General features: G+C 62.0%; 52 protein-coding genes (2 of these 52 only partly in view). 23 read left to right on the top strand and 29 right to left on the bottom strand.

Annotated features, from left to right (window positions below; genetic code table 11):
• On the top strand, positions 1–1,153 hold the 3' portion of the coding sequence (gene trmFO, locus ACFOGH_RS02235) for a methylenetetrahydrofolate--tRNA-(uracil(54)-C(5))-methyltransferase (FADH(2)-oxidizing) TrmFO (RefSeq protein WP_380071422.1). It extends 176 nt beyond the left edge of the window; 1,153 of the gene's 1,329 nt are visible here — the last part of the coding sequence; its start codon lies off the left edge, out of view; it ends in the stop codon at positions 1,151–1,153.
• Positions 1,141–2,028, top strand: coding sequence for a tRNA glutamyl-Q(34) synthetase GluQRS (gene gluQRS, locus ACFOGH_RS02230; protein ID WP_380071421.1), 888 nt, complete (start codon positions 1,141–1,143; stop codon positions 2,026–2,028). The genes trmFO and gluQRS overlap by 13 nt, the downstream gene beginning before the upstream one ends.
• On the opposite strand, the gene hisI is transcribed toward gluQRS, so the two are convergent.
• The gene (hisI, locus tag ACFOGH_RS02225; protein WP_380071420.1) at positions 2,023–2,379 is read right to left on the bottom strand and encodes a phosphoribosyl-AMP cyclohydrolase; all 357 of its coding nucleotides are present in this window, start codon (positions 2,377–2,379) and stop codon (positions 2,023–2,025) included. The genes gluQRS and hisI overlap by 6 nt on opposite strands.
• 61 nt (positions 2,380–2,440) lie before the next feature.
• Here hisI and ACFOGH_RS02220 point away from each other — a divergent pair, with 61 nt between their 5' ends.
• Positions 2,441–2,875: an iron-sulfur cluster assembly scaffold protein gene (locus ACFOGH_RS02220; protein ID WP_380071419.1), complete on the top strand. Its 435-nt coding sequence runs from the start codon at positions 2,441–2,443 to the stop codon at positions 2,873–2,875.
• Between the two features lie 136 nt (positions 2,876–3,011).
• Here the strand turns inward: ACFOGH_RS02220 and ACFOGH_RS02215 are convergent, their stop codons facing one another.
• From ACFOGH_RS02215 to sciP, 5 genes are all read right to left on the bottom strand, one after another.
• Positions 3,012–3,146: a hypothetical protein gene (locus tag ACFOGH_RS02215; protein ID WP_380071418.1), complete on the bottom strand. Its 135-nt coding sequence runs from the start codon at positions 3,144–3,146 to the stop codon at positions 3,012–3,014.
• A 145-nt stretch (positions 3,147–3,291) separates the two neighbouring features.
• Positions 3,292–5,376 carry an ATP-dependent DNA helicase RecG gene (gene recG, locus ACFOGH_RS02210; RefSeq protein WP_380071417.1) on the bottom strand — a complete coding sequence of 695 codons (2,085 nt, stop codon included), beginning with the start codon at positions 5,374–5,376 and terminating at the stop codon, positions 3,292–3,294.
• A complete protein-coding gene (gene ligA / locus ACFOGH_RS02205) occupies positions 5,373–7,487 on the bottom strand; it encodes an NAD-dependent DNA ligase LigA (RefSeq protein ID WP_380071416.1) in 2,115 nt (704 codons plus the stop codon). The genes recG and ligA overlap by 4 nt, the downstream gene beginning before the upstream one ends.
• A 76-nt stretch (positions 7,488–7,563) precedes the next feature.
• Positions 7,564–8,274, bottom strand: coding sequence for a response regulator transcription factor CtrA (gene ctrA / locus ACFOGH_RS02200; protein WP_380071415.1), 711 nt, complete (start codon positions 8,272–8,274; stop codon positions 7,564–7,566).
• 94 nt (positions 8,275–8,368) lie between these two features.
• Positions 8,369–8,647: a CtrA inhibitor SciP gene (sciP, locus tag ACFOGH_RS02195; RefSeq protein WP_380071414.1), complete on the bottom strand. Its 279-nt coding sequence runs from the start codon at positions 8,645–8,647 to the stop codon at positions 8,369–8,371.
• Positions 8,648–8,785: 138 nt separating this feature from the next.
• On the opposite strand from sciP, the gene mnmA reads away from it, so the two are divergent.
• The gene (gene mnmA / locus ACFOGH_RS02190; protein WP_380073950.1) at positions 8,786–9,919 is read left to right on the top strand and encodes a tRNA 2-thiouridine(34) synthase MnmA; all 1,134 of its coding nucleotides are present in this window, start codon (positions 8,786–8,788) and stop codon (positions 9,917–9,919) included.
• A 208-nt stretch (positions 9,920–10,127) separates the two neighbouring features.
• Here the strand turns inward: mnmA and lpxB are convergent, their stop codons facing one another.
• The 13 genes from lpxB to pyrH form a co-directional block, all read right to left on the bottom strand.
• Positions 10,128–11,261 carry a lipid-A-disaccharide synthase gene (gene lpxB / locus ACFOGH_RS02185; RefSeq protein WP_380071413.1) on the bottom strand — a complete coding sequence of 378 codons (1,134 nt, stop codon included), beginning with the start codon at positions 11,259–11,261 and terminating at the stop codon, positions 10,128–10,130.
• Between the two features lie 256 nt (positions 11,262–11,517).
• Positions 11,518–12,312 carry an LpxI family protein gene (locus tag ACFOGH_RS02180; RefSeq protein WP_380071412.1) on the bottom strand — a complete coding sequence of 265 codons (795 nt, stop codon included), beginning with the start codon at positions 12,310–12,312 and terminating at the stop codon, positions 11,518–11,520.
• On the bottom strand, positions 12,309–13,106 hold the full coding sequence (gene lpxA, locus ACFOGH_RS02175) for an acyl-ACP--UDP-N-acetylglucosamine O-acyltransferase (RefSeq protein ID WP_380071411.1): 798 nt from the start codon (positions 13,104–13,106) through the stop codon (positions 12,309–12,311). The genes ACFOGH_RS02180 and lpxA overlap by 4 nt, the downstream gene beginning before the upstream one ends.
• A gap of 2 nt (positions 13,107–13,108) precedes the next feature.
• A complete protein-coding gene (fabZ, locus tag ACFOGH_RS02170; RefSeq protein WP_380071410.1) occupies positions 13,109–13,585 on the bottom strand; it encodes a 3-hydroxyacyl-ACP dehydratase FabZ in 477 nt (158 codons plus the stop codon).
• A gap of 88 nt (positions 13,586–13,673) precedes the next feature.
• On the bottom strand, positions 13,674–14,297 hold the full coding sequence (locus ACFOGH_RS02165) for an OmpH family outer membrane protein (protein ID WP_380071409.1): 624 nt from the start codon (positions 14,295–14,297) through the stop codon (positions 13,674–13,676).
• On the bottom strand, positions 14,297–16,618 hold the full coding sequence (bamA, locus tag ACFOGH_RS02160; protein WP_380071408.1) for an outer membrane protein assembly factor BamA: 2,322 nt from the start codon (positions 16,616–16,618) through the stop codon (positions 14,297–14,299). Before bamA ends, ACFOGH_RS02165 begins: the two co-directional genes overlap by 1 nt.
• A gap of 113 nt (positions 16,619–16,731) precedes the next feature.
• Positions 16,732–16,875 carry a hypothetical protein gene (locus ACFOGH_RS02155; RefSeq protein WP_380071407.1) on the bottom strand — a complete coding sequence of 48 codons (144 nt, stop codon included), beginning with the start codon at positions 16,873–16,875 and terminating at the stop codon, positions 16,732–16,734.
• 67 nt (positions 16,876–16,942) lie between these two features.
• The gene (rseP, locus tag ACFOGH_RS02150) at positions 16,943–18,280 is read right to left on the bottom strand and encodes an RIP metalloprotease RseP (RefSeq protein ID WP_380071406.1); all 1,338 of its coding nucleotides are present in this window, start codon (positions 18,278–18,280) and stop codon (positions 16,943–16,945) included.
• Position 18,281: 1 nt separating this feature from the next.
• Positions 18,282–19,463 carry a 1-deoxy-D-xylulose-5-phosphate reductoisomerase gene (gene dxr / locus ACFOGH_RS02145; protein WP_380071405.1) on the bottom strand — a complete coding sequence of 394 codons (1,182 nt, stop codon included), beginning with the start codon at positions 19,461–19,463 and terminating at the stop codon, positions 18,282–18,284.
• Positions 19,464–20,252, bottom strand: coding sequence for a phosphatidate cytidylyltransferase (locus ACFOGH_RS02140; protein WP_380071404.1), 789 nt, complete (start codon positions 20,250–20,252; stop codon positions 19,464–19,466).
• The gene (gene uppS, locus ACFOGH_RS02135) at positions 20,249–20,926 is read right to left on the bottom strand and encodes a polyprenyl diphosphate synthase (protein WP_380073949.1); all 678 of its coding nucleotides are present in this window, start codon (positions 20,924–20,926) and stop codon (positions 20,249–20,251) included. The genes ACFOGH_RS02140 and uppS overlap by 4 nt, the downstream gene beginning before the upstream one ends.
• Before the next feature lie 150 nt (positions 20,927–21,076).
• Complete coding sequence (gene frr / locus ACFOGH_RS02130) at positions 21,077–21,640, bottom strand: ribosome recycling factor (RefSeq protein WP_380071403.1); 564 nt, start codon at positions 21,638–21,640, stop codon at positions 21,077–21,079.
• A gap of 135 nt (positions 21,641–21,775) precedes the next feature.
• Entirely contained in the window at positions 21,776–22,507 is a 732-nt protein-coding gene (gene pyrH / locus ACFOGH_RS02125; RefSeq protein WP_380071402.1) for a UMP kinase, read from the bottom strand.
• Positions 22,508–22,676: 169 nt separating this feature from the next.
• Between pyrH and miaA the strand changes: the two genes are divergently transcribed.
• From miaA to ACFOGH_RS02095, 6 genes are all read left to right on the top strand, one after another.
• Positions 22,677–23,549, top strand: coding sequence for a tRNA (adenosine(37)-N6)-dimethylallyltransferase MiaA (gene miaA, locus ACFOGH_RS02120; protein ID WP_380071401.1), 873 nt, complete (start codon positions 22,677–22,679; stop codon positions 23,547–23,549).
• A 130-nt stretch (positions 23,550–23,679) separates the two neighbouring features.
• Entirely contained in the window at positions 23,680–24,492 is an 813-nt protein-coding gene (locus ACFOGH_RS02115; RefSeq protein WP_380071400.1) for an AraC family transcriptional regulator, read from the top strand.
• Positions 24,493–24,862: 370 nt separating this feature from the next.
• Positions 24,863–26,557, top strand: a complete 1,695-nt coding sequence (locus ACFOGH_RS02110) for an ABC transporter substrate-binding protein (RefSeq protein ID WP_380071399.1) — start codon at positions 24,863–24,865, stop codon at positions 26,555–26,557.
• 111 nt (positions 26,558–26,668) lie between these two features.
• A complete protein-coding gene (locus ACFOGH_RS02105) occupies positions 26,669–27,754 on the top strand; it encodes an ABC transporter permease (RefSeq protein WP_380071398.1) in 1,086 nt (361 codons plus the stop codon).
• 7 nt (positions 27,755–27,761) lie between these two features.
• Complete coding sequence (locus tag ACFOGH_RS02100) at positions 27,762–28,934, top strand: ABC transporter permease (RefSeq protein ID WP_380071397.1); 1,173 nt, start codon at positions 27,762–27,764, stop codon at positions 28,932–28,934.
• Between the two features lie 88 nt (positions 28,935–29,022).
• A complete protein-coding gene (locus tag ACFOGH_RS02095) occupies positions 29,023–31,110 on the top strand; it encodes a dipeptide ABC transporter ATP-binding protein (protein ID WP_380071396.1) in 2,088 nt (695 codons plus the stop codon).
• Positions 31,111–31,281: 171 nt separating this feature from the next.
• On the opposite strand, the gene ACFOGH_RS02090 is transcribed toward ACFOGH_RS02095, so the two are convergent.
• A complete protein-coding gene (locus ACFOGH_RS02090; protein ID WP_380071395.1) occupies positions 31,282–32,625 on the bottom strand; it encodes an NAD(P)/FAD-dependent oxidoreductase in 1,344 nt (447 codons plus the stop codon).
• Positions 32,625–33,782 carry an acetylornithine deacetylase gene (gene argE, locus ACFOGH_RS02085; protein WP_380073948.1) on the bottom strand — a complete coding sequence of 386 codons (1,158 nt, stop codon included), beginning with the start codon at positions 33,780–33,782 and terminating at the stop codon, positions 32,625–32,627. Before argE ends, ACFOGH_RS02090 begins: the two co-directional genes overlap by 1 nt.
• A gap of 228 nt (positions 33,783–34,010) precedes the next feature.
• Between argE and ACFOGH_RS02080 the strand changes: the two genes are divergently transcribed.
• From ACFOGH_RS02080 to ACFOGH_RS02055, 6 genes are all read left to right on the top strand, one after another.
• Positions 34,011–35,042, top strand: a complete 1,032-nt coding sequence (locus tag ACFOGH_RS02080) for an ABC transporter ATP-binding protein (RefSeq protein WP_380071394.1) — start codon at positions 34,011–34,013, stop codon at positions 35,040–35,042.
• Positions 35,035–36,081, top strand: a complete 1,047-nt coding sequence (locus ACFOGH_RS02075) for an ABC transporter ATP-binding protein (protein ID WP_380071393.1) — start codon at positions 35,035–35,037, stop codon at positions 36,079–36,081. Before ACFOGH_RS02080 ends, ACFOGH_RS02075 begins: the two co-directional genes overlap by 8 nt.
• Positions 36,078–37,778 carry a peptide ABC transporter substrate-binding protein gene (locus ACFOGH_RS02070; protein WP_380071392.1) on the top strand — a complete coding sequence of 567 codons (1,701 nt, stop codon included), beginning with the start codon at positions 36,078–36,080 and terminating at the stop codon, positions 37,776–37,778. Before ACFOGH_RS02075 ends, ACFOGH_RS02070 begins: the two co-directional genes overlap by 4 nt.
• Positions 37,779–37,878: 100 nt before the next feature.
• Complete coding sequence (locus tag ACFOGH_RS02065; protein WP_380071391.1) at positions 37,879–38,886, top strand: ABC transporter permease; 1,008 nt, start codon at positions 37,879–37,881, stop codon at positions 38,884–38,886.
• Positions 38,879–39,790 carry an ABC transporter permease gene (locus ACFOGH_RS02060; protein WP_380071390.1) on the top strand — a complete coding sequence of 304 codons (912 nt, stop codon included), beginning with the start codon at positions 38,879–38,881 and terminating at the stop codon, positions 39,788–39,790. The genes ACFOGH_RS02065 and ACFOGH_RS02060 overlap by 8 nt, the downstream gene beginning before the upstream one ends.
• A 6-nt stretch (positions 39,791–39,796) precedes the next feature.
• On the top strand, positions 39,797–40,723 hold the full coding sequence (locus tag ACFOGH_RS02055; protein ID WP_380071389.1) for an asparaginase: 927 nt from the start codon (positions 39,797–39,799) through the stop codon (positions 40,721–40,723).
• Between the two features lie 135 nt (positions 40,724–40,858).
• Here ACFOGH_RS02055 and ACFOGH_RS02050 read toward each other — a convergent pair whose 3' ends face one another.
• The 3 genes from ACFOGH_RS02050 to ACFOGH_RS02040 all read right to left on the bottom strand — a co-directional run bounded on the left by ACFOGH_RS02050 (position 40,859) and on the right by ACFOGH_RS02040 (position 45,326).
• Positions 40,859–42,133, bottom strand: coding sequence for a DUF3422 family protein (locus ACFOGH_RS02050; RefSeq protein ID WP_380071388.1), 1,275 nt, complete (start codon positions 42,131–42,133; stop codon positions 40,859–40,861).
• A gap of 168 nt (positions 42,134–42,301) precedes the next feature.
• Positions 42,302–43,735: an NAD(P)(+) transhydrogenase (Re/Si-specific) subunit beta gene (locus ACFOGH_RS02045; RefSeq protein WP_380071387.1), complete on the bottom strand. Its 1,434-nt coding sequence runs from the start codon at positions 43,733–43,735 to the stop codon at positions 42,302–42,304.
• A gap of 13 nt (positions 43,736–43,748) precedes the next feature.
• Entirely contained in the window at positions 43,749–45,326 is a 1,578-nt protein-coding gene (locus ACFOGH_RS02040; protein ID WP_380071386.1) for a Re/Si-specific NAD(P)(+) transhydrogenase subunit alpha, read from the bottom strand.
• Positions 45,327–45,416: 90 nt separating this feature from the next.
• On the opposite strand from ACFOGH_RS02040, the gene ACFOGH_RS02035 reads away from it, so the two are divergent.
• The 4 genes from ACFOGH_RS02035 to ACFOGH_RS02020 all read left to right on the top strand — a co-directional run bounded on the left by ACFOGH_RS02035 (position 45,417) and on the right by ACFOGH_RS02020 (position 49,221).
• Positions 45,417–45,629: a hypothetical protein gene (locus ACFOGH_RS02035; protein ID WP_380071385.1), complete on the top strand. Its 213-nt coding sequence runs from the start codon at positions 45,417–45,419 to the stop codon at positions 45,627–45,629.
• A gap of 69 nt (positions 45,630–45,698) precedes the next feature.
• A complete protein-coding gene (gene kynU, locus ACFOGH_RS02030) occupies positions 45,699–46,892 on the top strand; it encodes a kynureninase (RefSeq protein ID WP_380071384.1) in 1,194 nt (397 codons plus the stop codon).
• A 234-nt stretch (positions 46,893–47,126) separates the two neighbouring features.
• Positions 47,127–47,999, top strand: coding sequence for a tryptophan 2,3-dioxygenase (gene kynA, locus ACFOGH_RS02025; protein WP_380071383.1), 873 nt, complete (start codon positions 47,127–47,129; stop codon positions 47,997–47,999).
• A gap of 166 nt (positions 48,000–48,165) precedes the next feature.
• Positions 48,166–49,221 carry a L,D-transpeptidase gene (locus tag ACFOGH_RS02020; RefSeq protein ID WP_380071382.1) on the top strand — a complete coding sequence of 352 codons (1,056 nt, stop codon included), beginning with the start codon at positions 48,166–48,168 and terminating at the stop codon, positions 49,219–49,221.
• An 89-nt stretch (positions 49,222–49,310) separates the two neighbouring features.
• Here ACFOGH_RS02020 and ACFOGH_RS02015 read toward each other — a convergent pair whose 3' ends face one another.
• Entirely contained in the window at positions 49,311–49,994 is a 684-nt protein-coding gene (locus ACFOGH_RS02015) for a D-lyxose/D-mannose family sugar isomerase (protein WP_380071381.1), read from the bottom strand.
• 70 nt (positions 49,995–50,064) lie between these two features.
• Positions 50,065–50,850 carry a gamma-glutamyl-gamma-aminobutyrate hydrolase family protein gene (locus tag ACFOGH_RS02010; RefSeq protein WP_380071380.1) on the bottom strand — a complete coding sequence of 262 codons (786 nt, stop codon included), beginning with the start codon at positions 50,848–50,850 and terminating at the stop codon, positions 50,065–50,067.
• A gap of 245 nt (positions 50,851–51,095) precedes the next feature.
• On the opposite strand from ACFOGH_RS02010, the gene ACFOGH_RS02005 reads away from it, so the two are divergent.
• On the top strand, positions 51,096–51,989 hold the full coding sequence (locus ACFOGH_RS02005; RefSeq protein WP_380071379.1) for a DMT family transporter: 894 nt from the start codon (positions 51,096–51,098) through the stop codon (positions 51,987–51,989).
• Positions 51,990–52,112: 123 nt separating this feature from the next.
• Here the strand turns inward: ACFOGH_RS02005 and ACFOGH_RS02000 are convergent, their stop codons facing one another.
• Both ACFOGH_RS02000 and ACFOGH_RS01995 read right to left on the bottom strand, forming a co-directional pair.
• Entirely contained in the window at positions 52,113–52,859 is a 747-nt protein-coding gene (locus tag ACFOGH_RS02000; protein ID WP_380071378.1) for a Stf0 family sulfotransferase, read from the bottom strand.
• Between the two features lie 78 nt (positions 52,860–52,937).
• Positions 52,938–54,140, bottom strand: a complete 1,203-nt coding sequence (locus ACFOGH_RS01995) for a pyridoxal-phosphate-dependent aminotransferase family protein (protein WP_380071377.1) — start codon at positions 54,138–54,140, stop codon at positions 52,938–52,940.
• A 171-nt stretch (positions 54,141–54,311) separates the two neighbouring features.
• On the opposite strand from ACFOGH_RS01995, the gene ACFOGH_RS01990 reads away from it, so the two are divergent.
• Together ACFOGH_RS01990 and ygfZ are read left to right on the top strand one after the other, a co-directional pair.
• The gene (locus tag ACFOGH_RS01990; protein ID WP_380071376.1) at positions 54,312–56,048 is read left to right on the top strand and encodes an ABC transporter ATP-binding protein; all 1,737 of its coding nucleotides are present in this window, start codon (positions 54,312–54,314) and stop codon (positions 56,046–56,048) included.
• Positions 56,049–56,051: 3 nt separating this feature from the next.
• The gene (gene ygfZ / locus ACFOGH_RS01985; RefSeq protein ID WP_380071375.1) at positions 56,052–56,801 is read left to right on the top strand and encodes a CAF17-like 4Fe-4S cluster assembly/insertion protein YgfZ; all 750 of its coding nucleotides are present in this window, start codon (positions 56,052–56,054) and stop codon (positions 56,799–56,801) included.
• Positions 56,802–56,876: 75 nt separating this feature from the next.
• On the opposite strand, the gene ACFOGH_RS01980 is transcribed toward ygfZ, so the two are convergent.
• Positions 56,877–56,960, bottom strand: partial view of an inositol monophosphatase family protein gene (locus ACFOGH_RS01980; protein ID WP_380071374.1) — the final stretch only. Its footprint extends 732 nt past the window's final position; the window shows 84 of its 816 coding nt (coding positions 733–816); its start codon lies off the right edge, out of view — the gene reads right to left on this strand; its stop codon occupies positions 56,877–56,879.

The raw sequence follows: 56,960 nt of genomic DNA, 5'->3' as shown, positions 1-56,960 counted from the left end.
CGATGATGAACGCAATGCGGTGGGGCTGCTGCATTGGGAAATGCGCGCGGCCAAGGGCTTGATCATGGCGATGGCCGAAGCGCACCGCCTGCCCGCAGGCGGCGCCTTGGCGGTGGATCGTGACCCGTTTGCCGAGGCTGTTACTGCAAAGCTGAACGCGCATCCGCTGATCTCGTCGTCGTTCGAGGAAATCACCGAATTGCCGGATCAGGGCAATTGGATCATCGCCACCGGGCCGCTGACATCTGGTGCGCTGGCCGAAAGCATTCGGGCCGCGACGGGTGCCGACGCCTTGGCTTTCTTCGACGCCATCGCGCCGATTGTCTATGCCGAGTCGGTGGATATGTCGGTGGCCTGGATGCAAAGCCGCTACGACAAGGGCGAGACGGCGGAGGAACAAACCGCCTATATGAACTGCCCGATGACCAAAGAGGAATATTACGCCTTCATCGACGCGCTGCTGGCCGCCGAGAAAACCGAGTTTCACGAGGGCGAGACGGCGGGTTACTTCGACGGTTGCCTGCCGATCGAGGTGATGGCGGAACGCGGGCGCGAGACGCTGCGCTTTGGGCCGATGAAGCCGGTGGGGCTGACGAATCCGCATGAAGCCGTGAAACCCTATGCCGTGGTGCAACTGCGCCGCGACAACAAACTGGGCACACTTTACAACATCGTAGGCTTTCAAACCAAGATGAAGTATGGCGCGCAAACCGCTGTTTTCAAAATGATTCCCGGCCTGCGCGATGCCAGTTTCGCGCGGCTTGGCGGCATTCATCGCAACACCTTCATCAACTCCCCCACGTTGCTGGATGATCAGATGCGGCTGAAATCGCGGCCCAATATCCGCTTTGCCGGCCAGATCACCGGGGTTGAGGGCTATGTGGAATCCTCGGCCATGGGGTTGCTTGCCGGACGGATGGCTGCGGCGGAATTGCAGGGCCGCATCTTGCCGCCGCCGCCGCCCGATACCGCGATGGGCGCTTTGATCACCCATATCACCGGCGGGGCCGAGGCGAAAACCTTCCAGCCGATGAACGTGAACTTCGGGCTATTTCCTCCGATTGACGCACGCGGCGGCCGCAAGGGGCGGAAAGATCGCTACAAGGCCTACACCGACCGGGCGAAGGAAGCGTTCACGGAATGGCTTTCGTAACCCGTTTTGCGCCCTCGCCCACCGGCCCGTTGCATCTGGGCCATGCCTATTCCGCCATGCTTGCGCATGACATGGCGCAGGCTGCAGGCGGCACGTTCCTGTTGCGGATCGAAGACATCGACCAATCGCGCTGCCGCCCAGAGTGGGAGGCGCAAATCTACGATGATTTGCAATGGCTTGGCCTGTCTTGCCAGCAACCCGTACTGCGACAGTCGCAACGCCAGCACATCTATGCTGCGGCGTTGAATCGGCTTTGGGCGCAAGACCGCCTGTTTCTTTGCACCTGCAATCGCCGCGACATTCTTCAGGCGCTGAGCGCGCCGCAAGAGGGCGTGCCCGCCAACTTTGGCCCGGATGGGCCGATCTATCCCGGTACTTGCCGTGACAAGCAAATCCACTCTGCCGCTAGTCCTAGACCTGACGGCGTGCTGCGTCTGCGCATGGATCAGATCACCGCTGACCACGCCGCGATGCAGAGCGGAAGCGACGGGTTCAGCTTTCAGGAAGACGGTAGCGGTCCCGCGGGGGAAACGGGACTGATCCGCTTTGATGCGCGCTATCTGTGTGATCACATCGGCGATATTGCCGTCTGCCGCCGAGACATGGCGACATCCTATCACCTCTCGGTTGTACTGGATGACGCCGCCCAAGGCGTGACGCATGTGGTGCGCGGGCAAGACCTGTTTGAGGCCACAAAAATTCACGTGACTTTGCAATGGCTTCTGGGCCTGCCGACGCCGATCTACCACCACCACAGCCTGATCCGCGATGATCAGGGCAAGCGGTTGGCCAAGCGTGACGACGCGCGCGCTTTGTCGAGATATCGGGCCGAGGGCGCGACCCCCGCCGATATTCGCCGCATGGTCGGGCTATAGCGGATCGGAAATCACCACCTCGGCACCGTCGCGCACGGCGGTGTAAAAGCAACTGCGGCGGTTGGTGTGACAGGCCGGCCCCTCTTGCGTGACCAGGGCCAGCAAGCAATCGCGATCACAATCGACGCGCAGCTCGACCAAGCGCTGCACATGGCCCGAGGTTTCGCCCTTGGCCCAAAAGCTGGCGCGCGAGCGTGACCAATAGGTCATCGCCCCGGTTTGCAGCGTGCGTTCCAGCGATTCCGCGTTCATCCAAGCCATCATCAGCACCTCGCCCGAGACATGGTCCTGCGCGATGCAGGGAATCAGGCCATTGGCGTCAAAGTTGAGGCGCGTGGGATCAAATTGCATCGGGTTCTCCTTGGCGGCGGGGTGCATCGGGCTTATCTTGCGGAGAAGAAAAGGGGAAGTCATGAGCGACAGCGATCTTGTCAAACTGTATTCGGGGCGGATTCTGGCGCTGGCGGCGGATATTCCGCATCTGGGCCGCCTGCCCGCCCCCACCGGCACGTCGCGCAAACGCTCGCCGCTGTGCGGCTCGACGCTGACGGCGGATGTGGTGATGCAGGACGGGCGGGTGGTGGATTTCGCGCAAGATGTGAAAGCCTGCGCGCTGGGGCAAGCCTCGGCGGCGATTCTGGGGCGGGTTATCCTTGGCCGTAGTGTTTCCGAATTGGAAACAGCGCGTGATGCGTTGCGGGCGATGCTGAAAGACAATGGCCCGGTGCCCGCCGCGCCGTTCGATGGCTATGAGGTTTTGACGCCTGCGCGGGATTACAAAAATCGCCATGCGTCGATTTTGCTGGCCCTGGATGCGGCTTGCGAGGCGGCCGCGCAGGCTGCATAAAAAAAACCGCCGCACATCCCATGGATGGCGGCGGAAAGTGGCGTTCTTTAACCGGGGCGGTGGCAGGGCAGCCACGAGGCGCATCACTTGGGGACAGAAGCGCAGGCCCGGTTCAACAAGACCGCAGGCAGTATCGTCAAAGGGTGCCGGACATTCCCAATCCGGCGAAAAGCAGGGCAAACAGCGACACCACGCCAACTGCGTCAGCCACGATGCTGGAGTTTGCGTTGGCATTAGAGCGTTTCAGGATTTCGATAATCTCGGTGAGCATTGCGACCTCCGTTGCTTGTTGCCGTATTGTTCTCATGTTCTCAACGATTCGTAAAGAACTTTATGGGAACATATGTGAACTTCTGAGAACAAAACGCCAAAGGCTGCGTTTGGTTCCCACCCCCGACACACAACATCGTGAGGTTTCAGCCAACAGAGATCAGTTTTATCGCACGATCTTGATCCAGCAGCCACAAAAGCACTCGTGCCGCATTGCCGCGTGGGCTGGTCAGATCAGGGTCCACCGCCAGCAAAGCCCGTGCATCCGATTGTGCGACGGCCATCAGGCCTGATTGCCGCTCGAGATCCGCGACGCGGAACCGCGGCAGCCCCGACTGCGCGGTGCCGATCAGATCGCCCGCGCCACGGATGGCAAGGTCTTCTTCCGAGATGCGAAAGCCATCTTCGGTGTCGCGGATCACCTTCAGCCGACGCTCGCCCGCTTCGGACAGCGGAGGTTGATAGACCAGCAGGCAGGTGGATTGCACAGCCCCGCGCCCGACCCTGCCGCGCAACTGGTGCAACTGCGCCAGACCAAAGATTTCAGCCCGCTCGATCACCATGATCGAAGCATTGGGCACGTTCACGCCCACTTCGATCACCGTGGTTGCGACCAGAATCTTGGTTTCCCCCGCCACAAACCGCGCCATCGCGGCGTCTTTTTCAGCCACCGGCATCTGGCCATGCACGAGGCCCACCACATCGCCCATCGCGGCGCGCAGGGTTTCAAACCGTTCGACCGCGCTGGCGTAATCAACCAGCTCGGATTCCTCGACCAAGGGGCAGACCCAATAGGCCTGCCGCCCCTCGGCCACCGCGCGCGCAAGGTGGCCGACCACCTCATCCATCCGCGCGGCAGAGATCATCACCGTCTTGATCGGCTGGCGACCGGCAGGTTTTTCATCCAGCACCGAGACATCCATATCGCCGTAGCTGGCCAGCGCCAGACTGCGTGGAATCGGCGTCGCCGTCATCACCAGCACGTCAGCGGCCTGCCCCTTGGCGCCCAACTCCATACGTTGCGCCACGCCAAAGCGGTGTTGTTCATCAACGACGGCAAGGCGAAGATCCTGAAAATGCACATCTTTCTGAAACACCGCATGGGTGCCGACCAGGATATGAATACGCCCGTCGGCAAGAGCGGCAAGCTTTGCCGCCCGTTCGGCGCCCTTGTCGCGCCCGGTCAGAATCTCCAGCCGTATCCCGGCGGATTCGGCCAAAGGCAGCAAGCCTTCCCGGTGTTGGCGCGCAAGGATCTCGGTCGGGGCCATCAACACGCCCTGCCCGCCGGCCTCGACCGCCGTCAGCAGCGCCAGAAACGCGACAAGGGTCTTGCCTGAGCCGACATCGCCCTGCAGCAAACGGTTCATCCGCAGCGGCTGTGCCATGTCTTGCGTGATCTCGGCCACCGCGCGGGTCTGCGCCGTCGTGGGCGCATAGGGCAGATGAGCCAGAACCTTGCGCCGCAGCGCATCGGTGCCCCGACTTGCGACGCCTTGGCCGCGGCGCAGATGCGCGCGGGCCAGTGCGAGGGTCAGTTGATGCGCAAAAAGTTCATCATAAGCAAGACGTTGCCGGGCAGGATGGGTAAAGGCCAACGCCGCCTGATCCTGCGGGGCATGGGCTTCGCCCAAGGCCTTTCGCCAATCCGGCCAGCCTTCGCGCGCGATCAGATTGGGGTCGATCCATTCCGGCACAAGCGGCGCGCGCGCCAGAGCAGACCCCACAGCCTTGGCCAACTGGCGCTGGGTGACGCCTGCGGTGAGCGGATAGACCGGCTCAAAAAGCGGAAGCTCTGCGGCGTCTTCAGGTGCAAGAACATGCTCTGGATGCACCATTTGCGCAATGTTATCAAAGAGTTCAACCTTACCCGACACCAGACGGCGCGCGCCTGTCGGCAACAGCTTTTGCAGGTAGTCACCGCGCGCGTGGAAGAACACCAGTTGAAATTCCAGCGCCGCATCGCGCACCCAGATGCGATAGGGACGGCCCTTTTGCCGGGGTGGCAGATGGCCGCCCACCTCAACCTCAACCGTCACCGTGCAGGGCGGCACCACATCGCGGACCGAGGCCTTGCGGCTGCGATCCACCGCCGCATGTGGCAGCAGAAACAGCAGATCCTTGGGGCGCGCGACCCCCAGCGCGGCCAAGACCTGCGCGGTTTTCGGGCCGACGCCATCGAGGGTTTCCAATTCGGCAAACAGCGGAAACAGAATTTCCGGGCGGCTCATGCCTGACCTATCAGGGCAAGCCAGCCATCTTCGTCAATCACCCTAACTCCATGTTTTTCGGCATCTTTCGCCTTTGATCCTGCCCCCGGCCCTGCGATCAGCAGATCGGTTTTCGCCGAAACCGAGCCTGCGACCTTGGCGCCCAGAGCCTCAGCCCGGGCCTTGGCCTCGGCGCGGGTCATTTTCTCCAGCGTGCCGGTGAATACCACGGTTTTTCCGGCAACCGGGCTGTCGACCGGCGCACGGGCCTGCACCGGCTGCACGGAAAGTTGCGCCACCAAATCGTCAATCGCGGCACGCTCGGCCCCATTCTGAAACGCTGCCACCAACGAGCCCGCCAGCACGCCGCCAACCCCATCAATCGCCGTCAGTTCGGCCCATTCCGGGCTGCCCGGTTGCGCATGGGTGATCGCGGCCTCAAAGTTTTCCCAAGTGTTGTAATGCCGCGCGAGCAAGCCAGCCGCGACCTCGCCCACGTGGCGGATGCCAAGGCCAAAGATCAGCCGATCCAGCGGGATGCTGCGCTTGGCCTCAATCGCAGCGAAAAGCTTTCGGGCTGAAACCTCGCCAAAGCCATCGCGATTCTTCAGCTTTTTCAGGCCGTTCGCGGCATCACGCGCGGCAAGTGTGAAGATATCTGCCGGGGTTTTCACCGGCAGATCGGCATCGTGGAAGAACATTTCGATCTGCTTGGCACCAAGGCCCTCGATGTCAAAAGCCGCGCGTGAGACGAAATGCTTCAACCGCTCGACCGCTTGTGCGGGGCAGATCAGCCCGCCGGTGCAGCGGCGCACGGCATCGCCGGGTTCGCGATGCGCGACCGAGCCACATTCGGGGCAAATCTGCGGAAAAACATAGGGTTGCGCATCTTCTGGGCGGCGGGAGATATCGACATCAGCGATTTTGGGGATCACATCCCCGGCACGATACACCTGCACCCAATCGCCGACGCGAATATCGCGCCCCTCGCGGATCGGGGCGCCTTTGGCATCGCGACCTGCGATGTAATCTTCATTGTGCAGCGTGGCATTGGCGACCACGACGCCGCCCACCGTCACCGGCTTCAACCGCGCCACCGGTGACAGCGCCCCGGTGCGGCCGACTTGAATGTCGATCGCCTCAAGCCGGGTCCAGGCGAGTTCTGCGGCGAATTTATGCGCGATCGCCCAGCGTGGCGTGGCCGAGCGGAAGCCAAGCCGCGCCTGAAGGCCCAGATCGTTCACCTTGTACACCACGCCGTCGATGTCATAGCGCAGATTGGCGCGATCCGCCTCAATCCGGCGATATTGCGCCAGCATCTCGGCGGGGCCAGCGCACAGCACGGTCAACGGATTGGTCTGAAACCCCAACTGCTGCAAGCGCGCGATGGCATCAAACTGGGTCTGCGCCAAGGGGGCCGACAATGCGCCCCAGGCATAGGCAAAAAACCGCAACGGCCGCGCGGCGGTGACGCGGGCATCGAGTTGCCGCAGACTGCCCGCCGCCGCATTACGCGGATTGGCGAAAAGCTTGTCGCCCTTGGCCGCCTGCCGTTGGTTCAGGGCGGCGAAATCGGCGTGGCTCATATAAACCTCACCGCGCACTTCGAGCAGATCGGGCGCGCCCGCCAGCTTTTGCGGGATATCGGCGATGGTGCGGGCGTTTTCGGTGACGTTTTCGCCGACCTCGCCATCGCCCCGCGTCGCCGCCTGCACCAGCACGCCCTGTTCATAGCGCAGAGATAGCGACAGCCCGTCGATTTTCGGCTCGGCTGTGTAGGTCAAGGCGGCCTGCGTGCCGAGATACTTGCGCACGCGGTCGTCGAAATCGGTGATGTCACTGTCTGCAAAGGCATTTTCCAGCGACAGCATCCGCACATCATGCAGCACCTTACCAAAGCCTTCAGCCACGGCGGCACCGACCTGCTCGGTCGGGCTATCGGCACGTTTCAGCGCCGGATACTGCGCCTCTATCGCCAAATTACGGCGTTTCAGCGCGTCAAACTCGGCATCGGAGATTTCTGGCGCGTCCAGCGTGTGATAGGCGCGGTTGGCCGCCGCAATCGCCTCGGCCAATCGAGCAAGTTCCGCCCGTGCTTCCGCCTCGGTCAAATGCTCCACTTCCCCCGCCATCGCCGCCCCCTGTCCGTTTTGGCTAAAGTATGCGGCGGGCGGGAAATGGGCAAGGCGGGGTCAGGGGTGGCGTGGATCAAGCACTGGCGACCAGACGCGTTGCCAAAGCCGGGCCGGGATCGCGCAGCACATAGCCACGGCCCCAGACGGTTTCGATGTAGTTGGTGCCGCCGGTCGCCTCGGCCAGCTTTTTGCGCAGCTTGCAGATGAACACGTCGATGATCTTCAACTCCGGCTCATCCATGCCGCCGTAGAGGTGGTTGAGGAACATCTCTTTGGTCAGCGTGGTGCCCTTGCGCAGCGACAAGAGCTCCAACATCTGATATTCTTTGCCTGTCAAATGCACCGTCGCGCCTTCGACATCGACAGTCTTGGCATCGAGGTTGACGTTGACGCGGCCGGTCTTGATCATCGACTGGCTGTGGCCTTTTGAACGGCGGATGATCGCGTGGATGCGCGCCACCAGTTCTTCGCGATGGAATGGCTTGGTCAGATAGTCGTCGGCGCCAAAGCCAAAGCCTTTGATCTTGTTTTCGGTGTCATCAGAACCAGAAAGAATCAGGATTGGCGTTTCGATCCGTGCCAGCCGCAACTGTCGTAGCACCTCATGCCCGGACATATCCGGCAGGTTGAGGTCCAAAAGAATCAAATCGTAATCATAAAGTTTTGCCAGATCGATGCCGTCTTCGCCCAGATCGGTGCAATAGACGTTCAAGTTGGCGTGGGTCAGCATCAATTCGATACTACGGGAAGTGGTAGGATCGTCCTCAACCAGTAAGATTCGCATTCTGGGGCTCCGTCACAGGCTCTTGTTCGTTAATGACTTTGGCGGGCAATGGTTAACTACACGTTACTGTGACAGCAAGATTCCCAAAAACAATCTAAAGTTGTCGGTACTTTTGAATTGTGGTGACGCGCAGGGCTTTTTCGCCATGGGTTTCAACCGCCTGCCGCCACAGCACAAATTCCTCTTCCGACAGCGCATAACGTTCCAACGCTTCGGCTTCGGAAATCAGGCCGTAAATCACGGCTTTGACCACCACCGCCTTGCGGCTGGCAACCCAGCGCTGGGTGTCAGGTGGCGGCAGATCGGCGCGGGTCAGGATACTGCCATCCGGCAGCGTGACCTGCCGCGGCCCGTCAACTTTCTTGAGATACATCGCGGATTCCTCGTTCTTGTCGGGGCAGTTTCGCGGAACGGCCTTAAACAAGGGTAAAGCGAGGGGTTGAGACTGTATCGCATTTTCCTATATTGCGAGCTATTGGCCTTGATGCCGCCCTATTCCCCGGAATTTCCGATGCTTGATCAGCCGTTGAACTCGCTTGGTTTCGCCAAGCCGCCTTCTGAAACCCGTGTCGTTGTGGCAATGTCTGGCGGGGTCGACAGCTCGGTTGTGGCGGCGCAACTGGCCGAGGAAGGCTATGACGTGGTGGGCGTCACCTTGCAGCTTTACGATCACGGGGCGGCGCTGGCCAAGAAGGGCGCGTGCTGCGCGGGGCGCGACATTCATGACGCGGCGCGGGTGGCGGAGTTGATGGGCTTTCCGCATTACGTGCTGGATTATGAGAACACCTTCCGCGAGGCGGTGATCGAGGAATTCGCTGACGCCTATCTGGCGGGGGCGACGCCGGTGCCGTGTATCCGCTGCAATGAGCGGGTGAAGTTCAAGGATCTGCTGGCGACGGCAAAGGATCTGAACGCCGATTGCATGGCGACGGGGCATTATATCCAGCGCAAGGTTGGCGCAGGCTCGGAATTGCATATGGCGACCGATCCGAACCGCGATCAAAGCTATTTCCTGTTCTCGACCACGCAGGAACAGCTGGATTACCTGCGCTTCCCGCTGGGGCATTTGGCCAGCAAGGCCGAGACCCGGGCGCTGGCGGCGAAATATGGGCTGTCGGTAGCGGATAAGCCGGACAGTCAGGATATTTGCTTCGTTCCGAACGGGAATTATGCGGCGGTGATTGAAAAGCTGCGGCCGGGGGCGGCTGATCCGGGCGATATCGTCGATCAGACCGGGCGCGTGTTGGGGCAGCATCGCGGGGTCATTCATTATACGATCGGGCAGCGCAAGGGGCTGGGGATCGGGGGGTTGGGCGATCCGCTCTATGTGGTCAAGCTGGACCCTGCCCTGCGGCAGGTGATCGTCGGGCCGAAAGAGGCGCTGTCAACGCGGGTGGTGCCGCTGCGCGAGATCAACTGGCTGGGGGATGCGGCGTTTGACAGCCGGGATGAGTGGCATCTGAACGTCAAGGTCCGCTCGACCCGACCGCCGCGGCCTGCAGTGGTGCGCCCGATATCGGCGACCGAGGCGACGGTGGAACTGCTCGACCCGGAAGATGGCATCTCGCCCGGACAGGCTTGCGTGTTCTACGCGCCCGAGGGCAGTCGGGTGTTCGGCGGCGGCTGGATTTGGCGGGGCAAGTGACGGTCCCAACTCGGGACCTTTTTGAGCCGTTTGTTTTCAATGGCTTGACCCTGCCAGTTTAACAGACTTTTAACACTTTGGCGCGATCCGGCTTCAGCGGGGCCGGGCTTCATCTTGGCTAAAATACTCCCGCCGGAGGCTTCTGCCATTCACCTTGGGAGCCTCCGGCGGGAGTATTTTAGCCAAGATGAAGCATTTTAGATAAAGTTTAGCGATCTGGCAGCACGGCGAGCACTGATCTTGCCGCCCGCAGGCCGGGTGGCTCGCCGCCCTGCCCCAAGCGCTGCATGGTAAGGTGCATGGCTGCGGTTTGCGAATGCGGGTTTTCGAGCAGGCTTAGCACAGCGGGCGCGATGTTTTCTGCGCGGCAGTTCTCGCCGATGAACTCTGGCACCACGCGGCTGTCCGACACGAGGTTGACCAGCGTGACCGTGTCGATCAGTGCTGCGCGGCGCATCAGCCAGAGGGTGAGCGGATGCATGTCATAGGCGATCACCATCGGGCAGCTGTTGGCAGCGAGTTCAAGGCTGACGGTGCCGGATGCGGCGATGGCGACATCGGCGCTGGCGAAGGCTGCGCGTTTCAGGGCGGGGTCGGTGATGATCTGCGGTTGGATCGGCCAGGTCGCGGTCAGATCGCGGACCAGTGGTTCCACGCCGCGCACGGTGGGAAGGGCGACGCGGGCCTGGGGGTGCTTGGCTTTGATCAGGGCGAGGGTTTCGCCGATCACCGGGGCAAGGCGGCTGACTTCGCCACGGCGCGAGCCGGGGAGTGTGAGGATCAGCGGACTGCTGCCTGCGAGGCGCGCGATTTCGGCGGGGGTGGCGAGGGGTTCGGCGACAACAGGGTGGCCGACGAAATCGCAGCTCATCCCGGCGGCGGTCATATAGGGCGGCTCGAACGGCAAGAGGGCGAGAACGTGGTCGATCACCTTGGCCATTTTCGCGGCGCGGCCGGGGCGCCAAGCCCAGACCGAGGGTGCGACGTAGTGGATGGTGCGCAGGGTTGGCTGGGCGGTTTTGACAATTTTGGCCACGCGCAGGCAGAAATCGGGGGAGTCGATGGTGATCAGCGCATTGGGCTGGGTGGCCAGTGCGGCAGCGGCAGTCTCGCGGATGCGGCGTTTGAGGTGGAGGTATTTCGGCAGCACTTCAGCCAGCCCCATGATCGAGAGTTCCTCCATCGGGAACAGGCTTTGCAGCCCTTCGGCTTGCATCAAGGGGCCGCCGATGCCTTGGAAGGTCACGTTGGGGTGCAGGGTTTTCAGCCCCGCCATCAGGGCGGCGCCGAGGCGGTCGCCAGAGGGCTCGCCTGCGATAAGGTAGAGGGTGAGCGCTGTCATGTGCTGACCATGATTTGGCCGGGAGCAGTTGATCCTCCGGTGGAGGATCGACCCCGGTTATGTGGGAACGTCTGGGTAAACCGCATCCGCACGCGATGGCAGAGGGCAGCGCCTGACCTGGCGGGCGAGAAGCGCCTGCCATGGGCAGGGCAGGCGCTGCCCGGAGGCTTTGGGCCTCCGGGGGCAATGCGGCAGCGGCGCGAGATGTCAGGTGCAAAAGCACCTTCCAATGCAGTCGGGCAGTGCAGATGCGTGGTTAGCGCGCCCATAGCAGCAGGTTCTGCGCTTGGGCAAAGGCGATCATTTGCGGCAGATCGAGGCAGATCACCGAGCCAGCTTCGAAAACCACACCGGCAAGGCCCGCCTCGGCGGCGAGGCGCAGGGTGTCGGGGCCGATGGTGGGCAGATCAATGCGGCGGTCTTGCCCCGGTTTGGCCGATTTGTAGAACAAGCCGCCTTTCGGGCGCAAGCTGGCGGGAATGGCAGCGAGGCTTTTCAGCATCGCATCAGTGCCGGGCAGCGCCTCAACCGCGAGGCAGAGGCCATTTGCTACGACGCAGCCTTGACCGACATCGACAGCCCCAAGGGCGGCGGTGATGGCTGCGGCGCGGGTGGCGTCGGTTTCGTGCTGTGCGTTGATTTCGCCTGCCAGAACAGCGGCTTGTGGGAGGAGCGCGGGGGCGATGGATTCAACGCCCACCACCTCAAAACCCGCTTCCTCGAAAATCGCAATCACCTCGCGCAGTGTGGCATCGTCGCCCTGCGCCATCGCGGCGAGCAGGCGCGGCACCATTTGCGCGGTCTGCGGATCGAACAGCGAGGGGTCAAGGCGCGGGCGCTGCACCGCCCCGGCAAAGGCGATGCGGGTGGTGCCCTGATCTTCCAGCAGGCGCAGGAACAGTGCGAGGCGTTCGACGCGGAACACCTGATCGACATCCAGGCCGGTGGGGGTGAAGCCATCCAAAGCGCAGACGAAGGGCGGCTCTGGCAGGCTTGCCGCCAAGGCGGCAGGCAAAGCGCCCTGCCCTGCGATGATGGCAAGCCGGCTCATTTCGGGGTCAGGAACGAGCGGTCGGTTGCCGAGAGGATGAAGTCAGTCATCTCGCGCACATATGGACTGTCGGTTTCCTCGGCCAGACGGCGGGCGCGGTCCAGAAAGCTGCCCTCGCCCTGTGCCAGCATCTGAAAGGCCGCACGCATGGCAGTGATGTCGGCGCGATCCACGCCGCGGCGTTTCAGGCCAACGAGGTTCAAACCATCGAGCACGCCGCGCGGGCCTTGGACAAGGCCGTAGGGCAGCACATCATTCGTCACCATCGTGACGGCACCAATGATCGCGCCCTGCCCCACGCGCACCCATTGGTGGATGCCCGACAGTCCGCCGACGATGACATCATCGCCGATGTGGCAATGGCCCGCGATGGCGACCTGATTGGCCAGCACGATGCGGTTGCCAAGTTGCGCGTCGTGGCCGATATGCGCGCCGGTCATCAGCAGGCAATCATCGCCGACGCGGGTGATGCCGCCGCCGCCCTCGGTGCCGGTGTTCAGGGTGGCACCCTCGCGGATCTTGCAGCGTTTGCCGACGATCAGCCTTGTGCGCTCACCCTTGAATTTCAGATCTTGCGGCACTTCGCCGACGCAGGCGAAGGGGAAGATGGTGGTGTCGTCGCCGATCTCGGTCCAGCCTGTCACCACGGCGTGCGATTTCACCGTGACACCCTTGTGCAACGTCACCTCGGGGCCGATCAGCGCGAAGGGGCCGATGAAGCAATCGGGGCCAATGGTGGCGCCCTCCTCGACGAAGGCAGAGGGGTGGACAAGGGCTGTACCGTGGATCGCCATGATCAGGCTTTCTTCGGGACGTCGAACATCGCCATGAATTCGGCTTCGCAGGCCAGTTCGCCATCGACCATGGCGCGACCGGCGAATTTCCACACCCGACCGCCGCCGCGCAGGGCGGTGACGTGCAGTTCCAGCGCATCGCCGGGGACAACCTTGCGGCGGAATTTCACCGCATCGACGCCCATGAAGAACACGGTGGCGTTCTTGTCGACCAGATCCATCGACAGGCCAACGAGGATGCCAGAGGTCTGCGCCATCGCCTCGATGATCATCACGCCGGGGAAGATCGGCATGCCGGGGAAATGGCCTTGGAACTGCGGCTCGTTGAAGGTGATGTTCTTGATGCCGACGCAGGATTTGTTGATGTAGATGTCGCGCACCTTATCGACCAGCAGGAAGGGATAACGGTGCGGGATGATGCGCTGGATCAGCGACAGATCTGCGGATTGCGGGGCGTCTGCGTTGGGCTGGTCGGTCATGAGAACTCCGAGTGTGCGGCCCTCTTGCCGGGGCGTGGGATGTCACTAGCGAAAACCGCTGGCTGAGACAAGCCATTGGCGGGCGGGCTTAGGGTGCGGGGGCAGGCGCTGGTTCAGGTGCTGGAGTGGGCGCGGGTGCCGGTGTGGGTTCGGGCGCTAGCACTGGCGCTGGCGGCGTGGTGCCATCGCCCAGACGTGCGTCGATGCGCGCGATCACTTCTTTGGTTATGTCAATGGAGCCAAGGCTGACGACGATGGCGGATTTATCCAAGATCGCAACCGCGCCGCGTTCAACCATGTAATCGCCCAATATGGGTGCGACGGCCTGAAAGAACGCTTGCCGGTCGGCATCGCGTGACTTGGCAAGATCGGTGGATTTTGCATCCTGTGCCTTGCGCAAGTCATTGGCTTTCTTATCGAAAGCATCGCCCAATGGCCGGAACTCTTCCGCGGTCATCGTCGCACGGCGATCTGTCAACTCACGCTCTTCCGCCTCGAGTGCGGCGTCGATCTTGCGGTTTTCGGCGAGAAGCGCCTTGGACTCGGCCTCAAACTTGGTTTGCAGGGCGCGTCCGTATTGGGTGCCAAGATACAACTGATCCTGATCCAGCGTCACGATCGCGGTCTTTTCAACCACGCTTTGCGCCAGCAAAGCCTGCGGGCAAACCGCAAGCAGCAGTGCCGTGATCAGCCCCGCCGCCTGCCGCTGCATCAGAATTTCGTCGCGATGGTCAGATCGAAGCTTTGCTCTTCGTCATAGCTTTCTTTCTTGACCGCGTTCGAGAAGTTGAACCGCAACGGGCCGATCGGCGTGGTCCACAGCACCGAGACGCCGACAGCCGCACGCAGATGCGCGCTGTCGTCAACAGCACCCGGGTTGTCCAAGCCCCAAACCGACCCCATGTCGGCAAACACACCACCGGTGATGCCGTATTCTTCCGGCAGGCCCAGCGGGAATTCAGCCTCTAGCTTGACGGTAGCATAGAAGTTGCCGCCCAGAGCATCGCCAGATGCGTCGCGCGGGCCGATGCCGTTGGTGTCAAAGCCCCGGATCTTGCCATTGCCGAAATAGCGGTCTGTCACGCGGGTATCATAGCCGCCAAAGCTGTTGACAGCGCCGCCTTCAAAGATCGCCCGCAGCGTCACGTCTTCGTTGAACACCTTGGTTTCCGCCACTGCCAGAGCGGTGGTTTCCACAAATTTCGCATCCCCGCCCAGACCGACAAAATCCTGCCCGAAGCGGAACAACAGGCTGCTTTTCGGGTTAAGGCCCGTCACGCGGTTGTCGAAGGTATAGATATACCCCAAGCCCGAGCCGGTTTCGCTGCCGCGGGCATCCTCTGCGATCAGCAGCGGCGCTGTGGAGGTTACGTTGCTGATCGTGTCTTGGAACGCTTTGAAACGCAGTTCCAGCCGCGACTGCTCGGCAATTGGAAACTCCAACCCCGTGGTGAACGCGATAGAGCGGGTGTCGTAGAGTGCGCTGGCGTTGTTGGTTTCGTTATAGGTCAAGCCAAATTTCAGCTTGAGATCGCGGCCAAGAAGCGCCGGTTCAACAAAGGAAATCCCGCTGTCTTTGGTATCGGAAGCGGTGGCAATGTTCACCGAGAACGCCTGCCCCCGCCCGAGGAAGTTGGTTTCCGAGAAGCCGACATTCAAACCAAGGCCAGATTGGGTGCCGAAACTCGCGCCCAAGCTGAGCGAGCCGGTGGGCTTTTCTTCCACATCGACGTTGACGACGACTTCATCAGGGTTGCTGCCGGGTTTGGCGTCAACCTTAGCATCGGTGAAAAAGCCCAAAGCGCGGATACGCTCGGCTGCCTGACGGATTTCGCGCGGGTTGAAGGGGTCGCCTTCAACGGTGCGGAACTGACGGCGGACCACTTGGTCGAGCGTCGTGGTATTGCCTTCAATATCAATGCGTTCGACGAAAACCTTATCACCGCGCTTGATCACATATTCCACGTCAAGCGTCTGGTTACGCTCGTTACGGACAAGGCGCGGCTCTACGCTGACAAAGTTCAGTCCCTTGCGCAAAGCCAGATTTTCCATCCGGGCGATGTTGTTCTCAATAATCGACGGCGAATAGGTGACGCCCGAGCGCATCTTTTGCACAGCGGCAAATTCGGCTGCATCGACACCTTCAACTTCGGACACGGTGCTGACGTTGCCGATCTTCCAGCTTTGCCCCTCTTTGACCGTGTAGGTCACGAAGGTCGCATCGCGTTCGCGGGAAAGTTGGCCAGTGGCGTCAACGACTTGCACGTCGATATAGCCACGCGACAGGTAGAAATCGCGCAGCATCTGCTTGTCGACTTCCAGGCGCTCCGGCACGAAAGTATCAGCCTTGATCAACTGGCGCAGGAAGCCCGCTTGCTTGGTTTGCAGCACCTGCTTGAGGCGGCGGTCGCTGAAGGCGCGGTTGCCGACAAAAGAAATACCTTCGTTTTCAACAACTTTGCCTTCGGTGATTTCAAACACCAGATCGACGCGATTGTCGGAACGGCGGATGATCTTTGGGTCGACCGTGGCCGCAAGGCGGCCCTGCACGCGGTAGGCTTCGGCGATTTGCGCGGCATCAGCCTCGGCCTGGGCCGGATTATAGACCAGCCGCGATTTTGATTTGACCAGTTCTGTCAGCTTTTCGTCTTTGACCAGCTTGTTGCCCTGAAAATCGACGACATTCAGCATCGGCAGTTCTTTGACCTTGATCAACAGGGTGCTGCCCTGTGGCACAAGATCAACAGTTTCGAACAAGCCGGAAGCGAAAATGCGTTGATAGGCGTCATTGAGCTGTCCGGCAGCCAGCGACTGACCGCGGGCGATTCCCGCGTATTTCAGGATGGTGGCTGCATCGACGCGCGCGTTGCCCTCAACCGCCACGTTGGTGAAGCTGTAGGTCTGCGCCTGAGCAAGCGTGAGGAACGGTTCGGAAACCATTGCGCTGGAAAGCAGAATTGCAACGAGTGTCGGGCGCACAAAGCCACGGAACTTACCCTTGCGCGTGATACCTGCGCTTGCTGTTTCCCGCATAAGCCGCTCCTGAATGCACTAAATCCTGTGCATCTGACTACCTGTAACCGCAAGCAATGTCAAAAGGATGGCTGGCAAAATCGTAAACAATTGGTCGATATTCTCGGGCCGGATCAGGGCTGTGTCAGCGCCGTACCCAGAAAGGCCCCCGCCAAAAGGCCGACGATGACGGTGCCCACGGTGAACAGGCGATCCCAGTTCAGCCAGACCAGAAGCGACAGGCCTTTGTAGCTTTTCATCACAGCTTGCATGGTCATGCCCTTTCCGCACCAATTGATGCGGAAAATCTACGCCGTGAATGTGGCAGCACTATGGCTTGGGGCGTTATTTGCAGGTGAAATCATTGCCCAAGGCGAAGAACATGAAGCTGAGAACGGCCATCAGACCGATCAGCATCAGCACATTCATCACCGCGGGGTTCGGCTTGCGGCGGAACACGGCCTCGTAGGCGAAGAACACGAGATGGCCGCCGTCCAGCACCGGGATCGGGAACAGGTTCAAAAGGCCGATGCCCAGCGACATCATGCCGAGATAGCCGATGAACTGCTCGGGGCCCTGACGGGCGGCGTCGCCCATCACTTCGGCCATGCCGACGGGGCCAGAGAGGTTGCAGGTGCTGATCTGGCCGGTGATAATGTGCCACAGGCCCGAGAGCGAGGATTGGGCGGTGAGCCATGCCTGATTGACGGCCAGCGTCACGGTCTCCCACGGGCCGGGTTGGCGGGTTTGCGGTTCAAACAACATGCCGCCCGACAGGCCAATCATCCAACGGGTTTCAAAGCCGCCGCCGTCTTTCGGCAGATCGCGGCGGTTGGGCGACAGGGTGAGGTCGATGATTTGACCATCGCGCCAGATTTTCAGGGCGATGGGCGCGCCCTGGGTGGCCTCGACCAGCGCGGGCAGTTGGCTGAAGGCGGTCACGGGGGTATCGCCGACCTGCAAGATCACGTCGCCAACCTGAATACCCGCATCGCCCCCGGCATTGCGCGGCATCACCGCACCCACCAAGGGCAGGAAGGGATGTGCGCCTTGCACATCAAGCGTCTGACCGTCGCGGTCGATGCTGTAGGTGACGGTCGCGGCAGGCGGCAGCGCGTTGGCAGTTTTCGCAAAGCTGTCGATGTCGGGGGTAGCTGTGCCGTTCAGCGCTACAATCCGGTCGCCGGGTTGCAAGGTTTGGCCGACAAAGGGCGAGGCGTTAACGCGGCCCACCACGGGCACATCCGTGGCGACGCCGGTGTAGGTGATCATGCCGATGAACACCACGATGGCCAGAATGAAGTTGAACACCGGGCCTGCTGCAACCGTGGCCGCGCGCGCCCACAGCGGCGCACCTGCCATGGTGTGACGGCGTTCTGACTCGGAAAGCCCGTCAATCGCGGTGTGATCGGTGGAGGAGGCTGCATCCTTGTCGCCAAGGAATTTCACATAGCCACCAATGGGAAAGGCGGCGATCTGCCATTTGGTGCCACGTTTATCAACGCGGGAATAGATCACCGGGCCGAAGCCCAACGAGAACACCTCGGCATGGATGCCAGACCAGCGCCCGACGATGTAATGGCCGTATTCATGCACTGCCACGATCACCGCCACGGCGACGATGAAGAACAGGCCCGACCAAACCGCACCGCCCAATGACGCCGCAATGCTGCTTAAATCCACGCTAGCTGCCCTTTACCAAGTTTACCGCCTCGGCGGCCTTTATCCGTGCCAAATGGTCCATCTGCAGCACATCCTCAAGGGTAAGGGCGGCATTTCCAAGGCTGCAATCGGACGAAACACGGTTAAGTGTAGCCTCGACCACCGCCGCCATCTGCATGAAGCCAAGCCCGCCTGCGATGAAATGGTCCAACGCTACCTCTTTCGCGGCATTGAACGCGGCACCGGCAAGACCGCGGACCTCCATCACCTCGCGCGCGAGACGCAGGGCGGGGAAGCGGGCCTCATCCGGGGCGCGGAAGGTGAGGCCGCCCAAGGCGGCAAGGTCAAGCCGCGCCACGGGCAGCTTTTGGCGGTGCGGCCAGTGCAGGGCGTAGCCGATCGGGTGGCGCATGTCGGGCGCGCCAAGATGCGCCATCACCGCGCCGTCGCGGAAGCCGACCATCGAATGAATGATCGATTCCGGGTGGATGATCACTTCGATCTGATTGGGGTCTACGCCGAAAAACTCTCGGGTTTCAATGACTTCCAAGGCCTTGTTGAACATGGAAGCAGAATCGATGGTGATGCGCGCGCCCATTGACCAGTTCGGGTGCGCCAGAGCCTCGGCCATAGTGGCACCTGCCAGCCGCTCCAGCGGCCAGTCGCGCAGCGCACCGCCTGAGGCGGTCAGGATGATGCGTTCAACGGCAGAGATGTCTTCGCCGACCAGCGCCTGAAAGATGGCGGAGTGTTCGCTGTCAACCGGCAGAACCGTCGCCTCATTCGCGGCAGCGGTGGCCATCAGCACCTGCCCCGCCGTTACCAGACTTTCCTTGTTGGCCAAGGCGAGCTTGCCGCCGTGGCGCAGGGCGCGCATCCCCGGCACAAGGCCAGCCGCGCCGACAATCGCGCTCATCACCCAATCGGCGGGACGGTCGGCGGCGTCATGCACCGCTTGGGTGCCAGCGGCGACGGCAATGCCGGTGCCTGCGAGGGCATCGCGCAAGGGTTCAAGGCAATCGTCAAAGGCGGTGACGGCGATTTCTGCGCGCAGCGCCACGGCCATCTCGGCCAGCCGCGCCACATTGCGCCCGCCGGTCAGGGCAACCGTGCGATACACCTCTGGCCCGCCTTCGCGGATCAGCAGATCATAGGTGCTTTCACCCACCGAACCCGTGGCACCAAAAACCGAGACGGAACGCATCTAGCCTCCAATCGGCAATTCAAATGCCCGCGTCAGCAGCATCACCAGCACCATCGCCCCGGTCAATGCGTCAAACCGATCCAGCACGCCGCCGTGGCCGGGGATCAGGTTAGAGCTGTCTTTCGCGCCAACCCGGCGTTTCAGCCAGCTTTCGGCAATGTCGCCCATCTGGCCCGCAAAGGCGACCACGGGTGACAGCAGGATCAGCCAAAGCGTGCCATGGCCTGCGGCGACAAAACCTGCGCCCAAGATTGCCGCGCCGATCCAGCCTGCAATGGTGCCGGACCAGGTTTTCTTCGGGCTGATCGCGGGCCAGAATTTTGGGCCGCCGAGCAAGCGCCCGGCAAAGTAGCCCATCACATCTGAGACGATCACCACGCCGAGCAGCCAGAGGAAGGCAACGGTGCCAGCCTCATCGCGCAGCACGAACAGGCCATGGCCTGCGACCATGACCGCAATGGAAATCGCGGTAACGGCCTTTTGCTGGCGGCGCGGGGTGGCCATGAAGGCCAAGGGCACGAGGGGAAACACGATCCATGCCGACAGCGACGGCCAGCCTTCATCGGCGATCAGGCAAAGTGCGGCCAAGGCGGCGATGGCAAGGGCGATACGGGGATCTTTCGGCTGAGACAGACGGGCCAGTTCCCAGATCATCACCGAAGTCAGCAAGGTGATCAGGATCAGAAACCACCAGCCGCCCAGCCAGATTTCAATCGCGCCTACTGCCAGCATAACCAGTGCCGACAGCACGCGCGGGCGCAAATCGCCCCATTGTGCAGCCGCCTTCATGCGGAGGCCACGCCGCCGAAGCGGCGGTCACGATGGCCAAAGCGGGCCAGGATGGCCACCAGTTCGTCGATGGTGAAATCGGGCCAAAGCGTTGGCGTGAATTCGTATTCAGCATAGGCGGCCTGCCAGGGCAGGAAGTTCGAGGTCCGGGTCTCGCCGCTGGTGCGGATCACGAGGTCTGGGTCGGGGATATTGGCGGTATCAAGGTGTTGGCTGATCAGCGCATCATTGATCTGGGCCGGGTCGATACGGCCAGCGGCGGCCTCAGCCGCCAAGTGGCGAATGGTGCGGGTGATTTCATCGCGGCCACCGTAGTTGATCGCCACGGTCAGATTGAGGCGGGTGAGATTGGCCGTGCGCGCCTCAATCCCCGTCATCAGCCGTTGCAGTTTTGCGTCGAGTTTGGAGCGGTCGCCGATAAAGCGCATCCGCACGCCGTCGGCGGCCAGACGATCCGCCTCACGCTCAATATAGCGGGCGAAGATCGACATCAGGCCAAGGACTTCCTCGGTCGAGCGTTTCCAGTTCTCGGTCGAAAAGGCGTAGATCGTCAGCCACTGGATGCCGATTTCGGGGGCGGCGCGGACGATCTGCTTGACGCGCTCGGCACCCTTGCGGTGGCCGACAAGGCGCGGCCAACCGCGATTGGTCGCCCAACGCCCGTTGCCATCCATGATGATGGCGACATGGGCCGCGTCGCGCGGGGTCTTTGTGTCGGATTTATCGCCCAAGGACCACGCCCTACCCGATTGATGTGCCCGCACTATTGGGCAGAGGAAAATCTTCGCGAAACTCTGGCGCGCAGGGGGGCTGCGCGTCAGATACTAGACCTGCATGATCTCGGCTTGTTTGGATTCCAGCGCGCGATCAACGGCTGCGATGGCTTTGTCGGTAAGTTCCTGCACCTCGTCCGACCACATCTTCTGGTCATCTTCGCCCATGCCGGCGGTCTTAGCCTTTTTGATCTGATCCATTCCGTCGCGACGGACGTTGCGGATCGCGACCTTGGCGCTTTCGGCATAGCCTGCGGCAACCTTGGTCAGTTGCTTGCGGCGTTCCTCGTTCAACTCGGGGATCGGCAGGCGGATCAGCGGGCCATCGGTGACGGGGTTGATGCCGATGCCGCTTTCGCGGATGGCCTTTTCGACCTTCTGGATCATGCCTTTGTCCCAGACGTTGATCACCACCATGCGCGGCTCGGGCACGTTGACGGTGCCAAGCTGGTTGATCGGGGTCATCGAGCCATAGGCATCGACCATGATCGGTTCGACAATCGAGGCCGAGGCGCGGCCGGTGCGCAGCGAGGCGAATTCGGTTTTCAGCGCATTCATCGCGCCATCCATCCGGCGCTGGATCGCGTCGAGGTCAATTTCGAGATCGTCCGACATTGGGTATCCTTCGTGTCTTCGGCCCAAAGTGGCAGGGCTTTTGCTGTTCTATAACAGCAAGTGGTTTGGCAGGTATAGGGGGTTAGGGCTATGGCGGGGTGAAGCCCGCCCTACGGCTGTCGGGTCAGCCCCGGTTCAGCCATGCACTTGAGTATAGGTGCCCTGCCCGGCCAGAATGCCTTTGAAGCCACCGGGTTCGTCCAGGCTGAACACGATGATCGGCAGGTTGTTGTCGCGCGCCAACGCAATCGCCGAGGCATCCATCACGCCCAGATGCTTTTGCAGCACCTCGTCATAGCTGACCTTGTCATAGCGTTTGGCATCGGCGAATTTCTTCGGGTCTTTGTCGTAGACGCCATCGACCTTGGTGCCTTTGAAGATCGCCTGACAGGCCATTTCATTGGCGCGCAGGGTGGCTGCGGTGTCGGTGGTGAAATAGGGGTTGCCGGTGCCTGCGGCGAAGATGCAGACGCGTTTCTTCTCAAGATGGCGGACGGCGCGGCGGCGGATATAGGGCTCGCACACCTGATCCATCGGGATGGCGGAGATCACCCGGGTGAACACGCCGATGGATTCGAGCGCCGATTGCATGGCAAGCGCGTTCATCACGGTGGCGAGCATGCCCATATAGTCGGCGGTGGTGCGCTCCATCCCCTGCGCCGACCCTGCAAGGCCGCGGAAGATGTTGCCGCCGCCGATCACCATGCAGATCTCGACACCAAGATCGCGCACGGATTTCACCTCTTGCGCAATGCGTTGCACGGTGGGCGGGTGCAGGCCAAAGCCCTGATCGCCCATCAGCGCCTCACCGGAGATTTTCAGCATGACCCGATTGTAGGTCACTTTTGGCTCGCCGGGTTGCGACATGGGGAGATCCTTGAATGGCTATGGATTGACTGGCGCGCAAAATGTCGCAAAACCGTTGCAGGTTCAACGGGGGAAGCGACATTGCGCGCAGGTTTGGGGGGTGATCGCCCAAGGGCGGGGGCCAGCCCCCGCACCCCCGGGATATTTAAGGACAGATGAAAGGCAAGGCGTGACGTTTGATCTGAAGGCCGTTTCGCGGGAAGCCCCGGTGTTGATCGCCGGGCCGACGGCGAGCGGCAAATCGGCCTTGGCGCTGGAATTGGCGGCGCGGGATGGCCGCATGATCGTCAATGCCGATGCTTTGCAGGTGTATAGCTGCTGGCGGGTGTTGTCGGCACGTCCCAGCGTGGCGGATGAGGCGCAGGCGCCGCATGCGCTTTATGGCCATGTGGCGCGCGATCAGGCCTATTCGGTGGGGCATTGGCTGCGCGAGGTGCGGGGCTATCTTGACAGGCCCGTGGTGATTGTGGGTGGCACCGGGCTGTATTTCAGCGCGCTGACAGAAGGATTGAGCGAGATACCGGCGACACCGCCTGAGGTGCGGGCGCTGGCGGATTCGCGTTTGGCCGACGAGGGGATTGCGGCGCTGTTGGCGGAGTTGGATTTGGCGACGGCAGCGCGGATCGACCCGTTGAACCCCGCACGGGTGCAGCGGGCTTGGGAGGTGCAAACGACCACTGGTCGCGGGCTCGCGGCGTGGCAAGATGCGACCGGGCCTGCGATTTTACCGGTGGCGGCGACAGAGGCGCTGGTGATCCGCCCGGAAGTCGGCTGGCTGGACGCCCGAATCGCGCGGCGGTTTACAAACATGCTGGCCGAGGGGGCGCTGGACGAGGTGCGTGCTGCCCTGCCCCATTGGCAGCCCGATCAGCCTTGGGCTAAGGCCATCGGCGCGCCGGAGCTGGTGGCGCATTTGCGCGGCGAGATCAGTCTGGCCGAAGCCACCGAGGCCGCGACGCTGGCCAGCCGCCAATATGCCAAGCGGCAACGCACTTGGTTCCGCTCGCGCATGAAGCTTTGGCGCGAGATCGCCCTGCCCTGAGCATCCACAGGGTTTCCCACAGGTTTCTGCACCCCCTGTGGATAACTTCCCAAGCTTGCCATCTTTTCGCTTGGGTTGTGTTGCAAGCCTCGGTTACATGTTGGAAAAATACAAAAGCAGGCAGTGCACCATGAAGACCCAAACCGTCAAATCCGGTCCTGATACCGACCAAATGCGGCTGATCGCCATTCCGCGACTTGCGGCGGGCGGGCGTTGGCGGGTGGAGGCGATGCGGTCTTTGTCCGAGGGCTGTTTTCTGTGGTTTACCAAGGGTCAGGGCCGCATCACCATCGCGGGCCAGACCCGCGGCTATACCGCAAACAACGCGATCTACATTCCGCCGGGGGTGATGCACGGCTTTGAGGTCGGCCCGCAAGTCTTTGGCACGGCGGTGTTTTTCGGAAAAAACTCTACCGTCACCCTGCCGTCCGAGCCGCAACATCTGCGCATCCGCGAAGTGCATGCGCAACAAGAGGTGAATGTCACGCTGGACATGATCCAACGTGAGATGGACAGCGACACGCCCGCGCATGACCGTGCCACGCGGCACTATCTGGGGCTGCTCGGGGTGTGGATCGAGCGGCAGGTCAGCAAGGCCGCCGCGGAAGCCCCTCGCCCGGATGCCGCCAAGCGGCTGGTCGCGCGCTATACCGCGCATCTGGAGAAAGAGTTCCGGCGTGGCAAGGGCGTGGGCGAGCTTGCCTGCGATCTGGGGGTGACGGCGACGCATCTGACGCGCTGCTGCCGCGAGACTTGCGGACGTTCGGCGATTGATCTTCTGCAAGATCGCCGGATCTTTGAGGCGCGCAAACTGCTGGCGGAAACCGACATGGCGATTGGCCAGATCGGGACCAGCCTTGGCTTTACCTCGCCCGCCTATTTCACCCGCGCGTTCCAGCATCTGACCGGCGTATCGCCCAGCGCCTTCCGCCGCGCGGTTTAGTCGAATCGACGGCTTTGAAAGGAAACTTGTCGCTACCGAAACGATTCGTCCGCGATGGCGGATAAGGTTCCGTGGCGGGCGGATTTCATCGCACACAATGGTATGCCGCGGACATGCTGCAATTTGCAGCGATTTGAACATTGAATACGTCGTCACAATGTCGCTAACGTCATACGCAAGGGCGAATCCAGCCGTTGACGGATGGGCCGAAAAGGTGCCGAATAGGGGCGTGAGACGCATTCATGCCGTTGCGGAAGTTTCGGTTGCCCGTCGTGGGGAGGGGCCGCCAAAAGCCGCATCGGTTGCAGCGCATCGCCATATTAAAAACGGCCAAAAAACGTAAAGGCGTCAGCCTTACAGGGAGATACCGATGACCGATACCCGCACCACCGAGCGCAATTTGCACCCGGCTGCTTACATGCACGCGCAAGAAGTTCAGGATGGCAAGCTGAGCCGTCGTGAGTTCTTGTCGCGCACCACCGCTTTGGGCGTCTCTGCCGCGGCGGCTTATGGCCTGCTGGGCCTGTCTGCCCCTGCAAAGGCACAAGATGCCAAGGTTGGCGGCGTCATCCGTTGCGCCATGGAAGTGAAAGCGCAGAAAGACCCGCGCACCGCTGACTGGCCGCAGATCGCCAACATCTATCGCGGCTGGCTGGAATACCTGATCCAGTACAATGCCGACGGCACCTTCGAAGGCCGCCTGCTGGACTCTTGGGAAGCCAATGCGGACGCCACCGAATACACGCTGAAAGTGCGTCAGGGCGTCAAGTGGAACAACGGCGACGCCTTCACCGCTGATGACGTGGTGCGGATGTTCACCCGTTGGACCGATGGTTCGGTCGATGGCAACGCGATGGCCTCGCGCTTTGCGGGTCTGGTGGAATCGGTGGCTGCGAAAAACGCCGACGGCACCGACAAGAAAGACGAGGCTGGCGCTGCAGTCATGGTCAACCGCCTGCGCGATGGCGCGGTGGTGAAGGTGGATGACGCGACCGTCAAACTGGCGATGTCGCAATCGGATATCGCCGTTGTGGCGAACCTTGCCGACTACCCTGCGGCAGTTGTGCATTCGTCTTACGTCGACGGCTCTGACCCTTCGACCAACGCCATCGGCACCGGGCCTTACATCCCGCAGGAAGTTGCTGTCGGCCAAAAGGTCGTGCTGGTGCGCGCACCGAACCATACCTGGTGGGGTGGCACTGCTCCGCTGGACGAAATCCACTACATCGACTTCGGCACCGACCCGTCTGCCATGGTGCAGCTGGCCGGGTCGGACGAGATCGACACCAACTACGAGACCACCGGCGACTTCATCGAGCAGATGGATGGTCTGGGCTGGAAGAAAATCGAAGCCGTCACCGCTTCGACCATCGTGGTGCGGATGAACTCGGCCAACGGCGATCTCTACAAAGAGAAATCCGTGCGTCAGGCGATCCAGAAAGCCGTCGATCCGAAAGTTGTGTTGGAGCTGGGCTATAACGGTCTGGGCACCACTGCAGAAAACCACCATGCCTGCCCGATCCACCCGGAATACGCCAAGATCCCGGCGCAAGTGATTGATCCGGCTGGCCTGATGCCCGCATTGAAGGCCGCTGGTCTGGACAAGGCAGAATTCGAGATCATCTCGCTGGACGACGGCTTTGAAGCCGCCACCACCGATGCCGTTGCAGCACAACTGCGGGACGCTGGTGCCACCGTCAAGCGCACCGTGATGCCGGGTTCGACCTTCTGGAACGACTGGCAGAAATACCCGTTCTCTTCGACCACCTGGAACCACCGTCCGCTGGCCGTGCAGAACATGTCGCTGGCCTATACTTCGACCGGTTCGTGGAACGAGTCGGGCATGGCAAACCCGGACTTCGACGCGGCAATGACCAAAGCGCTGGCCTTGGACAACGCTGACGCCCGCCGCGAAGTCATGGTGACGCTGGAAACGATCCTGCAAGACGAAGGCTACATCATCCAGCCCTACTGGCGCTCGCTGTTCCGCCACGCCAAGGAAGGTGTCAACGTCGAGATGCATCCGTCGTTCGAGCATCACCACTACAAATGGTCGGTGGCATAAGCCGACATCTGGTCCGGGCGCGAACGTGCCCGGACCTCATCTGCCAATGACTGAACGTAGCTTACAACGCACAGTCGGCGACCATCTCTTGGGCGCATAGGGGAACCATACATGTTGAAATTCGTGGCAAGGCGCTTGGGCGTCATGGTCTTGACTGCGCTGGCGCTGACCTTCGTAGTGTTCTATCTGACCAACCTGCCGCCGAACCTTGAAAAGCTGGCCCGGACCGAAGGTTCGGTGCGGATGACCGATCAGGCGGTGGCTTCGTGGATCGAGAACAACGGCCACGGTGGATCAGTGTTTGGCCGCTATGCGCAATGGCTTGGCATCGCCCCCGGCTGGAAGCTGACCGATGACAAGGGTGTGACGCGCGGGCGCTGCATTCAGAACAATCAGGACCCCGCCACTGCCGCCACCTATTGCGGCGTGTTTCAGGGCGAGTGGGGCTTTTCCACCGTGTTCAAGAAACCCGTGCTGGAATCGGTGCTGCAAAAGCTTGGCTCGACGGGTTGGCTGATGATGTGGGTGATGATCGTCATGGTCCCCGTCTCGCTGATCATGGGCGTGCTGTCGGGGATGCGCGAAGGATCAAGGCTGGACCGCAGCCTGTCGATCGTTGCCATCGCCACCACCGCCACGCCGGAATATGTCTCTGGCGTCATTCTGGTGGCAATCTTTGCCAGCGCCACCGCAGGCATTTCGCCGCTGTTGCACGAATGGGGCTGGATCAGCAGCAAGACGCTGTTTCTGGGCACCGCAACCAGCGCAATGGACAAGATCACCTTCTGGAACTTCGCGCTGCCGGTGCTGACCATCGCGCTTTATGGCATCGGCTATATCGCCCGGATGACCCGTGCCAGCATGACCGAGGTGATGACGCAGCAATACATCCGCACTGCGCGGCTGAAAGGCGTGCGCTTTCGTGACGTGGTGATGAAACATGCGCTGCGCAACGCGCTGATCGCCCCTTTTACCGTGATCATGTTGCAGTTTCCCTGGCTTCTGAACGGCGTGGTGATCACCGAGGCGCTGTTCAACTACAAAGGCTTCGGCTGGACGCTGGTGCAAGCCGCCGGCAACAATGACATCGACCTGCTTCTGGGCTGTTCGGTGGTCGCGGTTCTTGTCGTTCTGGTCACGCAACTGATCTCCGACATCGGCTATGTGTTCCTGAACCCCCGTATCCGGCTGGCATGAGGCAATAATGGACCAAACTACCCTTCTAAGCTGGGGCCAGATCATTGCCCGCATCGTGCAGCAATTCCTGCCGGTCTGGATCGCCCTGATCATCACCTTTGCGGTGTCGATCCGCTACAAGCGCAAGCTTGGGCTTTACGGCAAGCTGTTTGACAGCCCCGTCGGCATGATCGGCTTCGCGCTGGTGATGTTCTGGGTCTATACGGCGATCTTTGCCGATATGATCATCACCATGGACCCGATTGCGCAGTTCGGCCGGGTCAAGAACCCCCCGCCCGGCACGCCGCTGGTGGATGTGAAGGATGGCCAATACGCCTACTTCTTGCTCGGCGCCGATCATCTGGCCCGCGATGTGTTCAGCCGCGTGGTGATGGGCGCGCGCCGGGTGCTGACGATTGCGCCTGCCGCCACCACCTTCGCCTTCATCATGGGCGTGACCCTCGGCCTGCCTGCGGGCTATTTCGGCGGCAAGCTGGATACGGTGCTGTCTTTCCTGGCCAACCTTGTGCTGGCCTTCCCGGTGATCTTGCTGTTCTACCTGTTGGTGACGCCGGAGATCCGCAACACCAACATCCCGGTGGTGCTGGCGGCAGTGCTGTTCATCTTCCCGGTGATCTTCCTGACGGTGCTGTTCAACTCACGCTTCTTCACCAACCCGCCGAAACGCAACATCTATGTTGGCATCACGCTGGTGGTGGGTCTGTGGGCCTATATGGGCCTTGCGTTCAACATGGACCCGCTGGGCATCTGGTCGATGGACCCGAATCTGCTGAACGTGTTCGTGTCGGTGGTCTTCGTGAACTCGCCCACCGTGTTCCGTATCGTGCGCGGCATCGTGATGGATCTGAAAGCACGTGACTATGTGGCAGCGGGCCAAACCCGTGGTGAATCGGCTTGGTACATCATGCTGTGGGAAATTCTGCCCAACGCCCGCGGGCCGCTGATCGTCGATTTTTGTCTGCGCATCGGCTATACCACGATCCTTTTGGGCACCTTGGGTTTCTTCGGGTTGGGTGTCAGCCCGGAATCCCCCGACTGGGGCTCAACCATCGACGATGGCCGCAAGCTGTTGTCGCTGTATCTGCACCCCGCCATCACCCCTGCCCTTGCGCTGATGAGCCTTGTGCTGGGCCTGAACCTGCTGGCCGATGGTCTGCGCGAAGAAAGCCTGAAGGACTGACCGCTTTGGTCATCCTCTGCGCTCAAATATCCTGGGGGTCCGGGGGCTAGCCCCCGGTCCCGCCCTCTCCGTCAAAGCGAGGCTAGCCATGACCGACACTGCTTGGGATCCGTCGAAACCCATCCTCGAGATCGAAAACCTCTCGATCAGTTTCTTCACGCGCATGCGGGAAATCCCGGCGGTGATGGACTTTTCCTGCACCGTCATGGCGGGCGAAGCGATGGGGCTGGTGGGCGAATCCGGCTGTGGCAAATCCACCGTGGCGCTGGCGGTGATGCGCGATCTGGGCAAGAACGGGCGGATCGTTGGCGGCAGCATCAAGTTCAAGGGCCGTGATCTGACGCATATGACAGATGACGAGCTGCGCCATATTCGCGGTTCGGAAATCGCGATGATCTATCAGGAACCGATGGCCTCGCTGAACCCGGCGATGAAGATCGGCGCGCAACTGGCCGAAGTGCCGATGATCCATCAGGGCATGTCGAAGGATGAAGCTTGGGCGCTGGCGCGGCAGATCGTGGCCGACGTGCGCCTGCCCGACCCCGACCGGATGCTGCAAAGCTATCCGCACCAGTTGTCAGGCGGCCAGCAGCAGCGCATCGTCATTGCGATGGCGCTGATGAGCAAACCTGCCCTGCTGATCCTCGATGAACCCACCACGGCACTTGATGTGACGGTTGAGGCAGGGATCGTCGATCTGGTCAAGGACTTGGGCCACAAATACGGCACCTCAATGCTGTTCATCAGCCATAACCTTGGCCTGATCCTGGATGTCTGCGACCGGCTTTGCGTGATGTATTCCGGCGAGGCGGTGGAAACCGGCAATGTTGTCGAAGTGTTCGACAAGATGCGCCACCCCTACACGCAGGCTTTGTTCCGCTCGATCCCACTGCCGGGGGCCGACAAGAACTCGCACCCACTGGTGGCGATTCCGGGCAACTTCCCGCTGCCGCATGAACGTCCCAAGGGCTGCAATTTCGGCCCGCGCTGCGACTATTTTCAGGATGGCCGCTGCAACGCCGCCGAAGTGCCGATGTTCCCGGTGCCGGGTGGGGACCGTCATGCCACGCGCTGCATCAAATGGACCGAAATCGACTGGGCTGCCCCGATGGCGCTGAAAGCCAGCAAGGAAAAGACTCCGATTGGCAAAGTGGTGCTGAAGATGGAGGATCTGAAGAAATACTATTCGGTATCCTCGGGCGCTTTCGGCAGCGGCACCGCCAAGGTTGTGAAGGCCAATGAAACTCTCAGCTTCGAAGCGCGCGAAGGCGAAACCCTCGCCATTGTCGGCGAATCCGGTTGCGGCAAATCCACCTTTGCCAAGGTGTTGATGGGGCTGGAAACCGCAACCAGCGGTTCAATCCTGTTGTTCGATGAAAACGTGCAATCAACGCCGATCCAGCAGCGCAACACCGATACCGTGTCGAGCGTGCAGATGGTGTTCCAGAACCCGTTTGACACGCTGAACCCGTCAATGAACGTCGGCCGCCAGATCATCCGCGCGCTTGAGATTTTCAAGCAGGGGGGCTCGGATGAAGAGCGGCACGCCCGGATGCTGGAACTTCTGGACCTTGTGAAACTGCCCCGCGCCTTTGCCGAGCGGATGCCGCGCCAGCTATCAGGTGGGCAAAAGCAGCGTGTCGGTATCGCGCGGGCTTTTGCGGGCGGTGCCAAGGTGGTGGTCGCGGATGAACCTGTCAGCGCGCTGGACGTGTCGGTGCAGGCCGCCGTCACCGATCTGCTGATGGACATTCAGCGCGAGAACAAGACAACCTTGCTGTTCATCAGCCACGACCTTTCCATCGTGCGGTATCTGTCTGACCGCGTAATGGTGATGTATCTGGGTCATGTGGTGGAAATGGGCACCACCGATCAGGTGTTCCAACCGCCCTATCACCCCTATACCGAGGCTTTGCTGTCGGCCGTGCCGATTGCCGATACCAAGGTGATCCGCAAGCGCATCGTGCTGGACGGCGATATTCCTTCGGCGATGAACCCGCCGCCCGGCTGCCCGTTCCAGACCCGCTGCCGCTGGAAATCTCAGGTGCCGGGCGGATTGTGTGACCGCGAAATGCCCCCCGTGCAGATGCTGGAGGATGGCCATCAGGTGAAATGCCACCTGTCGGCTGACTTGCTGGCCTCGATGGAGCCGGTGATCAAGGTCGCGGCAGAATAGCCTTGGCGGGGTGCGTGAGATCACGCACCCTACCCGAATTTGCGCCGCCCCGCGTGGGGGTCATTGCGGAAGCCTCCGGCGGGAGTATTTAGACGAAGATGAAGCTGCAAGCCATTCATCTTGGTCTAAATACTCCCCGCGGAGCGTTCTACGCTGCAACCAGCAAGCCGGCTACAGGCTTGGTCCCGGCGCGATTTTGCTGCCATCGCTGAACCGCGACAGCCGGAAGCGCGACAAATCGTGGCCCGTGTCTTTCCCGGCGACCAGATCAGCCACCACCCGGCCCATGCCGGGGCCGATGCCAAAGCCGTGGCCGCTCATCCCCGTTGCGATCACCAGACCGGGCACGGCGGCGACCCGGTCGATCACCGGCACCACATCGGGCATGGTGTCGATCATCCCGGCCCAGGCGGCTTTCAGTTTCGGACGTCCAAGTTCCGGTAGGGCTTGGGCGAAATTGTCCTGCACATCTGACAGCGCTTTCATGTTCGGGCTTGGGTTCAGCACGCGGATACGCTCAAAAGGCGAGACTTGATCGGCCTGCCATTTGCGCGGCGTGCCCCAAGCATCGGGATAGTGTTTCGGGGCGGCAGGGCGGAACACCGTTGATCTGAAATCCTTTTTCAGAACCGGAATGTAGGTCAGCATATGGCGGAACGCGTCGGGGCCGATGAAGAAATCATGGGCAGCCCCCGGTGCGATGCTATAGCCGCCATCGAGACGGCGGCGGAAGGCGAAGCGATCATCGGCGACGTTGCCAGCATAGGCTTCGGGCATCGCCTCGGTGGCCGCCACCGATGCCAGGACCGCGAGCTGTGGGATCACCACCCCCTCGGCGCGCAGGAACAGTGACGACCACGCGCCGCCCGCCACCACCACCTGATCGCAGGCGATGCGGCCTTTTTCGGTGTAAACGCCGGTGATGCGGCCCCCTGCCCGGTCCAGACGGCGCACGGCGCAATCTTCGATCAGCACGGCACCGCGTGCGACAGCACCCTCGGCCAGCATCGGCACCGCCACCCAAGGCTCGGCCCGCGCATCGGATGGCGTCAGCAAGCCGCCAACCCAAGGTGCCGCAGCGCCTTTGATCGCGTCCTGCACCTGCCCCGCCGATTGCATCACGGTATCAAGGCCATGCGCGCGTGCATGCACCAGCCAGTCGGCAAAGCCCTGCATTTCGGCCTCGGTGCGGGCGAGATACATCACACCTTCCTGCCGAAAGCCCAAGCCTGCGCCAAATTCCTGCGCCAAGGATTTCCATATCCGCAAGCTTTCGACCATGATCGGCAATTCGCCCAAATCACGGCCCTGCTGGCGAATCCAACCCCAGTTGCGGCTGCTCTGCTCGCCCGCGATGCGGCCCTTTTCGCACAGCACCACTTTCAGGCCGCGTTCCGCCAGATGCCAAGCGGTCATCACGCCGATCACGCCACCGCCCAGCACCACCACATCGCAGGCGGCGGGCAAGGCGGCGGTGAAGCGGGGTTTATTGGCTTCCGAGATCGGGAATTGCATCACTTCAACGTCTCCAGCAGACCTTCCATGAAGCGCAATCCGGCGTGCCATTCTGACAATTCCAGATATTCATCAACCTGATGCGCTTGCGCGATGTCACCGGGGCCACAGACCACGGCGGAATAGCCAGCCTCTTGGAACTGCCCGGCCTCGGTACCGTAGGACACCACGCCGACGGTGTTATCGCCGGTCAACTGCCGCACCAGATGTTCAGCGGGGCCATCGACTTCGGGCTTCAGGCCCGGCACGCCGAAAAACCGCTCCAGCGTAACGCCTGCTTCGGGGCGCACGGCTTTCAGTGCGGCATCAAGACGGTGCGCCTCTGCCTCAAATTCCGCAGCCAGTGCGTCGGCATCCTCGCCGGGCACGACGCGCATTTCGACGGCGAACTTGCAATCGCCTGCGGTGATGTTATGCGCGGTGCCACCAGCGATCATGCCGACATGCAGCGTGGTGAAGGGCGGATAGAAGGTGGCGGCCACGTCCGAGATGGGCCGCGCCTGAATCTCGGCGTTCTTGGCATTGACCCAACCGATCAGCCGCGCGCCTTCCATGATCGCCGAGACGCCGTAGGGTAGCAGCGAGGAATGCACCTCGAACCCCTTCACATGCACATGATAGCCGGTGCCGCCCTTGTGGCCGTGGATCAGCTTCATCCGCGAAGGCTCGCCAATCACCGCAGCCGAGGCTTGCGGCAGAACCGCCTGCATGGCCGCGATCATCGGCGGCGCACCAGTGCAGCCCAGTTCCTCGTCATAGGACAAGGCCAGTTGCAAGGGCCGCGTCACGCCCTGTTTGTGCGCGCGGACCAAGGCCCAGACCGACTGGGCGACATAGCCCTTCATGTCGCAGGTGCCGCGCCCATAAAGCCGCCCGTCGCGTTCGGTCACGACCCAAGGGTCAGACGACCACGCCTGCCCATCGACAGGCACCACATCGGAATGACCCGACAGCACCACACCCCCTGGCTGCCATGGCCCGACATGCGCGAACAACGCGGCTTTGCTGCGGTCTTCATTCCAGTGCCGATGCGCCGTGATGCCATGCCCTGACAGATAGCCTTCCAGCCAATCAATCAGATCCAGATTGCTGCCGCGACTCACCGTCGGGAAGCCAACCAGATGGTCCAGCACTTGACGTTGCGTCAGTTCGATCATTTCCAGCCCCCATATGTTGTGGCCGAACGTGGCCTTGACCACCGCCCCTGTCAATCCCAGCAAAGTGCCGCTCTTGCACTACAGAATGTCGGAAAAACAATCTGTATCACGGCGAAAATTCAGGATTGATAGCTAAGGCGAAATCGTCAAGACTTGAACCTACAACCGGGGCGGCATCGACTGACCTTGGATAAAACCAAAGAATAACAAAGAACTGGGGAGTTCCATATGCCCGACCGGGCCGCGCCCGTCCTTGATGTGAGGGGGCTGAAAACCGTATTCCGCACCCGCGGAGGCGAGATTCACGCTGTCAACGATGTCAGCTTCCATCTGGAACGTGGTGAACTTTTGGGCGTTGTCGGCGAAAGTGGTTCTGGCAAGTCAGTCACCATGATGTCGCTGATCGGTTTGCTGCCCTCACCGCCCGCGGAAATCCGCGCAGGCACGGTGATGTTGGGCGATCAGGACTTGCTGAAAATCTCTGCCGAGCAGTTGCGCGCGGTGCGCGGTGCCAAGGTCGGGTTCATCTTTCAAGACCCGATGACCAGCCTGAACCCGGTGTTCAACGTCGGCTTTCAGATTGCCGAACCGCTGCGTCGCCATATGGGGATGAGCAAGGCGCAGGCGGAAGCGCGGGCGGTGGAATTGCTGGAATTGGTGGGGATTCCCGATGCACGAAAGCGTCTGGGCGATTATCCGCATCAGTTTTCCGGCGGCATGCGTCAGCGGGTGATGATCGCGATTGCCTTGGCCTGTGACCCTGATGTGCTGATCGCGGATGAACCCACCACGGCGCTGGATGTGACGATTCAGGCGCAAATCCTTGAATTGGTAAAGGAACTCCGCGTCAAGCTGGGCATGGCGATTATCTGGATTACGCATGATTTGGGGGTGATTGCCGCCATCGCCGATCGGGTGATGGTGATGTATGGCGGGCAGATCGTGGAACAGGCCCCGGTGCGCGAGTTGTTTTCGAACCCGCAGCATCCCTACACGCGGGCTTTGCTGAAAACCATTCCATCGCTGACCGGGGCGCGCGAAAGCCGCTTGCAAGTGATCGAGGGCCAGCCGCCGATCATGACCGCCGCTCCCACCGCCTGCGCATTCCGCGCGCGCTGTGCCCATGCGTTTGATCGCTGCGAGGTCGACAATCCCAAGCGGCACGGCATTGACGGTCTGACTTTGGGCCAAGGTCATGATGTGGCCTGCCACTGGGCCCCGCCTGTCGCCACCGCTGCAAGCGAGGCTGCCCATGCGTGATACCGTCCCCGCTCCGCTGGTTCAGGTTGACGGGCTGAAGATGTATTTTCCGATCTACACCGGCATCCTGCGCCGCCATACCGGCGATGTGAAGGCGGTGGATGGGGTGTCGTTTGCCATTCAGGCCGGGGAGACTTTGGGGCTGGTCGGCGAATCCGGTTGTGGCAAATCCACCGTGGGCCGGGCGTTGTTGCGGCTGTATGAGCCGACAGCGGGGGCTGTGGTGATTGACGGCGAGGATATCGCCAAGCTGGCACCCGAGGCGCTGCGTCGCAAGCGCCCGACGATGCAGATGGTGTTTCAAGACCCGCAGGCCAGTCTGAACCCGCGGATGACCTTGGCCGATATCATCTCGGAACCCTTGGTCGAACATACCGACTGGAACGCCGACCGCCGCCTGCAACGGGTCTATGAGTTGATGGATGCGGTGGGGTTGAACCGCCGTTTCGCCAACCGCTTTCCGCATGAGTTTTCCGGTGGCCAGCGCCAGCGCATCGGCATCGCGCGGGCCTTGGCGCTGAACCCGAAGTTCATCGTCTGTGACGAACCGATTGCGGCATTGGATGTGTCGATTCAGGCGCAGGTGGTCAACCTGCTGGAAGATTTGCAGGAAAAGCTGGGGCTGACCTATCTGTTCATCTCCCATGACCTTTCCATGGTGCGCCATATCGCTGATCGGGTGGCAGTGATGTATCTGGGCCGGATTGCCGAACTGTCGCCCCGCGATGCCTTGTTCAGCCGCCCGCTTCACCCCTATGCCGAGGCTTTGCTGTCGGCGGTGAACGAGCCTGACCCGTCGCTGGCCCGCCGCCCGCGCATCATTCTAAAGGGCGATGTGCCCTCGCCCGCGCGGCCCCCCAAGGGCTGCAATTTCAGCACGCGCTGCCCGAAGGCCTTCGCGCGCTGCCACGCCGAGAAACCCGAACTGCAAGAGGTCGAGCCGGGCCGTCAGGTCGCCTGCTTCCTCTATGCCCCCCAAACCGGATCAACCGGGATACCTGAGGCCAAAGAGCACAATCAACAAGGAGAGTATCAATGAAGCTGAAAACAGCCCTTCTCGGGGCGGCCTGCGCGCTGACCTTCGCGCCCGCCGCCTTTGCAGAGCGCGGCACTGACGGCGAGGTGAAGTTCACCTTCCCGCAAGCCGTCTCAATCATGAACCCCTTCCTGTCCTCGGGCACCAAAGACGTCTATGCCGCGTCGCTGGTGCTGGAGCCGCTGGCGGGCTTTGACGCCGATGGCAACATCATCCCCAAGCTTGTCACCGAAATCCCCACCGTGGAAAACGGCGGCATCTCGGCAGACCTGACCTCGATCACCTGGAAACTGCTGCCCGATCTGAAATGGTCGGATGGCTCGCCCGTCACCGCTGATGACGCCGTATTCACCGCCGCCTATTGCATGGACCCGGCCGGCGGTTGCGCCCAGCTTTCCAAGTTTGACGGCGTGGCCAAGGTAGAGGCCGTTGACGCCTCGACCGTGAAAGTCACGTTCACCGGACCGAAGCCGAATCCCTACACCGCCTTCGTCGGGGCCCTGTCGCCGATCCTGCAAAAGGCGCAGTTTGCGGCATGCCAAGGCGCTGCGGCACCGACCTGCACCGATCCAAACAACATGCCGATCGGCACCGGCCCGTTCAAAGTCACCGGCTTTACCGTCAATGACACCGTGACTTTGGCTGCGAATGAAAACTACCGCGACCCGGCCAAGCCCGCGTTTGCGACCGCCGTGATCAAAGGCGGCGGCGATGCCGAAGGTTCGGCCCGCGCAGTGATGGAAACCGGCGAGTTTGACTACGCCTGGAACACCCAGATTCCGCCCGACAGCCAAGCCTCGATGACCGCGGCTGGCAAGGGTGAGTTCGTTGTGGCGTTCGGCACGCTGGTGGAACGCATCGAGATGAACATGACCGATCCCGATCCGGCGCTGCCGGAGGGTGAGCGTTCGACCGCCAAGCACCCGCATCCGATCCTGTCGGACATCAAGGTGCGCACAGCACTTTCGAAAGCCATCGACCGTCAGATCCTGTCTGACGTCGGCTATGGCGCGGGCGGTGCGCCGACCTGCAACGTGGTGCCAGCGCCTGCCGCTTGGGCGTCGGATAACACCGGCTGCTTGGCACAGGATATGGAAGGCGCCAAGAAACTGCTGGATGAGGCTGGCTGGGTGCCGGGCGCAGATGGCATCCGTGAAAAAGACGGCAAGAAGTTGCACATCCTTTACCAATCCACTGTCAACCCGATCCGTCAGGACTTCCAGGCGCTGATCAAGGATTGGTGGACTGAACTGGGCGTGGATGTCGAGCTGAAAGCCATCGACCCGTCGGTGTTCTTCGGCGGTGACGCTGGTTCGCCCGATACGTTCCAGAAATTCTATGCCGATGTCGAGATGTATGCCAACAACTCGGACGGCACCGATCCTGAAACCTATCTGTCGCAATATCAGTGCGTGAACGCGCCCAGCCCCGAAAATCAGTGGCAGGGTGAGAACATGAACCGCTACTGCGATCCGGCCTATGACGCCAAGGTCAAGGTGCTGTCCACCACGGTTGACGTGGCCGAGCGGCAGAAGCTGGCCAAGGAACTGAACGACATGGTGACGAAAGACACCATGACGGTCATCCCGCTGGTGCATCGCGGCACTTTGTCTGCACATTCCAACAGCTTGGGCGGCGTGAAAATCAACGCTTGGGATTCCGAGATGTGGAACGTGGCCGATTGGTATCGCGTGAAGTGATTTGATTGCGGCGGGGCCGATCTGGCCCCGCCGCGTCCCTCACTCATGCCGTTTCTCCCGCACCCCCTCTCCCAAGATCTGACCAAAGGCGTCACAGCTTATGCTTACCTTCACCCTGCGCAGGTTATTGCTGGCCATCCCGACGCTTTTGGTCATCTCTTTGGTGATCTTTCTGCTGGTCGATCTCGCCCCCGGCTCGCCGATGTCGGAAATTCCGCTGACAGTGCCGCCTGATGTGCGCAAGAAGATGATCGAGGCTTTGGGCGCTGATCAGCCGGTGATGGTGCGCTATGTGCTGTGGCTGCGGCAATTCTTCTGGGTCGAGCCTGCCACATTGTTCGACGGCTGGTTTGGCACCAACCTTGCGGGCGGCGAGCAGCGGATTCTGTCGTGGCAATCGCGCGCGCCGGTGTTCACCATCATCGGCCAGCGTATCCCGCAAACGCTGACGGTGATCGGCACCGCCTATCTCGTCGGCGTTCTGATCGCACTGCCGATCGGCATCTACTCGGCCTACCGGCAGTATTCGCTGTTTGATCAGTTGGGCACGCTGCTGGCGATGATCGGGTTTTCGGTGCCGACGTTCTTTTCCGGCACGCTGATCATCATCATCTTCGCCGTCACTTTGGGCTGGTTTCCGACCAAATATGACACCAACCTTGCCGTCACCGATTGGCCGAGCTTTGTGAAGCAATTGCAGCAGATGGCGATGCCAGTGATGACACTGGGGCTGGCCAATGCCGCCGTGATCAGCCGCTACATGCGCTCGTCCATGCTCGATAACATGACGATGGATTACGTCCGCACCGCGCGCGCCAAGGGCATGTCGGAACGCGTGGTTGTGCTGAAACACGTGCTGCGCAATTCGATGATCCCGGTGGTGACGGTGATAGCCTTGGGCATCCCGTCGATCTTTGGTGGGGCGATTATCACCGAAAATCTGTTTGGCGTGAATGGCATAGGCGCCGCGCTAATCGGCGCGATCCATGCCAGCGACTTGCCAATGGTGCAGACGCTGGCCTTCATCTTTGCCGTGCTGATCGTCACCTTCAACCTGATTGCCGACGTGCTTTATGGCTTGCTCGATCCGAGGATTCGCTATGACTGAGACCACCACAGCCATCCCGAAACCCGAAAACGCCGCCCGCGCGATCTGGGCACAGTTCCGCAGCCACAAGGGCGCGGTGTTCGGCCTTGTGGTGCTGGGCATACTGATTTTGGCGGTGCTGATCGGCCCCTATTTGTGGCACCCTGAAAAGCTGACGGTGGTCGAGGCGATCAAGTCGAAGAACAAAGGCCCAAGCCTGAAATTTCCGCTGGGCACCGATCAGTTGGGCCGCGACATGTTGCAGCGGATGATACAGGCCGGCAAAGTTTCACTGGCGGTGGGCTTTGTCGCGATGCTGATCGCCATTGTGTTTGGCACGCTGATCGGCGTGCTGGCAGGCTATTATCGCCGACTGGACGGCCCGCTGATGCGGCTGACCGATATGTTCCTGGCGCTGCCCCTGATCCCGCTGCTGCTGGTGATCATGATGCTGTTCCGCGACCGTACCGCCAGCATTCTGGGCCCGGAACTCGGCGCGTTCACCCTGATCGTGTTTGCCATCGGCATCACATCTTGGATGCAGGCCGCGCGGATCGTGCGCGGCGAGGTGTTGGCGCTGAAAGAGCGTGAATATGTCCTCGCCGCCCGCTCTATCGGCTCGGCCTCGCGCCGGATCATCACGCGGCATATCCTGCCCAACGTCGTCTCGCCCGTGATGGTGGCGGCAACCTTGGGGATTGCCGAGGCGATCATCACCGAATCCGTGCTGTCTTTCCTCGGTCTTGGCTTTCCGCCCGATTTCCCGACTTGGGGGCGGCTGCTGTATGACGGGCTGTCCTATATGCAGGTTTACCCCGAGCGGGTGATCTGGCCTGGCCTTGCGATCTCGTTGACGGTGCTGTCGGTCAACTATATCGGAGACGGATTGCGCGACGCTTTGGACCCGCGCATCCGGGGGCGCTGATCTGAGATGAAGCTGTTGTTGATCCACACTGGCGGCACCATTGGCATGGTGGCGACCGAGGCAGGTTTTGCGCCGGGTGCGGGCGTGATCGAGGCCGCGTTGCGCGATCTGCGCGCCAGCGATGTGACGCTGCTGCCGCTGTTGCCGCTGATCGACAGCGCCCAAGCCACGCCCGCCGATTGGAACCGCATCGCGCTGGCGATTGTGGACAATCACAGCGAATACAATGGCTTCGTGATCACGCACGGCACCGATACCTTGGCGTTCAGCGCCGCAGCCTTATGCTTTGCGCTGACCGGCTTGCAGCGGCCAGTGGTGTTGACGGGGTCAATGCGGCCCCTGACGGTGGAGAAATCTGACGGGTTGAGCAATCTGTCCGATGCACTGAAAGCCGCCAGAACCGCTCCGCCGGGGGTTTGGGCGCAGTTTGCAGGCCAGCTTCTGCATGGCGCGCGGCTGCGCAAGGCGCATAGCTCGGCGCTGGATGCTTTCACCGCCAGCCGCAGCGCCAAACCGCCGTTGCAGCCGGGCAAGGTGCCCGGTTTCACGTCTTATCGGGCCGCCGAGATTGGTATCCTTTCCATGGCCCCCGGCCAATCCGAAGGCTTGCTGACCCATGCACTGACCACCCTCGACGCGGTGGTGCTGCGCGTATTCGGCGCAGGCACCCTGCCCGAGACCAGCGCCTTACGCGCAGGCCTGCTGGCAGCGCAGGCCCGTGGTACCCCGGTGATCGCGGTCAGCCAATCGCCCAAAGGCGGCGTGGCTTTGGGCACCTATGCGGCGGGCAATCTGATGCTGCAAGCGGGGGTGATTGATGGCCGCGACATGACGCCCGAGGCCGCCTATACCAAGCTGTACCATGTGCTAAGCTTGCACGCAGACCAGCGCCTGTCGGCACTGGCGCGCAATATGGTGGGTGAGTTCAGCTGACCCGCGGCGATAGAAGGCTCCGCTATCATCGCCACGCCACGCCGCCCCGGACTTGATCCGGGGCCTCTGGTCGATGCAGGAGGCCCCGGATCAAGTCCGGGGCGGCGGCGGGAATGAAGCCACGGCAGCCGCCGTTCACTGCATCCCCGCCTTGATCCGCCGCAGCGCCCACCAGACGCCCAGCACCACCAGTGGGGTCAGCACCGCCATGGCAACACCTTTCGAGACGCCGAGTTCCTCGATCAGCGGATAGGCGACGTAACCTGCCAGCGACACCGCGTAATAGCTGATCGCCACGACCGACAGCCCCTCGACCGTATGCTGCAAGCGCAGGGCCAGATCGGCGCGGCGGTCCATGCTTTCCAACAGCTTCTGGTTCTGTGCCGAGCGCTCCACATCCACCCGCGTGCGCAGCAGTTCTGCCGCGCGCTGTGCGCGTTCGGCCATCGACACCAGCCGCGCCTCGGCGGATTTCACGGTGCGCATCGCGGGGTCATAGCGCCGCATCATGAACTCGCCAAAGGTCTGCCGCCCTTGCACCCGCTCTTCACGCAGCGCCGCGATGCGCTGGTTCACAATCGCCTCGTAAGCGCCCGTCGCGCCAAACCGGAAGGAATGTTGCACCGCCAGCGATTCCAGTTCTGCCGAAATCGCCAGCAATTCGTGCAGCGCCGCTTCGGCAGGCCGAGACACGCCATCAAGGCCCGAGACGAGGTCTGACAGCCTTGGGTCCAGCGCGTTCAACCGCCCCGTCAGACCGCGCGCGCGCATCAGGCCCAGCATCGACATGGCGCGGTAGGTTTCGACCTCGCACAGCCGCTGCACTATGCGACCAATCCGGCGCGCGCCAGTATCGGGGCGCACGAATACCGCAAAGCGCATGTTGCCCGCCGGATCAATGCGGAAGTCCCCGGCAATCAGTGCCGCCCCATCCACCACGCGGGCGACTGCAAGGCTTTCGGGCACGAACCAATCCTCCAGCTTGTCCAGCATGACAGCCTCATCCGCCATCTCCTCAACCCGGATCAGCACTGAAGCCACGCGCTTGCCCGGCGCGACCTCAAGCCAATCGGCGGGAAAAACCTCCATCTCGGCGGGGTCAAACGCCCGTGCCGACACCCCCGGCGTGAAGGCGGAATAGGTGACAAACTCGGTATGGCTTTCCCATTTCAGATCGGCCCGCCCGACAGGACCCGAGAAATGCGTGGCGTCTGGTTGCGGATGGGCCGAGCCGTAACGGTCGAGCAGCGCCAAAAGATGAGCACGGTCGGCGTTTCGGTCACGGTTCTGCGCATCCAGCGGTTCCTTGATCGCGAGGTAGGCCGCCGTGCAGGGGGCCGCCAATGCCGGAAACGGCCGCGCGTGCAGCTCATTGACAAGTGCATAGCGCAGGGGGTGGTCGGTTGTCATCGCGGGCCCTTACGTCAGAAACAGTGACCCATTTGGCGGTCACTTCGGAAAGACTGCCAGCACTTTCGCCGCATACCGGGGTATGCAGGCCGCCTGTTGCAGAAAAGCAAAACCCCGGCGCACTGGCCGGGGTCTTACCGTAGGATGCGTGCTTGCACGCACCGCAACTCACTCAATCAACGGCAGCAAAGCATCCAGCGATTTCTTGGCATCGCCATAGAACATCCGGGTGTTTTCCTTGTAGAACAACGGATTTTCGATACCGGAATAGCCCGTCCCCTGCCCGCGCTTGGACACAATCACCTGCTTGGCCTTCCAGCATTCCAGCACCGGCATCCCGGCGATGGGCGAGTTCGGATCTTCTTGCGCAGCCGGATTGACGATGTCGTTCGAGCCGATCACGATGGCCACGTCGGTCGAGGGGAAATCCTCGTTGATCTCGTCCATCTCCATCACGATGTCATAGGGCACTTTCGCCTCGGCCAGCAGCACGTTCATGTGGCCGGGCAAACGGCCCGCAACCGGGTGGATCGCGAAACGCACCGTCTTGCCCGCCGCGCGCAGCTTGCGGGTCAGCTCCGACACCGATTGCTGCGCCTGCGCCACCGCCATGCCGTAACCCGGAATGATGATGATGCTGTCGGCATCGTTCAGCAAAGCAGCCACGCCTTCGGTGTCAATCGCCACCTGCTCACCCGTGACCTCCATCGCCGGACCCGTGGTGCCGCCAAACCCGCCGAGGATCACCGAGATGAACGAACGGTTCATCGCCTTGCACATGATGTAAGACAGGATCGCACCCGAAGAACCCACCAGCGCACCGACCACGATCAAAAGGTCGTTCGACAACGAGAAACCAATCGCCGCCGCTGCCCAGCCGGAATAGCTGTTCAGCATCGACACCACCACCGGCATATCCGCACCACCAATACCCATGATCAGGTGATAGCCGATGAACAAAGCCGCCAGCGTCATCAACAGCAGCGCCAAGGTGCTGCCCGATTGCAGGTAAACCACCAACAACACCAGCGAGATCAGCGCAGCGCCCGCGTTCAGCACATGGCCACCCGGCAGCTTTTTCGCCTTACCGTCCACCTTGCCCGCCAGTTTGCCAAAGGCGATGACCGAGCCGGTGAAGGTGACAGCACCGATGAACACGCCCAGGAAAGTCTCAACCCGCAGGATCGACAGTTCCACCGGGGTTTTGTGCGCGATCACCGCTGCAAACCCGGCCAAAGCCGAACGGGCGGCCTCGTCCAAGCCTGCCACCCGCACCATCTCGATATGGGTGTTATAGCCGATGAACACCGCCGCAAGGCCGACCAGCGAGTGCATCGCCGCCACCAGTTGCGGCATCTCGGTCATCTGCACCCGTTGCGCGACATACCAGCCAATCGCGCCACCGGCTGCGATCATCACCAGCGAAATCAGCCAGTTGCTCGCGCCTGGCCCGTAAAGCGTCGCCGCAATCGCCAGCGCCATGCCGACAATACCATACCAGACCGCGCGCTTGGCGCTTTCCTGACCAGACAGCCCGCCCAAAGATTGAATGAACAGAACAGCCGCAACCACATAGGCTGCCGTGGTAAATCCGTATTCCATACTGCCTGCCCCCTTACGACTTCTGGAACATGGCGAGCATCCGCCGTGTCACCATGAAGCCGCCGAAAATGTTGATCCCCGCCATGAACACCGACAATGCGCCGAGGATCACAACCAGCCAGTTGCCCGAGCCGATCTGCATCAAGGCTCCCAGAATGATGATCGAGGAAATTGCGTTGGTCACAGCCATCAGCGGCGTGTGCAAGGAATGCGACACGTTCCAGATCACCTGCACACCGACATACACCGACAGCACGAATACGATGAAATGCGACATGAAGCTTGCAGGCGCGTAAAGCCCAGCCAGCAGGATCAAGCCACCACCGATCACCAGCATCCCGACCTGATTGCGGGTCTGCGCCTTGAACGCCGCCGTCTCTGCCGCGCGTTTTTCTTCAACGGTCAGTTCCTTGACCTTTTCCTTCGGCTTTTGCACCGCAATCGCCGCGATTTTTGGCGGCGGCGGCGGGAAGGTGATCTCGTGAGCCTTGGCAACGGTCGCGCCCCGGATCACGTCATCGCCCATGTTGTGATCAATCACACCGTCTTTCTTTGGTGTAAGATCGGTCAGCATGTGCCTGATATTGGTGGAGTAAAGTGTGCTTGCCTGTGCGGCCATCCGACTGGGGAAATCGGTGTAGCCCACGATTGTCACACCGTTGTCGCTGACAATCTTCTGATCCGGCACGGTCAGATCGCAGTTGCCGCCACGCTCGGCCGCCAGATCCACCACGACCGAGCCGGGCTTCATCGCAGCCACCATATCGGCAGTCCACAGCTTGGGCGCGGGGCGTCCGGGGATCAGCGCGGTGGTGATCACGATGTCCATCTCGGGCGCAAGTTCGCGGAACTTTGCCAACTGCTTGGCCGCAAACGCCGGGCTGGAAGGTGCCGCATAGCCGCCCGTGGCAGCCCCATCCGGCAACTCGGAGGCGTCAAATTCCAGATAGACAAACGAAGCGCCCATCGACTCGATCTGCTCGGCCACTTCCGGGCGCACGTCAAAGGCGTGGACAATCGCCCCCAACGACACCGACGTGCCAATCGCCGCCAAGCCTGCCACACCCGCACCAACCACCAAAACCTTGGCCGGAGGCACCTTGCCCGCCGCCGTCACTTGGCCGGTGAAGAAGCGGCCAAAGTTGCTGCCCGCCTCGATCACCGCGCGATAGCCTGCGATATTGGCCATCGACGACAGCGCGTCCATCTTCTGCGCGCGGCTGATCCGCGGCACCATATCCATCGCCACCACGGTCGCACCGCGAGATTTCACAATCTCCAGCAACTCCGGGTTCTGCGCCGGCCAGAAAAAGCTGATCAGCGTCTGCCCCTCGCGCAAAGCCTGCGCCTCGGCCACTTCCGGCCCACGCACCTTGACCAGCACATCCGCTGCCGCGATCACATCGGCAGCCGTGGGCAGAACCTCGACCCCGGCCTTGGCGTAAAGCGCGTCCGAGAACCCCGCCTTCGCCCCCGCTCCGGCCTGAATGACGCAAACATGCCCCAGTTTCACCAGTTGCAGCGCGGAATCGGGGGTCATCGCCACCCGGTTCTCGCCCGCAAAAATCTCGCTCAACGCACCTATTTTCACTGTGTTCCCCCGTCGTTTGCGCGGTTCAAGGAGCAACCGTGACCGCCAAATCCCCCTGAGGCTTAGCATCGCAGGGCCAGAGATCAACGCTTGATTGCCGCTTTTGAAGAAAAACCTGTCGGCTTCCACAACTTCACGCGCCGCTTAGGGTCGAATATTCCACGCCAAACCGCGCAGATAGACGAATTTCCCGCATCGGAATATCAATGCAATTTCAATGCCCTATGCCCGGTTGCCCCTGATAGCGCAAACATGCGCCCCGCCTTGCCGCGCCGCATCGATTCGAAACAATTTCAAACTTGAAATTTCGTGGCATTGCCCCTATTGCTGCGATGCAACCGACGTGCCACGCTGCGTCTGAAGGAGCCTTCGATGACCGATTTCGCCGCCACCAAAGCCCAGTTTCATTTGCCGCAGGGCATGATCTATCTGGACGGCAATTCGCTGGGGCCGCTGCCACATGCCGCCGCCGCGCGCGTGGCGCAAACGGTCACGGCAGAATGGGGCGACATGCTGATCACCGCCTGGAACAAGGCCGCGTGGATGGACAAGCCGATGCGCGTGGGCGACCGCATCGCGCGGCTGATCGGCGCGGAAGCGGGCCATGTGGTGATGGGCGATACGCTGTCAATCAAGGTCTATCAGGCCCTCGCCTCCTGTCTGGAAATGAACCCGACCCGTAAAGTCATTCTTTCGGATACCGGAAACTTCCCGTCCGACCTCTACATGGCTGAGGGTCTGTGCCGCACCTTGGGCAATGGTTACACGCTGAAAACCGTCGCCCCCGAGGATGTGCTGGACGCCATCGACGGTACCGTTGCAGTGACGATGATCACCGAGGTCGATTACCGCACTGGGCGGCGGCACAACATGGCCGCCATCACCGCCCGCGCGCACCAGCACGGCGCGCTGACGATCTGGGATCTGGCGCATAGCGCAGGTGCATTCCAAGTGGAACTCGCCAAATGCAATGCCGACTTCGCGGTGGGTTGCAGCTATAAATACCTGAACTCCGGCCCCGGCGGCCCGGCGTTTATCTATGTCGCCCCCCGCCATGCCGACACCGCCCGCCCGGCTCTGTCAGGCTGGCAAGGCCACGCCGCCCCCTTCGCCTTTGATCTGGACTACCGCCCCGCAACGGGGGCCGAGCGGATGCGCGTCGGCACCCCGCCGATCCTGCAACTGGCGGCACTGGAAGCCTCGCTCGATATCTGGGACGGTATCGATATGGCCGCGCTGCGTAAAACCTCGCTGGCGCTGCAAGACCAATATATCGCGGGCATCGAAGCCGCCTGCCCCAGCCTGACCCTTGCCACCCCGCGCAACCACGCCGAACGCGGCAGCCAGGTTTCCTTCCGCCACCCCGAAGGCTACGCCATCATGCAGGCGATGATCGCGCGCGGCGTGATCGGCGATTTCCGCGCCCCCGACATCATCCGCTGCGGCTTCACCCCCTTGTTCATCGACGCCGCTGACGTGGACAAGGCGATCAAGATCATCGCCGACATCATGCAAAACAATCTCTGGGACCGCTCGGAATACAAAACCCGCGCGAAAGTCACCTGATGCGCTATCGCTTCATCTTGGCAAAAATACTCCCGCCGGAGGCTCCCTTGGCCGCCGCCGGAGCCTCCGGCGGGAGTATTTGCACCAAGATGACGCCCCTTCCCGCACTCTGCCGACCCGCCGGCTGGATCGCCGAATGGCGCACCATCGGCGCCATCTCGGTTCTGAACTGCCGCACCCATTCCATCGCCTGAACCCATCCGGGGGCAACCCCTATATGACAGGAGCGTATGAATGACCCATGATGCAAAATCCGGCTGCCCGATGCACGCAGCCACCCCCTACAACCCCGCCACCGAAGGCGCGCAGATGTCGTTCGATGGGCGGATGTCCTACGGCGACTATCTGCACATCGACCAGATTCTCTCGGCGCAGAAACAGCTTACCCCGGCGCATGACGAAATGCTGTTCATCATCCAGCACCAGACATCCGAATTGTGGATGAAGCTGGCGCTGCACGAGATGAATGCCGCCCGTCTGGCCATCGCCGCCGACCGCGCGCCGGAAGCCTTCAAGATGCTGGCGCGGATTTCCCGCATTTTCGAGCAGTTGAACAACGCCTGGGACGTGTTGCGCACGATGACGCCATCGGATTACACCACCTTCCGCGAAGGCTTGGGGCAATCGTCGGGGTTTCAGTCCTGGCAATACCGGTTGATCGAATATGCGGTCGGCAACCGCAATCTGGCGATGCTGAAACCACATGCCCACCGCGCCGATCTGACGGCGCTGCTAGAGGCCGAACTCGCCCGCCCGAGCCTGTATGACGAGGCCCTGCGCCATCTGGCGCGTGCCGGCCTGCCGGTGCCGCCAGATGTGCTGACCCGCGATCTCCGCCAGCCCTGGAGCGTGCATGAAGGCGTGCAGCGGATCTGGGAAATGGTTTATCGTGAGCCGACGCGCTATTGGCAGGCTTATGAACTCGCCGAGAAACTGGTGGATTTCGAAGATTACTTCCGCCGCTGGCGTTTCAATCACGTGACCACCGTAGAACGCGTGATCGGCCTCAAACGCGGCACCGGCGGCACGGGCGGGGTCAGCTATCTGCGCCGGATGTTGGATGTCGAACTCTTCCCTGAACTGTGGCATCTGCGCACAACGCTTTGACACGCACAGGCTGGATCAGGGCCACGGATCAAAAATCCGCGCACGGCTTTGTGATTATGCAGGCTTTGGAAACAAGGGCTTTGACCTTGCTTTTGCCCTGATCTAGCGTCTTTACAAGAGAATCCGGACGGCTCTGCAGGGCCATCCCTTTTTGATAGGCCGATGCATGCGTTTTCTGACTGTTAATCTTCTGGCGGCGACAGCCCTGTCGCTGACACTGGCCGCTTGTGTGCCGGGCACCACGCCAAGCAGCGTGACCCCCACTGTGGCGCAGCCGCCAATCCCCGCCGACAACACCGCGCATTACGCGGGCGTCACCGATGATGGTTTTACCGTGCCGACCGTTCCGGTCGAAAAGGTGCCTGCCGACTTCCAGGTGCAGCAGGTCGCTTATGAAAGCGGCGAAGCCGTTGGCACAATCATCATCAACCCGGCCGAGAAGCATCTGTATTTCATCAACGGCAAGAACACCGCACTGCGCTATGGCATCGCCGTGGGCAAGGCCGGGTTCCAGTGGGCGGGTGTGGCCAACATCACCAACCGCACGCATTGGCCGAAATGGACACCGCCGCCGGAAATGATCGAGCGCAAGCCCGAACTGGCCAAATGGGAAAAAGGCCAGCCGGGTGGTCCGACCAACCCGCTGGGCGCGCGCGCGCTCTATCTGACCACCAATGGTGTTGATTACGGCTACCGCATCCACGGCACGCCGGAATGGTTTTCGATCGGCAAGAACGCCTCGTCGGGCTGTATCCGCATGATCAACCAAGACGTGATGGATCTTTATAACCGCGTGCAGGACGGTGCCAAGGTTGTGGTGCTGAACGCCGATGGCAGCTATCCCGACAAGCTGAAACTGCCGCCGCCCGCGCCGAAAAAGAAAAAGCCTGCCCCTGCCACTGCCCCAGTTGAGGCTGTGGCTCCGGTGCTGAGCGCCACGCCCACCATGCTGCCGGGTGCCACGACCCTGCCCGCAGCACCTGCTGTCACGCCCGCCCCTGCCGTCGATGCGACGGCTTCGGCTGCACCTGCCGCCGCGACCGCACCTGCGGCCACCGCTCCGGCAACGACTGCTCCAGCAACCACAGCGCCTGCAACTGCGGCGCCGGTCGCAACCGCGCCTGCACCATCCGCACCGGCGGCAAGCACGGCTCCGGCAACCACGACTGCGCCCAGCACCTGCAGCGTGGCGCTGGTCAATGGCGTCTGCCCGCAGCCGTAACGCGGGCATCACGCCCAAACAAAAACCCGCCTCAGCCGAGGCGGGTTTTTTCATGTCTGACGATCCGCAGCCTTAGGCTTGCGGCAAGGCTACAGCCATTTGTCGTAATCGCTGACCAGCAAATGCGTCGGCGCCACATCTTCTTCGATATCGGCAAAGCGCCCGATCGGCTCGCGGAACACGTTGTCGGTGACATCGTCGTTGACGGTCGAAACCTCGCCGATCAGCACATCGCCGCCCTCTCCCCAGAACGCGTGCCAATCCCCCGGCATCAGCGTCACAGACTCGCCCGGAGCCAGCCGCAGCTTGTCACCCGGTTTATACGCCCGCTCGATCCCGTCACAGCGCACCACGCCGCCGCGATCCGCCGCCCAGTTGCCCGCATCGTCCGAGCCATAAAGCTCGACGATCAAGGTCGCCCCACCCCGGTTGATGATATCCTCGGCCTTGATCACATGGGTGTGCATTGGCGAAAGCTGATCCTGCCGCGAAATCAATAGCTTCTCGGCATAGCACATCCCCCCGCCGCGCTGCAGATCCGACAGCAGGCCATTGCGCAAGGTGAACAGAAACAGCCCCATCTGGTCAAACCGGCCCTGCCCGTAATCGGTAATGTCCCAACCGCAGCGCCCATCAATCACGCGGGCAGCGACGCCCTTGTTCGCCTTGAACTCGGCAGGCGACCAGTTGGCAAACGGCGGCAGCACAAAGCCATACTGGTGGATCAGATCCTCTGCCCCGGCCATGATTTCATTGATACGCGAACGCTTCATCCTGATCCTCCCCAGATTCTGGCGGCAGTATAGCGGCAATGTTTGCGCCAACAACGGCAAACCCGGGGCGTTAGCGACCCTTGCCCTGCCCCGCCCAAGCCCGCACTGCATCGCCAAAGGCGGTGAACAATGGCCGCGACACCGGATCATTCGCGGCATTCCATTCCGGGTGCCACTGCACCGCCAGCGTAAAGCCCGGTGCATCCTTGACGTAAAGCGCCTCTGGCGTGCCATCCGGGGCCAGCCCGTCAATCACAATCCGTCCGCCCGCCCGCGCCACACCCTGCCCGTGCAGCGTGTTGGTCATCACCGCGGAGGCGCCCATCAGACGGTGAAACACCCCACCTTCGGTGAATGTCACCACATGGCGATGCGCGAACACCTCCTCCATCGTGCCATCCGGCGGCATCCGGTGGTTCATCCGCCCCGGCAGATCGCGGATCTCGGGGTAAAGCGAGCCGCCCATCGCCACGTTCACCTCTTGAAATCCCCGACAGACCCCCAGAAACGGCTGCCCGCTTTCCACACAAGCCCGGATCAGCGGCAAGGTGATGGCGTCACGGCCCCGGTCAAACGCACCATGCGCCGGGGTTTCCGGCTCACCATATTCATCGGGATGCACGTTGGGCCGCCCGCCGGTCAACAGAAAGCCATCGCAAACCGCCATCAGATCGGCCACCGAGACGAAACGCGGGTCGGCAGGCACGATCAGTGGCACGCAACCCGCCACTTCCGCCACCGCTTCCGAGTTGATGTGCCCTGCAGCATGCACCTCGTAGCGGTCGTTCATCATATGCGCATTGCCAATGATCCCCACGACGGGGCGGCGAGTGGCTTTCGGCGAGACGGAGGGCATGGCGGAAGGCATATCGGGCCTGCATTGCAATTTCTCGCCATCATAACAGCGCGACAGTCAGGGTGAAGGGCGAAAACTCGCACAGCTTGCGTGCATCCGCACAACCGCGTGATTTTTCAGCACAGCGCTCAGAACCGCAGCACCTCGCCCCCGCACCCCATGTCGCAAACAGGCTGGCAGCGCGCGCCAGCACCCCCTAGACACAAGACCAAACCCGCCGCGTCAGCCCAGACAGGACAAACCCGATGAACCGCCCGCATTCCTCGCCGCTGATCGGTGTTCTGTTCATGCTGGGCGCGATGGCCAGCCTGCCGATGATCGACGTGTTCGCGAAATTTCTGGGCCAACAAGGCGTGCCCGTCCTGCAAATCGTCTGGGCACGGCTCAGCATCGGCGCAGTGGTCGCGTTGCCCTTCGCCTGGCGGCACGGCGGCAGCAGCGGCCTGATCCCCGACCGCCCACTGTACCACAGCTTTCGCGCCGGTTTCCTGATCCTCGCCACCTTCAGCTTCTTCCTGTCGTTGAAATACCTGCCCATCGCCGATGCGCTGGCGATCTTTTTCGTGCAGCCCCTGGTCGTCACCGTGCTGTCAGCACTGGTGTTGAAAGAGAAGGTCGCCCGCCACCGCTGGGCCGCGGTCGCCGTCGGCTTTATCGGCACGCTGATCATCATCCGCCCCGGCTTTGTCGCACTGAACCCCGGCAGCCTGCTGGCGCTGGCCGCAGGCAGCTTCCTCGTGATCTACATGGTGATGACCCGCCATATGGCAGGCCGCGCCCCGGCGATGGTCACAACCTTTCAGACCAATGCCATCGGTGCTGTGCTGATCACCCTTGCCATGCCTTTGGTCTGGCACGACCTGAACCTGCAACAATGGCTGATGTGCGCGGGCCTTGGCACCATTGCCAGCTTTGGCCACTACCTGATCGTGCGCGCCTATGACCACGCCGAAGCCTCGCTGCTGGCCCCCTTGGCCTATACCGAGATGGTGACGGCCACCGCCCTCGGCTGGTATTTCTTCGGTGATTTCCCCGATGCGATGACCTTCCTCGGCGTGGCCATCCTGCTCGCCTGCGCGCTTTACATCACCCTGACCGAGCGGAACCGCCCACCGCCCGAGGCCATCGAGCAACCCTGACGCCTTCACAAGCCCCACGAAGAACGCCACACAACTCTCTGTAATCGCACGTAAAACCTGCGAACTTCACATTGGCAAAAATACTCCCGCCGGAGGCGCAGGCCAGCCCCAACCGCTCCGGCATCAGGCCTGCTCCGCGCGATACCGCGCAATCCAATCGGCGTTCACCGCATCCGCCAGTTTTGCCACCTCTGGCTGCAGGCTGCCCAAAGCCGGGGCTGCCACCCCAACCGCCGCACAAATCCGCGTCACCGCCGCCTGAGGGTCTGCCGCGAGATCATGGTAGCGCAGCCGCAAGGGTTGGATATCCTGTGCGGCAAACCAACTGTGCCAGCTCGCATCATCCTGCTCCAGCGCCGCCAGTATCGCCGCAATGCGTGCGCGATCATACTGGGGTGCCGCAGGCGGCGACAGCCGCTCCAGCTCGGTGCCATCGGGTGCCATGTGCCACAGCCCGGTCTGCTCGGCCCGCACCAGCGACACCGCCTGCGCCAGCTTGTCGTCGCGCGTCAAATGCACGAACACCACCTCGCCAAACGCCGCGCGCAACCGCGCGCGATCACTGTCCAACCCCGGATGCACCGCCGCAAGCATCGCCTGCAAATCGACCAGACTTTCCCACATCAGCCGCAAGCCAAACACATCGCTTGGCCCGCGCCCCGCCGCGATCACCGCCGCCAGAAAGGCCCGGCCATAGGCACCATCGTCCAGATCACCGCGTGCAGGCAGCCCCCAAGCCTGCGCCCAGATCGGATCGACATCGCGCATGAAAAACGAATCCGGCGCGCCCATGGTCTGCATGGCAGTCAGCATGCCACACAACAGCGTGCTGCCACTGCGCGGCGTGCCGCAGATGATGTAACTGTTCATCTCCGTCTCCATACTGTTCAGCGGCAGCGCGGTCGCGTGCCCCCTCGATGGGGGCCAAGACCGCTCCCGGTCTCAGGCTCAGGCCCCCGCAGCCACCACCCCCGCAGCCGCCGCCAAGGCCCCGCTTCCATGCGGAATGTCCAGCGCGATCAGCCCCGCCTCCATCACCGCCAGCGCCCCCAGCGTCATATGCGCATTCACATGCCCCATATGCGCCACCCGCAAAAAGCCGTGATAGGCAGGGTCAGAACTCGGCGCCATCCCCAGCCCAATCCCCAGCGTCACCCCAGCCCGATGCTCGCACCACTCGCGCAGCCGCGTCGCATGGGGGGCGCCAAACCGCGCCGCCGTCACCGAGCGCCCCCGATGCGCCGGATCAGCCACATTCATCCCGATCGCGGGATTACCCACAGACCAACAGTCAAACGCCGCCCAAACCGCACGGGCGAGGCAATCGTGCCGCGCCCAGACCGCGGGCAGCCCCTCCTCGCCGATCATGTTCAACGCCTCGCGCAGGCCGTAAAGATGATGCGTTGGTGCCGTGCCATTCCACAACTGCCAGAATTCCTCGGCATCGGCGCGCGGTGTCCAATTCCAATAGGGCGTGCGCAGATCAGCGCCCGCCGTTGCCGCCCGCGCCTTGTCGGAAAACCACACAAAGCCCATCCCCGGCGGCGTCATCAGGCCCTTCTGGCTGGCCGCCACGGTAACATCCACACCCCAATCATCCATGCGGAATTCATCGCAGCCCATGCTTGCGATGCAATCCACCGCCAACAGCGCATCATGCCCCGCCGCATCCATCGCCGCGCGCAAGCTCGCAATATCGGTGCGGATCGTGCTGGCGGTATCCACCTGCGTCGTCAGCACAGCCTTGATCGCGCCCGCCTTATCGGCGCGCAGCGCAGCCTCCACCCGGCCCATATCCACCGGAGACGACTTGCCGAAATCCAACACCTCGACATCAATCCCCATCGCCCGCGCCGAGTTCGCCCAAGACAACCCGAACTGCCCCGTCGCCAGCACCAGCGCCTTTTCCCCGCGCGAGAACAGATTGGCGTTCGCCGCCTCCCAGATCGCATGACCATTGCCGATATAGGCCGCAACCGAGGCCTTGGTGCCCGCCAGCGCCTTCAGATCGGGCCAAAGCGAGGCCACCAGATCGTAAAGCGCGCCCTCATAGATGTTCGGTGCCGCGCGGTGCATCGCGGCCAACACCCGGTCCGGCATCACCGAAGGGCCCGGAATGGCAAGGTATGGGCGGCCGTTGGCTAGGGTCATCTCACGCTCCTGATACAAACCTCACATGGCTATCCGGGGCATGCGACTGCGTCAATCGCCAGCGGCCCACGATCACCTGTGCTTGCCCGCCGTTGCCCGCCCGCGCCGCTTGCCCTTGGCCTCTGCGCAAGCTAGACCAATTCAGCCGGTTGTAATTGAAAGTGCCCTGCCTTGACCCAACCCAACCCAAGCCTGCTGCGGCGTTTTTGGGCAAGCTACATTCGCCAGCACACCTGGGGCATCCTGCTGTGCCTTCTGCTGATGATTGTCGAGGGCAGCGCACTCGGCGGGTTGTCGTATCTGCTGAAACCGTTGTTCGACGTGGTATTCACCCCGGGCGGTGAGGCCGCACTTTACGGCGTCGGCTTTGCGATCTTCGGCCTGTTTGCCGCCCGCGCCTTTACCGTCGTGGTGTCGCGCACGCTGATCTGGTCAATCTCGCAACGCGTCGCAGCCGCGATGCAATCCGACCTTCTGCGTCATATCCTGACGCTGGATGCGCCGTTCTTCCAGATCAACCCACCCGGCGTGCTGATCGAGCGCGTGCAGGGTGATACCGGCGCCGTGCAAGGCATCTGGAGCGCGCTTGTCACCGGCATCGGCCGTGATCTCTTGGGGCTGGTGACGCTGCTCGCCGTCGCGATCTCGATTGATTTGCGCTGGACATTGGCCGCACTGATCGGCGCGCCGCTGCTGATCCTGCCCGCCGCCATTCTGCAACGTTATGTGCGGCGCAAATCCAACGAATTGCGCGATCAGGCGGGTCAGCGCGCCACACGACTTGATGAGATTTTCCACGGCATCAACGCAGTCAAGCTGAATCGGATGGAAGATTACCAGACTGGCCGCTTCCGCTCGGTGCTGAAAACCATCCGCCGCGCCGAGGTGCGCTCGGTCTTTGCGCGCAGCCTGATGCCGGGTATGATTGATCTCGTAACAGGCCTTGGCTTTTTTGCGGTGCTGCTGATGGCGGGGGATGAGATTTCCTCGGGCCAGCGCACCACCGGCGATTTCATGTCGTTCTTCACCGCCATGTCGCTGACCTTCCAGCCGCTGCGCCGTCTGGGCGAGATGTCGGGCACTTGGCAAGTCGCCTCTGCCAGTCTCGAACGCATCTACGCCCTGCTCGATGCCCGCCCCGCCACGCCACGCCCCAGCACCAGCGCAACCCTGCCCGCCCCCGGCGCGCCGGAAATCCGCTTTGACAACGTCAGCTTCGCGCATGGCGACCAGCCCGTGCTGCACGCCTTGTCCTTCACCGCCGAGGCAGGCAAGACCACCGCCCTTGTCGGCGCATCGGGCGCTGGCAAAAGCACGGTGTTCCACCTGCTGACCGGCCTGCTGGAACCTGCCAGTGGCGAGATCTGGTTGGGTGGCGTTGCGGCCTCAACCCTGTCGCTTGCCGATCAGCGCGCGCTGTTCGCCACCGTCACGCAAGACTCTGCCCTGTTCGATGAGACGCTGGTCGAAAACATCGCCCTTGGTCGTGAACTGAACGCCGATGCGCTTGAGGCCGCCTTGCGCGCAGCACATGTGGCCGATTTTCTCGCCGCCATGGCGCGCGGGCTGCAAACCCCGGTCGGCCCGCGCGGCTCGGCCCTGTCGGGCGGACAGCGGCAGCGCGTCGCCATCGCCCGCGCGCTGGTGCAAGACGCGCCCGTGTTGCTGCTGGATGAGGCCACCTCGGCCCTTGACGCGCAATCCGAGGCCATTGTTGCCGAGGCGCTGGCGCTTGGCAGCCAAGGCCGCACCACCTTGGTGATCGCACACCGTCTGGCCACCGTGCGCGGGGCCGACAAAATCGTGGTGATGGATCACGGCAGGGTTGCGGAAACCGGCACGCATGACCAACTGCTTGCACAGGGTGGGCTTTATGCTGGCCTGTACCGCTTGCAATTCAAGGACTAGACCATGCTGGGTGAATTGGCCGCCGACCGCCGCGTCTACACCGTCACCGGGGCAGATCGGCTGACCTTTCTGCAAGGCATGGTCAGCAATGATGTGCTGCCCTTGGGCCGTGGCGATGGCGCGGTCTGGGCAGCGCTGTTGACGCCGCAGGGCAAGTATCTCGCCGATTTCCTGCTGGTGGCACAAGGCGACCGTCTGCTTCTGGACATCAAAGACAGCATCGCGGACGCCACCATCCGCCGCCTGTCGATGTACCGTTTGCGCGCCGATGTGCAATTCGCCGCCAGCGACCTGAAAGTGGCGCGCGGCTTGGGCGCCACCCCGCCCGGCGCCATCGCCGATCCCCGCCACGACGCGCTTGGCTGGCGCGGCTATGGTGCCGCCGCAGGCGCGCCAGAAATCGACTGGGATGCCATCCGCGTCGCCCATTGCATCCCCGAAACCGGGATCGAACTGATCCCCGATGACAGCTACCTGCTCGAAGCCGGGTTTGAACGCTTGCACGGCGTCGATTTCCGCAAAGGCTGCTACGTGGGGCAAGAAGTCACCGCGCGGATGAAGCACAAGACCGAGCTGAAAAAGGGCCTGATCACCGTGACAATCGACGGCGCAGCCCCGGTCGGCACGCCGATCCTGCAAGGCGAAAAACCCGCAGGCACCCTGTTCACGCAAAGTGGCAACCGCGCCATCGCGTACCTGCGCTTTGACCGCAGCGAAAACCTCACCGCAGGCAGCGCCAAAATCACGCTGTAATCCCCGCGCTCTGGTCATCCTCTCTGCCTAAATATCCCCGCCGGAGGCACCCACCGCCCCCAGCAGCGCCAGGCCTCAATCCGCCAGCGCCGCATAATCCCGCGCCAACCGCTCCCAAGTCGCCTCGGAATTGGCCACCACCAACACCCCCTTGCGCCG

The organism is Cypionkella sinensis (assembly GCF_042646385.1).
GTDB classification, from domain to species: domain Bacteria; phylum Pseudomonadota; class Alphaproteobacteria; order Rhodobacterales; family Rhodobacteraceae; genus Cypionkella; species Cypionkella sinensis.
The sequence above is the reverse complement of the archived record's forward strand: the minus strand, read 5'-3'. Positions and strand labels throughout refer to the sequence as shown.

Coding starts and splice junctions, on each gene's coding strand:
- gluQRS (WP_380071421.1), top strand. CDS start 1,141: ATGGCTTTCGTAACCCGTTTTGCGCCCTCGCCCACCGGCCCGTTGCAT.
- hisI (WP_380071420.1), bottom strand. CDS start 2,379: ATGCAATTTGATCCCACGCGCCTCAACTTTGACGCCAATGGCCTGATT.
- ACFOGH_RS02220 (WP_380071419.1), top strand. CDS start 2,441: ATGAGCGACAGCGATCTTGTCAAACTGTATTCGGGGCGGATTCTGGCG.
- ACFOGH_RS02215 (WP_380071418.1), bottom strand. CDS start 3,146: ATGCTCACCGAGATTATCGAAATCCTGAAACGCTCTAATGCCAACGCA.
- recG (WP_380071417.1), bottom strand. CDS start 5,376: ATGAGCCGCCCGGAAATTCTGTTTCCGCTGTTTGCCGAATTGGAAACC.
- ligA (WP_380071416.1), bottom strand. CDS start 7,487: ATGGCGGGGGAAGTGGAGCATTTGACCGAGGCGGAAGCACGGGCGGAA.
- ctrA (WP_380071415.1), bottom strand. CDS start 8,274: ATGCGAATCTTACTGGTTGAGGACGATCCTACCACTTCCCGTAGTATC.
- sciP (WP_380071414.1), bottom strand. CDS start 8,647: ATGTATCTCAAGAAAGTTGACGGGCCGCGGCAGGTCACGCTGCCGGAT.
- mnmA (WP_380073950.1), top strand. CDS start 8,786: ATGCTTGATCAGCCGTTGAACTCGCTTGGTTTCGCCAAGCCGCCTTCT.
- lpxB (WP_380071413.1), bottom strand. CDS start 11,261: ATGACAGCGCTCACCCTCTACCTTATCGCAGGCGAGCCCTCTGGCGAC.
- ACFOGH_RS02180 (WP_380071412.1), bottom strand. CDS start 12,312: ATGAGCCGGCTTGCCATCATCGCAGGGCAGGGCGCTTTGCCTGCCGCC.
- lpxA (WP_380071411.1), bottom strand. CDS start 13,106: ATGGCGATCCACGGTACAGCCCTTGTCCACCCCTCTGCCTTCGTCGAG.
- fabZ (WP_380071410.1), bottom strand. CDS start 13,585: ATGACCGACCAGCCCAACGCAGACGCCCCGCAATCCGCAGATCTGTCG.
- ACFOGH_RS02165 (WP_380071409.1), bottom strand. CDS start 14,297: ATGCAGCGGCAGGCGGCGGGGCTGATCACGGCACTGCTGCTTGCGGTT.
- bamA (WP_380071408.1), bottom strand. CDS start 16,618: ATGCGGGAAACAGCAAGCGCAGGTATCACGCGCAAGGGTAAGTTCCGT.
- ACFOGH_RS02155 (WP_380071407.1), bottom strand. CDS start 16,875: ATGACCATGCAAGCTGTGATGAAAAGCTACAAAGGCCTGTCGCTTCTG.
- dxr (WP_380071405.1), bottom strand. CDS start 19,463: ATGCGTTCCGTCTCGGTTTTTGGTGCCACGGGTTCGGTGGGTGAAAGC.
- ACFOGH_RS02140 (WP_380071404.1), bottom strand. CDS start 20,252: ATGAAGGCGGCTGCACAATGGGGCGATTTGCGCCCGCGCGTGCTGTCG.
- uppS (WP_380073949.1), bottom strand. CDS start 20,926: ATGGATGGCAACGGGCGTTGGGCGACCAATCGCGGTTGGCCGCGCCTT.
- frr (WP_380071403.1), bottom strand. CDS start 21,640: ATGTCGGACGATCTCGAAATTGACCTCGACGCGATCCAGCGCCGGATG.
- pyrH (WP_380071402.1), bottom strand. CDS start 22,507: ATGTCGCAACCCGGCGAGCCAAAAGTGACCTACAATCGGGTCATGCTG.
- ACFOGH_RS02115 (WP_380071400.1), top strand. CDS start 23,680: ATGAAGACCCAAACCGTCAAATCCGGTCCTGATACCGACCAAATGCGG.
- ACFOGH_RS02110 (WP_380071399.1), top strand. CDS start 24,863: ATGACCGATACCCGCACCACCGAGCGCAATTTGCACCCGGCTGCTTAC.
- ACFOGH_RS02105 (WP_380071398.1), top strand. CDS start 26,669: ATGTTGAAATTCGTGGCAAGGCGCTTGGGCGTCATGGTCTTGACTGCG.
- ACFOGH_RS02100 (WP_380071397.1), top strand. CDS start 27,762: ATGGACCAAACTACCCTTCTAAGCTGGGGCCAGATCATTGCCCGCATC.
- ACFOGH_RS02095 (WP_380071396.1), top strand. CDS start 29,023: ATGACCGACACTGCTTGGGATCCGTCGAAACCCATCCTCGAGATCGAA.
- ACFOGH_RS02090 (WP_380071395.1), bottom strand. CDS start 32,625: ATGCAATTCCCGATCTCGGAAGCCAATAAACCCCGCTTCACCGCCGCC.
- argE (WP_380073948.1), bottom strand. CDS start 33,782: ATGATCGAACTGACGCAACGTCAAGTGCTGGACCATCTGGTTGGCTTC.
- ACFOGH_RS02080 (WP_380071394.1), top strand. CDS start 34,011: ATGCCCGACCGGGCCGCGCCCGTCCTTGATGTGAGGGGGCTGAAAACC.
- ACFOGH_RS02075 (WP_380071393.1), top strand. CDS start 35,035: ATGCGTGATACCGTCCCCGCTCCGCTGGTTCAGGTTGACGGGCTGAAG.
- ACFOGH_RS02070 (WP_380071392.1), top strand. CDS start 36,078: ATGAAGCTGAAAACAGCCCTTCTCGGGGCGGCCTGCGCGCTGACCTTC.
- ACFOGH_RS02065 (WP_380071391.1), top strand. CDS start 37,879: ATGCTTACCTTCACCCTGCGCAGGTTATTGCTGGCCATCCCGACGCTT.
- ACFOGH_RS02060 (WP_380071390.1), top strand. CDS start 38,879: ATGACTGAGACCACCACAGCCATCCCGAAACCCGAAAACGCCGCCCGC.
- ACFOGH_RS02055 (WP_380071389.1), top strand. CDS start 39,797: ATGAAGCTGTTGTTGATCCACACTGGCGGCACCATTGGCATGGTGGCG.
- ACFOGH_RS02050 (WP_380071388.1), bottom strand. CDS start 42,133: ATGACAACCGACCACCCCCTGCGCTATGCACTTGTCAATGAGCTGCAC.
- ACFOGH_RS02045 (WP_380071387.1), bottom strand. CDS start 43,735: ATGGAATACGGATTTACCACGGCAGCCTATGTGGTTGCGGCTGTTCTG.
- kynU (WP_380071384.1), top strand. CDS start 45,699: ATGACCGATTTCGCCGCCACCAAAGCCCAGTTTCATTTGCCGCAGGGC.
- kynA (WP_380071383.1), top strand. CDS start 47,127: ATGACCCATGATGCAAAATCCGGCTGCCCGATGCACGCAGCCACCCCC.
- ACFOGH_RS02020 (WP_380071382.1), top strand. CDS start 48,166: ATGCGTTTTCTGACTGTTAATCTTCTGGCGGCGACAGCCCTGTCGCTG.
- ACFOGH_RS02015 (WP_380071381.1), bottom strand. CDS start 49,994: ATGAAGCGTTCGCGTATCAATGAAATCATGGCCGGGGCAGAGGATCTG.
- ACFOGH_RS02010 (WP_380071380.1), bottom strand. CDS start 50,850: ATGCCCTCCGTCTCGCCGAAAGCCACTCGCCGCCCCGTCGTGGGGATC.
- ACFOGH_RS02005 (WP_380071379.1), top strand. CDS start 51,096: ATGAACCGCCCGCATTCCTCGCCGCTGATCGGTGTTCTGTTCATGCTG.
- ACFOGH_RS02000 (WP_380071378.1), bottom strand. CDS start 52,859: ATGAACAGTTACATCATCTGCGGCACGCCGCGCAGTGGCAGCACGCTG.
- ACFOGH_RS01995 (WP_380071377.1), bottom strand. CDS start 54,140: ATGACCCTAGCCAACGGCCGCCCATACCTTGCCATTCCGGGCCCTTCG.
- ygfZ (WP_380071375.1), top strand. CDS start 56,052: ATGCTGGGTGAATTGGCCGCCGACCGCCGCGTCTACACCGTCACCGGG.